The following is a 51,304-nucleotide window of genomic DNA, read 5'->3' as shown; positions in this document are numbered from 1 at the left end:
TCACTCGCCAGAGGCGAGCGACTGGGCACACCCTGTTTTTTTCGCACATGGCCTGTGGATTAAAAATGTACAGGATTTTACTCCCTTTCAGGAACTTTGTAACGTTATTTGCTGTTTGATTGTTGATACTGAAAGAACCAGAAGATTATGTCGAAATTCTCACACCTGCACGTCCATACCCAGTTCTCATTGCTCGATGGGGCCGCCTCCATCCAAAGCCTCTACAAAAAAGCCATCAAGGATGGCCAGCCCGCTGTTGCCATCACGGACCACGGTAATATGTTCGGGGCTTTTGAATTTGTATCGGAGGCTTACAAGCACAAGAACGACGATGGCTCACTCAAAGTAAAGCCCGTTGTAGGATGCGAGTTCTATGTGGTGGAAGACCGTACACGTAAAACCTTCTCCAAAGAACAAAAAGACGAACGCTACCACCAGGTACTGCTCGCAAAAAATGCAAAAGGATACCAGAACCTCATCAAGCTCACTTCCCTCGGTTATATCGAAGGTATGTACAGCAAGTACCCGCGCATCGATAAAAAACTGATCGAACAATACCACGAAGGACTCATCGCTACCACCTGCTGCATCGGGGCTTATGTACCCCAAACCATCCTTCACGATGGCGAAGAAAAAGCAGAAAAAGAATTCAAATGGTGGCTCGATCTCTTCGGAGAAGATTATTTCATCGAACTGCAGCGCCATAACCTCAAAGAACAGATCCAGATCAATGAGGTACTGCTGAAATTCTCGCTGAAATACAATGTACCGGTGATTGCCACCAACGACAGTCACTATACAGACCAGGACGATTACAATGCCCACGACATCCTCCTTTGTATCAATACCGGTGAAAAGAAATCCACGCCGGGCTTCGACGATTTTGTGAACGATGACGCCATCGTCAAGGAACGCCGTTTCAAATTCCCGAACGACCAGTTCTATTTCAAGACGCAGGATGAAATGAAAAAACTCTTTTCAGACATCCCGCAGGCCATCGACAATACCAATATGATCGTGGACCGCGTGGAAGTGCTGAACCTGAAGAAAGATATCCTCCTGCCAGCATTCCCGCTTCCAAAAGAATTCCAGCTCACAGACGACAGTAACCTGAACCAATGGGAATTCCTCAAGCATATCACCTATGAAGGCGCAAAGATGCGCTACGTGGAGATCACCGATGATATCCGCGAACGGCTCGACTTCGAGCTCTTCACCATCAAAACAATGGGATTTGCCGGTTACTTCCTCATCGTGAGTGATTTCATCAAAGCTGGCCGCGACCTCGGCGTATTCATCGGGCCAGGCCGTGGATCGGCCGCCGGTAGCGCTGTAGCCTACTGTATCGGCATCACCAATATCGATCCCATCAAATACAACCTCCTGTTCGAAAGGTTCCTTAACCCGGACCGTAAGAGCATGCCGGATATCGATACGGATTTCGACGATGAAGGCCGCCAAAAAGTTATTGATTACGTAGTTGACAAATATGGCAAGAACCAGGTAGCACAGATCATCACCTACGGCACCATGGCCGCCAAGATGAGTATCAAGGACGTGGCCCGCGCACTCGACCTGCCACTCGCGGAATCGAATGCCCTCGCCAAAATGGTGCCCGATAAACCAGGTATCGAACTGGGCCGCGTACTGAAAGCGCCACTCACTGCAAAAGAAGGGGAAAAATCCCTCGAAGAAAAAGAACAGCTTGGCCCTGATGATCTCGAAAATGTAAAACGTATCCGCGAAGTTTACCGTGGTACTAACCTCAATGCACAAGTGCTGCACGAAGCGGAACGCCTGGAAGGTTCCGTACGCAACACAGGTATCCACGCGGCCGGTATCATCATCGCCCCAAAAGACCTTACTGAACTGATCCCCGTTTGTACAGCCAAAGACTCCAGTCTCTGGGTTACACAGATAGAGGGCAGCATCATCGAAGATGCAGGCGTAATCAAGATGGACTTCCTGGGTCTGAAAACCCTTACTATCATCAAGAATGCCCTGCGCATGATCAAAGAGAACCACGGCATCGATATCGTGATCGACGATATCCCGCTCGATGATCAGAAAACCTACGAGATCTATCAGCGCGCAGATACCATCGGCACCTTCCAGTTCGAGAGCCCCGGAATGCAGAAATACCTGCGCGATCTCAAACCTGACCAGTTCGCTGACCTTATTGCGATGAACGCCCTCTACCGGCCAGGCCCACTCGCTTATATTCCCTTGTTCATCGACCGTAAGCATGGCCGGGAGCCCATCACCTACGATCTTCCCGAGATGGAGGAATACCTCGCCGAATCCTACGGGATCACGGTTTACCAGGAACAGGTGATGTTGCTGGCCCAAAGTCTTGCCGGCTTCTCCAAAGGCGATGCGGACGTACTGCGTAAGGCGATGGGTAAAAAGCAGAAATCGGTTCTGGATAAAATGAAGACCCAGTTCATCGCAGGCGCCACAGCCAAAGGCCATCCGGCTGATAAACTGGAAAAGATCTGGACAGACTGGGAAGCCTTCGCCCAATACGCGTTCAACAAATCGCACTCTACCTGCTATGCCTTCGTAGCCTACCAGACAGCTTATTTGAAAGCGCACTACCCTTCCGAATACATGGCCGCCGTTCTGAACAACGCCGGCAATATCGAAAAGATCACTTTCTTCATGGAAGAATGTAAACGGATGGGATTGAAAGTACTCGGTCCGGACATCAATGAATCCAAAAAAGGTTTTGCCGTAAACAAGGCCGGCGATATCCGGTTCGGATTGGGTGGACTGAAAGGCGTGGGTGAAGCCGCGGTGGACAGTATCATTTTCGAACGTGAAGAGAAAGGGCCTTATTCGTCCATCTTCGACATGGCCAAACGCGTGAACCAGCGTACGGTGAACAAGAAAACATTGGAAAGCCTCGTGTATGCCGGCGCGTTCGATTGTTTTCCTGAATTGCACCGCGCGCAATACTTCACCATTCCTCCAAACGATACCAGCTCAGGCCTGGAGAAGATCATCAAGTACGGAAACATCCTGCAGGCGGAAAGCCAGAACGCTTCCAACAGCCTTTTTGGCGATCTCTCCACCAATATCGAGATCGCACCTCCGAAGATCGCCCCCTGCGAACCCTGGACGCTCACAGACCTGCTCAATAAAGAGAAAGAAGTAACGGGCATCTTCATGAGCGGTCACCCGCTGGACCATTTCAAGTTTGAATTGCACCATTACGGCATCAAACCGCTGGTTGAATACAACGAAATACAGAACACCGAATTACTGATGGCGCAGTACGCCGGTAAAACGCTTCGCATCGCCGGATTAGTGACGGATGCACAGCATCGCGTGACGAAGACGGGTAAAAACTTTGCGAAAGTGGTAATTGAAGATTATACCGGTAATGCAGAACTGCTTTTCTGGAGCAATGATTACCCTCGTTTCAGTTCATTTTTCCAAAACGGACTGAACCTCTTGGTTACAGGAACCTTCTCACAGAAACGCAGCTTCAACCCTGATCCCAACAAGCCGCCTGAATACGAATTCAAGGCCTCCGAGATCACTTTGCTGGAGACGGTAAAAGGCAAATACACCAAGCAGCTGATCCTGGATATCCAGGCCAGGCACCTGACGCCTGAACTGATCGATTTCCTTGAAGATAATGTTAAAAAAAACCCGGGCGGAGCAGGCCTTCGCTTCAATATCATCGAGCCAAAGTCGCAGTTGAAGATCAGCATGTACAGCCTGGAAGCGAAATTCCAGATGAATGACGAAATGACGGCCTGGCTGAGGGAAAAGCCTGAAGTAGAGGTGGCTGTAGTGACTAGCTAGCAGATGTGGATATGTGGAAATGTCACCGTTTCAGTAAAATGAAAATGGTTATATATTTGCTCTCTTAACCCCATGGAACAAAGACTGGAAGCGATGGTTAGGTGAGATGAACAAAACGGTTCCCTCGCCTGTTTTAATCAGATACAGTCTTCATTCAAATAATATTTATAAAAACTTTTTTATGGCTTTAGAATTTACTGATGCGAACTTCCAGGAAAAGGTACTTTCTTCCGATAAACTGTCTGTAGTGGATTGCTGGGCTGAGTGGTGCGGACCCTGTCGTGCAATCGGACCCGTTATCGAAGATCTGTCGAAAGAATATGACGGACGTGTGAACGTAGGTAAAGTGAATGTTGACCATAATCCTGAGATCAGCATCAATTACGGAATCACTTCTATCCCTGCGATCCTCTTCTTCAAAGGCGGAAAGATCGTAGACAAGCTGGTAGGTGCACAACCTAAAGCAAACTTCGTTAAGAAGATCGAACAGCACATGTAGTATTCGCGATATAAAAGCAGTTTACTGCTGACATTGAAGACCGGTTTTTTCAGCCGGTCTTTTTTATTGCCCTTATGTTCCATCCCACCTAACGGTGACCTGTACCATATAAACAAGGAAAAATGTCCTGAGATTATGAATATTGCTTATATTGAAAGGTCTTTTCATCCAAACTGAGTGTACATGAGTCCTGTACTGGAAAATATTCTGCGCGGCATGCTGGGCATGTTCTTTCTCATTTTCGTGTGTTTTCTCTTCAGTAATAATCGCAGGGCCATCAACTGGAAGCTGGTGCTGATCGGAATAGTGGCGCAGGTCTGTTTTGCATTAGGTGTATTGAAAGTGAATTTCGTGAAAGTAGTGTTCCAATGGCTATCAGAGAAATTTGTGGAAGTAATCAATATCGGTCACAAGGGCATTGAATTCCTCTTCGGCAATCTCGCCAATGCAGAGGGTTCCTGGGCCTATATTTTCGCAGTGCAGGTATTGCCCAATATCATTTTCTTCTCTGCTTTATCAGCCATGTTCTACTATCTCGGCGTATTGCAGAAAGTAGTGTATGTATTTGCCTGGATGCTGAAGAAACTCGGCATCTCAGGTCCGGAAAGCGTGAGTACCGGCGCCAATATCTTCCTCGGCCAAACCGAAGCGCCGTTGATGATCCGTCCCTTCCTCGACAAACTTACCCGCTCGGAAATACTTTGTATCATGGTAGGCGGTATGGCCAATACTGCCGGGAGTGTACTGGCCGCATATGTTGGCTTCCTCGGCGGCAATGATCCCGATCAACAAAAATATTTCGCGCTTCACATGCTCAGCCAGAGCATCATGAGCGCTCCAGCCGCCATTGTGGTTTCCAAGATATTGTTCCCCCAAACGGAGCCGTATATGCGAGAACTGAAAGTACCCCGCGAAAAGCTTGGCGATAATTTTCTCGATGCCATTTCACTCGGCACCACCGATGGCATGAAACTAGCCGTGAACGTAGGCGCCATGCTCATCGTTTTTACCGCCCTCATGTATTTCGCCAACTGGATCCTGGGCAGCATCGGCTCCTGGACCAATCTCAACAGCACTATCGCAGCCGCTACCAATGGCCGTTATGAATCGCTCTCCCTGCAGATGTTGCTCGGCTATATCTTCTCCCCTATTGCCTGGCTCATCGGCGTGGACTCGCGGGAAATGATACCGGTGGGGCAGCTACTCGGGGAAAAGACCATCCTTAACGAGTTCGTGGCCTATATCTCTTTCGGACAAATGAAAACAGCCGGCGTGATCTCCGATCCAAAATCGATATTGATCACTACCTACGCGCTCTGCGGCTTCGCGAATTTTGCCAGTATCGGCATACAGATCGGCGGCATCAGCCAGCTGGCGCCCAACCAGCGCAGAAACCTCACGGAGCTGGGAGTGAAAGCCCTGATCGGCGGAACCATCGCCTGCCTCATGTGCGGCTGCATCGCCGGCGCACTGATGTAAGAGAAATGAACATTATTGCCAGCCAACTGTTATGGGACTATTGTACCTTTGCGGCATTGAATCAAAGGCAGTTTTACAACCATGAATACTTCTATCGGGAAATTAATCGCCGCCGAAACGGACGCCACTCTTCGCAGTATCGCTGAAAAGGTTGTCCGTAAGGAACGCATCACTCCGGAAGACGGCCTCTACCTGTTTGAACATGCAAGCCTTCCCTTCGTTGGCGCCCTCGCCAATTTCGTAAGGGAAAGACTGCACGGGAACACCACTTATTTCAATCGCAATTTCCATATCGAGCCCACCAACGTGTGTGTGTTCGCCTGTAAATTCTGCTCCTACTCGCGGCTCTATGCCCATCGCGAAGAAGGCTGGGAACTCAGCACCGAACAAATGCTGGACATTGTAAAGAAATACGATGGCAAACCCGTTACCGAAGTGCATATCGTTGGCGGCGTTCACCCCAAGATGAACCTCGAATTCTTTGCAGACCTCATCCGCAAGATCCGCGCCCATCGTCCCGATCTCCATATCAAAGGATTCACGGCCGTGGAACTGGACTATATGTTCCGGAAAGCAAAGAAAACCGTTGACGAAGGAATGGCTTACCTCCACGAAGCAGGGCTGCAATCACTGCCCGGCGGCGGCGCCGAGATCTTCGACCAGGAGATCCGCGAACAGATCTGCGCCGATAAGATCGACGGTGAAGGATGGCTCGCCATTCATAAAGCCGCACACAAACTCGGCATGCACAGCAATGCCACCATGCTCTACGGTCATATCGAAACCTATGCACATCGCATCGATCATATGGAACGTCTCCGCAAACTGCAGGACGAAACCGGCGGCTTCAACACTTTCATTCCGTTGAAATTCCGCAATGGCGACAATGAAATGAGCCATGTGAATGAGCTCAGCATCATCGAAGACATGCGCCTCTACGCCATCGCACGTTTATACATGGATAATTTCCCGCATCTCAAAGCATACTGGCCAATGCTGGGTCGCAATAATGCGCAGCTATCGCTCAGTTTTGGTGTGAATGATATCGATGGCACCATTGATGACTCCACGAAGATCTATTCCATGGCTGGCTCTGAAGAACAAACTCCTGCCATGAGCACTGCGCAACTGGTTACCCTCATCAAACAGGTGAAACGCAAACCAGTGGAGCGTGATACTTTGTACAACGAGATCCGCGATTATTCTGAAATAGATATAAAGGAAATTGAAACGAATCCGTTGTTGAATTAACGGGCTCCTTGAATAATTTTTGAAGCATCAGGTTTTTGCCTGGTGCTTTTTCTTTTTGGGCAAAGGGATATGCGCAACGCGGCTGATGAAACAAACCGGCGCGGGAGGATGTTTATTGAGCTTTTGTTATTAGGATTGGGCTATGGTAATACTGTTGAGCTTCTTCGCTTATGTTTCAAAGGCCGCTTATGCGCATACCCGCTTTGCCATGGGCAGCGTGGATGTGCGGCAAATGAAATGCAATTACAAGGAGATTAAGTTTATAGGAAGTAGTTTCAATTTTCGTATTGCTAGTCTAAGCAGGTAGGTACTTATGAAGCACTTTTCCATTTTTATAAGAAATGACGCTTTCCAGTTTCAGAATTTTTTGTTCTCTGAAAATGGGCATCCCTTCTCCGATAGCTACTGGGTTAATAAAGAGATAGTATTCATCGATGAGGTTGAGACTGATGAGTGAGCTTACAAAAGTTGCGCCGCCATAGACAATGATATTTTTTCCAGGTTGTTGTTTCAGTGCATTTACAACAGTGGCCAGCTCATTGTTTTCGACTGTCACATTGCGGCCCTTGATCTCTTTCTGCGTGCGGCTGAAAATGATCTTGTGATGGTTCACCATTAGCTGCGCCAATGTATTCATAGGGTTTTGCGGCTGGTTGTCTACCACATCTTCCCAATAGTCTATGAATTCCCTGCTCATCTTTCTTCCCATCAGAATGGTATCGCTACTCCCGGCCAGTTCAATTACACGTTTGAATCCTTCTTCATCGCGTTCGCCGGATAACCACATCCAGTCTGTTTTCCCATCTGGTCTGGCCACATAACCATCGAGTGTCATATTCACCTGAAATATTAGCTTACGCATAGTATCGTTTTTTATTTTTTACAGTATTTCAATTCCACATCAAATATCAGCAGACTTGACAAATCAAAGCGGGTATGAACACGACAGAATAGAGGTGAATTGCGCAGGATCTGATCAGTAGTATATCTTACCAGACAGCAGCGCTGAAGAACTAAAAATCTAATCGAATAAGAGGATAGAATAATGGATAATAGAATAGTGGAATAGCGGAACAGTGGATTTGTGGATTTGTGGATTTGTGGATTTGTGGATTTGTGGATTTATGGATTTATGAAATGATGATTGATCAAAGAATCTGAAGCCTGATGAATCATAACTGATGCACCCTCACACCTCCCGGCTGAGATGCGGGTATATTAAATAACGGCCTATGAAATGTAAGCGAAGAAGCCCGGCCCATCTACCACAGCCCATCCAACCCATCCAAACCCCAATATATATTCTCCCGCGCCGGTTCATTTCATCAGCCGGATTTCATATACCCCATCGAAGCTATACCCCATCCAACACCCATGTTTGCCGGTATTTCAACCAATCATCTACCATCTCATTACTGACCGGAGTTGTGAAATAGCTCAATCCACTCAGCGTCTTATGCATCGTTGCCGCTTTATGCACAACACGGAATCCGCAGCTGTTGAAGAATGCTTCCGCTTCGTCATAGGTCTGGAACTTGTTATCGTTCACATTGTGCTCTGCCAGGAATTCTTTCCATTTATTGTCTTCCTGCGTTTGTTTGCCGTTACCAGGTTCATGGTCAGGATTCTTCAGGTATACATCACCGGTAATCCAGTGCCCACCGCGACGCTTGAGGATATTGCGGATGGTGGCGCAGAGCGCGCGTTTTTCTTCGTCATCCAGGTATACGAGTAATCCTTCATTCACGATGGTGATGGGCCCTGGCGGGAAGTATTGCAATGCATTTTCAAACTGTTGTTCATCCATCGCATTGAGCGGATGAACATAAAGTTTGCCTTTGCGATGAATATGATGGATACGGATGAGATCGGTGATGAGACTTTTCTTGTTGCCGGCTGATTCCGGCAGGTCGGTATCGAGATATACTACCGGTTTGTGCTGCGCCATGGCAAGGCCGCGGCAACTAAATCCTGATGAGAGCTCCAGCACATTGGTGGGATGGAGAATATCAAGACTTTGATCGATGGTCTTGTAGCGGTTCTCGAAATGGAGAACGCGTACGAGAAACGTTTCGGAATGTTTTTGCTGCAAAAGCCGGTCGAATGCTTCCGGGTCGAGGATCAGTGCAGCGGTTTCCCGGGCAAAGGGGATGTCCGTCAATGCCTTCATCAGCAGCAATACGCGTGCTGATGGACTAATGGTGTTGAAGTTACGTTCGGTAGTCATCAGTTGTTTTTTTAAGAATGAACAACAGGGACCAGGGCGTCTGGAACGCAACGAAGAATTGGTTGATGTCTGAGAAGGTCAATGGCCAGGAGGCAAACAAACGGCAAGTTCCGTTAGCATTCACTCAGGCTGATCGGTATATGAACAGCCAGTCCGCCTTCAGCGGTCTCCTTGTATTTAAAACTCATATCCCTTGCTGTATCCCACATGGTTCTGATCACACCGTCCAGAGACACGCGAGCAAAGTCCGGCGTGCTCTGCAAAGCCAGTTGAGAAGCAGTGATAGCTTTGATAGCGCCCATGGTATTGCGCTCGATGCAGGGTATCTGTACCAGTCCGGCAATAGGATCGCAGGTGAGGCCAAGGTGGTGCTCCATAGCGATCTCTGCCGCCATCATCGCCTGTCGCTGGCTGCCGCCCTGCGCTTCCGTTAATCCGGCTGCAGCCATGGCGGAGGACACTCCGATCTCTGCCTGACAGCCACCCATAGCCGCAGATATGGTAGCGCCTTTCTTGAAGATGCTTCCGATCTCCGCTGCGGTGAGCATGAACTGTAAGATCCTGTCTTCCTTATATCCGCTGCAGAAGGTCACGAAATATTGTAATACAGCCGGGATCACACCGGCAGCTCCATTGGTGGGTGCTGTGACTACCCTGCCGAATGAAGCATTCTCTTCATTAACGGCGAGAGCGAAGCAACTCACCCAGTCGAGTATGTACTGGAATTGTTGTCCACCATCACGGATGGCCTGTAACCAGGAATCGTAATCATGGTAAGTTCTTCCGTTGAGCAGTTTTTTATTGAGATCTGCTGCGCGGCGTTTTACATTGAGCCCGCCGGGAAGCGTACCCTGTGTATGGCAACCGCGATAGATGCAATCCTTCATCACCTGCCAGATATTGAGCATGCTGGCTTTCGTTTCCGATTCACTGCGCCAGCTGTTCTCGTTTTCCATTACTACTTCGTGAATGGCAAGACCGGTCTTGCGGCACCAGTGCAGCAGGTCATCAGCAGTATCAACCGGGAAAGGCAGTTGAACTGCAGCAGTGCCTCCGGCTTCCTCTCCTTCCTGTACAACAAAACCGCCGCCAACGGAATAATAAGTTTCCGCGATCTGTTCTCCATCTTCGAAAGTGGCGAGGCAGGTCATGGCATTGGGATGGAAAGGCAGGCTTTCCGTCATGAGCAGTTCTATATCTTCTGCGGGATCGAAATCAATTTCATGTCTGCCGTTCAGCACCAGTTTTTTCATGGCGGCGATGTCCCTGATCTTGGGTTGGATCTGGTGAACATCGAAGGTGACCGGGTCATCTCCGCAGAGGCCCAGCTGAACAGCGATATCGGTACCGTGGCCCTTACCGGTTTTGGCGAGGGAACCATACAACAATACGCGAACGGATACTACATTGAAAATGGACTGACGGGATTCAAGTGCGCTGAGAAATCGTTGAGCGGCACGCCAGGGGCCCAGTGTATGTGAGCTTGAAGGCCCTACACCGATCTTGAACATGTCGAATACTGAGATAGCTTCGTGTGGCAAGTGATCATCTATTTACTACAAAGATAGCTGAAAAGCGATTCATTCCTAACTCACTTCCAGGAGGGTTACTTCGTAGATAATCACGGGAGTATGCGGGGCAACAAGAACAATATTCGTGTTCTTGTCTTTCTTCCCTTCGGCGCCGTAGCCAAGTGTGGGAGGTACATAAAAACGGATCTTTCCGCCGGGTTTGATCAGCGGCAGAGCAATCCTCCAGCTTTCCAGCATTAATTTAAGATTAAGAACAACATCATTACTGCTTTCGAATTCAACGCCATTCACCAGCTTTCCGGAGAAGCGGACACGGATGCTGGAACAGATCTGGGGAGTCATGCCCATGCCTTCAGTAATGATTTGATAAAAGAGTCCGCTCGCATGTTCAGTGGCCACAATATTGGCCCCGCCCAGGTAATCCTTCACTGCCTGTTTCTCAGACGCCGGCGCCGTGATATTCCGGGGAGCACAATCGTTTTCCTTCTTGAAACATTGGGAAAACACCAGGAGTATGACGCAGCAAAGCAGTGCAGTTTTTCGCATCGGTTATATTTGGCTGTTGATGAACATATAGACAGTGATTCAAATATTAGTGCTGCACCGGGTTATTGGCGGTATTTGCTTCTTTCTTTTCTCGTTCTTCCTTTGCCTTCAGTTCCCTGTATTGCTGCTCCTTCATGTCCCATTGATGGCGCTTGTAAAAGATAGCTACAAAGATGGCGATGATCACTACGCAGATGATCAGCAGGGTGGGACTTAAACTGGCGTTTGCTTCCATATCCGCCCGTACATACCAGTAGCGGCCTGTGAAAACGATGATGATTATTGGTAACGAAAAAAGCAATCCGATTGGTATTCCAACCATCAACTGATATTGCCACTTTTTTTCCCGCAACCGGTTGGCCTCCCAGTATTCAATGAATTGGAGCTCTCTTTCTGTCATATCGCAAAATTACGGACTGCCTTGCTTCTTTGTTTGCATACCAACAATTTATGTTTAACTTGTGCCAAATAAAATCCATCATATCTTGAAATTTGCCGTTCTACTAGCGAAATACTTCTACACTAAAAAACAACTGTCCCTGCCTGGCATCGGTGTACTCCACCTGGATGCCGCAGTAACTGTTCCTGATTTCAGCGACAAAAATTTCAGGGAAGTATTGAAGTACATACAGTTCACCCAGAAGAATATTGCAAAGGCAGATGATGAACTGATCGAGTTTATCCGAACACAAACAGGGAAGATCAGGCCACTCGCGGAATCTGACCTGGAATCCTACCTGGCAGATGGCAAACTGCTGCTGAATATCGGCAAGCCCTTCACCATCGAAGGCATCGGGTCTCTGCAGAAAATGAAATCCGGTGACCTGGTCTTCACTGCCGGCGAGCCCACCATCGAGAGGCTGGATTTTCATACAGAAGATAAAACACCCGATAAATCAGTCAAACATATTCCCGTTTATGATGAGAGCCAGGCCAGGCACACGGTCCACAATAACCAGCGTCGCGTGTTGCTGGTAGGTACTATAATTGTGATCGGACTGATCGTGATCCTCTGGGGCGGTTACAGCCTGTACAACAAAGCCGATAAGCAGCCTGCACAGGCATCATCCGAAGTAACAACGCCTATCACAAATCCTGACTCTGCCGCCGTTCAGCAAGCCGACAGCAATATCATTGAACAGCCTGCTGCCGTAACTCCTCCCGGAACCTATAAATTCATTTTCGAGAAAACAGACAGGAGAGCAAGAGCGCTCAGAAGGTTCGCTTTTGTGCATGATCTCAGCCCACGTATTCAAATGGAAACAACAGATTCTCTCAACTTCACCATCTTCGTACGCCTCCCGGCCATGCCAGCCGATACCGGCAGACTGAAAGATTCCCTGAATGCCTGGTACTACGGCACCAAGCCTGTGAAAGTGATGATCGAGCCTTAATTTTTCGATTTCCTGAAATACAGGTACAGCGGTGCTCCCAGTGCAGTGATCACAAGTCCAAGCAGTGAATTGATCACGGGTGATTGTCCTGCATTGTATTTATTTACATCGTTCATGATAGTGCTGACCACATAGAATGCCGCAAAGCCTATGAACAGCAATGGCAGGAACGGGTATCCCCAAACCCTGTAGGGACGCGGATGATCAGGCATCTTCCATCGCAACACAAATACGCCGATGGCGCCGAAGGTATAGGCTACCCAGGCCACGAACACGAACATATCCGCCAGCATATCGAAACTACCGCTCACTACTAACACTGATGCCCATACGCAATGCAGCCATAATGCATTGCCCGGTGTTCCATACTTCGCATGTTCCTTACCGGTAAAAGCGAAAAACAGGCGGTCCTTTCCCATCGCATAAGTTACCCTGGCTTCCGTCATCGTATTGCCATTGATAGCCCCGAAAGTGCAGATCACGATCATGGCCGCCACGATAGCGCCGCTGGTTTCGCCGAGTGCAATGGCGATAGCATCGGCTGCCACCAGTGAAGAGCCGGCCATCCGGTCTACCGGCAACACATAGAGATAGGCCTGGTTCACGAGAAGGTATATAATGATGCAAGCCAGCAGTCCCATCAACAAACTCCGGGGAATATTGCGTTGCGGATCTTTGATCTCCCCTCCTACGAATGTTACATTCACCCAACCATCATAAGCCATAAAAGCGCCTGTGAGTGCAGCTACCAGGCCACCCGCCAGTTCCCATCCCTCCTTCGGGCTGGTGGAATGCTGAACAAAATGCTGTACACTGCCATTACCACTCAGGAAGATGCCGAACACCAGCAGGATGATCACCCCCACTTTGATCATTGTACTCACCACCTGCACAATGCCACCTGCTTTCACACTCCGGTAATTGAGCCAGGTAAGCCCCACGATCAATGCGATGGCCAGCGATTTCACGCCTGCATTTTCCAATGGATACAAATTGCCCAGCAATGGGATATGCCAGACCATAGCCTTTTCTGTTGCCTCTGTAAATTGAGGTAACTGCAAAAAGAAATCGGCGTATTGCGCACACACGAAGGAGATGGCTGATACAGCAGCCGTATTGATCACCGTAAAACCTGCCCAGCCATACATGAAGGCAAAGAAATCGCCGAACATTTTCTGGAAAAAGATATAGAGTCCGCCGGTTTGCGGGAACATCGCTCCCACTTCCGCATAGATGAGTCCTCCGATCAGCGAAAGCAGTCCTGCCATTACCCAGACCAATGCCAGCCAAACCGGCGAAGCCGTCTGTGCCGCCATGGCAGCTGGTTTCATAAATACGCCTGATCCAATGATACTGCCCACCACTATACTGGCGGCCGACCAGAACCCAAGCATCCGGCGCGCGGAAGGAATAGCCATAGCTGTATCAGTTTAAGGGTTGAGCAGACTGGAAATAATGCGATGAAAATGATGTGTGCCCTGCTCTCTTGTAACGGAATATCTTCCGTGACCGTAGAACCTGCTACGCACACCCAGCTGCACCGCTTCCACCACCGCTTCATCTTCCATCTCCACCGTATTGAGTTCCGATCCTGCTCCTGTATTGAACTTATCTTCTTTCCACACATAAGATAGAAAAGAAACTTTACACCTGTCTATCGCCAATGGTTGAACGATATTGATGCTTATTCCCCAGGGATAGAAATTGAACATCATATTCGGGAAAACGAAAAAATAATAAGCAGCTACTTTCTTCCCAAAATCCGGTGAAGAGGAAGGCAGATCGAAAACATCATCATCATCTTTCGCAATACCTAACTGCAGGTTGGAGTATTTAAAAAGTTCTGTCGTATAGTTTCCAAAGTCGATCACGGCATTCAGACCTGCATGAACAAATGGAATATGGAACCCTTCCAGGTAGTTCTCGCAATACAGCGCCCAGTGGGCATTTACGAAATAGTCCTTGCTCAGGTCCGGCCTGGGTTTGAATTCATCTACCGGCAACCATCCTACCCTTTGCATCATATCTTTCAGATAAGGCGCCGGATCTGCATGGTTTTGCAGCGAAGCAAACAACAAAGGGCCCCATTGATACACCGGTAATTGTGCGAGATCATCTGATGGAGCGGGAAAATCTTTTACTTCCCTGAACTCAGGCATGGATTTGAATCTCCCATCGAGCGCAAACGATCTGCCGTGATAACGGCAACGCAAATGCGCAGCATTGCAGGGCTCGTGTACAACAATGGTGCCGCGGTGCGTACATACATTGCTGAGGCAATGCAGTTTTCCCGTATTGTCTTTAGTGAGTACCAGCGGTTCATTCAGGTAACCATCCAGGTAAGTAAAAGGATGACAACTGCCCGGCGTTCCCACAAGCTCCTGGTCCCCGATGAATTGCCAGGATGGAGTGAAGATCTTTTCTTTGGCCAGTTCATACATTGCCGGATCCGTGTAGAAATCGGTGTGCAATGTTCTTGCCACGGAAATATCCGGATCAACATAAAATCGGTTCATAAGGGGAAGGTTGTTCATGAAATTTACTATCTTAATCTGATAAAACCATTGGCTTTGAAACAAGTTATTTTAGCATGCTGCTGTATGCTCACGATGGCAGCTTCTGCACAGAAAAACATCCGCCTCTTCAATGGCAAAGATCTCAACGGCTGGAAGATCCACGGAACTGAAAAATGGTATGTAGAGAAAGGTGAGCTGGTCTGCGAAAGCGGTCCGGATAAACAGTATGGTTATCTGAGTACAGACAGCAATTACAATAATTTCGAATTCACCTGCAAATTCAAACAGGAAGCCAATGGCAACAGCGGTGTGTTCTTCCGCTCAGGAATCGAAGGAGTGAAGATCAGTGGCTGGCAGGTGGAAGTGGCGCCTCCCGGCAAGCATACCGGCGGCATTTACGAATCCTATGGCCGCGGCTGGTTGATCCAACCGAAAAAAGAAGATGAGCAATGGCTGAAAGCCGGAGAATGGAATACGCTAAAGATCCTTGCAAAGGGCAACAAGGTCACTACCTGGCTGAATGGCCATCAGATGGTGCAGATAGACGATGAGAAGATCGGCGCGGGACGCGGATTCATCGCGCTGCAGATCCATGATGGCGGTGGCATCAAAGTGAGGTGGAAGGAACTGAAAATAAAAAAATTGACGGATTGATCAGCGTGCNCTGAAAATAAAAAAATTGACGGATTGATCAGCGTGCTGCAGTCGCTCGCCTCCCGGCGAGTGACTTGTATTTAGTCGCCTCCGGCGACACTGTGTTCGTCGGAGGCGAACAAATATTTGTCACTCGCCGGGAGGCGAGCGACTGCAGCACTCCGCAAATTCCTTTACTGGTCCAATTCATTGTATTTTGTTGTGAACTTCATAAAATCTTCCGCGGACTTCATTTTCATTGCTGAATCATTCATGAATTGTAGTAATGCTTCCTTTTGAGCGGGGAATTGTGCTGCCAGTTTCTCACGATCATTTTTTATCAGTTTGGTGATGGCGCCATTGCTGAACAGGAAGAATTCGTCCTCTTCTTCAAAGAATCGTTTGGTGGAACTTGGCAAGATATCTTTATCCTCCACGATGGTTTTTGACAGGATATAGAGCAGACTTGCCTTTCCCGGCATCAATACCTGGTAGAAAGTTTCTGCATTGTAGGAGCCGGAAGCCGGATATCCTTTGCGGAATATCATCGAGTCCTTTGAGTTTTTTGGATAGAGCACAAAAGAAGTGATGCTGGAAATTTGCGGGGAGAAGGTTTGTCCTTTGAATTCCATCTGCAGGAAATTGCGCGGACAATCGAAACGTAATTTGAACTGGGTAACCACTCTCCCGTTCCGGTAATAAACGGTGCCATTCACCCAATCTTTGAGCAGGTAAGGGGAACCGGCAACGCCGTCATAATCGCTGCCTGGTTTTCCTGATTGATTGGTCTGCGAATAGCAGGAAGCGGAAACAAGCAGCAGGCACCAGAGTATCTGTTTCATAGACAGGGTTTCTTAGAGGGTCATAAGTTACATTTTTTTGAGGTAATAGGGAAATGAGGTATACAGACAGCAGACAACCACCTATCAACTACAGAAACGAAAAAGGCGCACCATCGCAGTGCGCCTTTCTACTATTCGATCGAATGAGATTAATAATCCATTCCACCCATGCCTGGAGCGCCAGGATGAGCGTGTGCCTCTTCTTTCTTAGGCTTGTCGGCAATTACGCACTCAGTAGTGAGTACCATACCGGCAATAGAAGATGCGTTCTCGAGAGCGATACGTGTTACTTTGGTAGGATCGATAACACCAGCTTTGAACAGGTTTTCATAAACCTCGGTGCGGGCGTTGAAACCATAATCCTTTGTACCTTCTTTCACTTTTTGTACAACGATGCTTCCTTCGATACCGCTGTTGGCCACGATCTGACGGATAGGCTCTTCGAGCGCTCTCTTCACGATCTGGATACCAGTGGTTTCGTCTTCGTTGGAACCTTTAGCTTTTTCCAGCGCCTCGATAGCACGGATATAAGCTACGCCACCACCGGGAACGATACCTTCTTCAACGGCAGCGCGTGTTGCGTGCAGGGCGTCGTCTACGCGGTCTTTCTTCTCTTTCATTTCAACTTCTGTAGCGGCACCTACATAAAGAACAGCTACACCGCCGCTCAGTTTGGCGAGGCGCTCCTGTAATTTCTCTTTATCATAATCGGAAGTAGTTACTTCGATCTGTGCTTTGATCTGGTTAACGCGGGCATTGATATCATCTTTCTTGCCTTTGCCACCAACAACAACAGTGTTGTCTTTGTCGATAGTGATGCTGGCAGCTTGTCCGAGGTAGCTCAGGTCAGCATTCTCCAGTTTGTAACCCTGCTCTTCAGAGATCACGATACCTTTAGTGAGGATCGCAATGTCCTGCAGCATTTCCTTACGACGGTCGCCAAAGCCGGGAGCTTTAACAGCAGCCACTTTGAGGGTACCGCGGAGTTTGTTCACTACGAGCGTAGCGAGTGCTTCACCTTCCAGGTCTTCTGCGATGATCACCAGGGGACGGCCGCTTTGAGCAACTTTCTCCAGGATGTGCAGGATATCTTTCATGGCGCTGATCTTCTTATCGTAGATCAGGATGTAAGGGCTTTGCAGCTCAACTTCCATCTTTTCGCTGTTGGTAACGAAATAAGGAGAGATATAGCCGCGGTCGAACTGCATACCTTCTACTACGTCAACGGTAGTTTCAGTGTTCTTTGCTTCTTCAACAGTGATAACTCCTTCCTTGCCTACTTTACCGAATGCTTCAGCAATCAGTTTGCCGATGGTATCGTCGTTGTTGGCAGAGATAGAAGCCACTTGCTGGATCTTCTTGCTGTCTGTACCTACGGCTTGGGACTGAGCGCGGAGGTTATCGATAACTTTGATAACAGCTTTGTCGATACCGCGTTTCAGGTCCATTGGGTTAGCGCCGGCGGCTACGTTCTTCAGACCTTCGCTGATGATCGATTGTGCCAGAACGGTAGCAGTGGTAGTACCATCACCTGCAATGTCTGCAGTTTTGGAAGCTACTTCTTTCACCATTTGAGCGCCCATATTTTCGATGGGATCTTCCAGTTCGATTTCTTTGGCAACACTCACACCGTCTTTGGTAACGGCAGGTGCACCGAATTTTTTCTCGATAACCACATTACGGCCTTTGGGACCCAGTGTCACTTTCACTGCATTGGCCAGGGTATCTACCCCTTTCTTCATTTTATTACGTGCTTCGATGTCGAAGAACAGTTGCTTTGCCATATACTGTTAATTTGAAAATTTTTGAATTAGATAGGAACGAACGTTTACGATTAAACGATTGCTAAGATGTCGCTTTCTCTCATGATCAGGAGGTCTTCACCTTCGATCTGGATCTCGGTACCGGCATATTTGCCATACAGTACAGTGTCTCCAACTTTTACGGTAACGGGCTCATCTTTTTTGCCGGGGCCGGCAGCTACGATGGTTCCGCGCTGGGGTTTTTCTTTTGCTGTATCAGGAATGATGATACCACCAGCAGTTTTTTCTTCCGCTTTAGCAGGTTTCACAATTACCCTGTCGTGAAGTGGGGTAACATTTAACTTCTTAGCCATTTTGTATCAGTTTTTAAATTTATTAGTGAATTTTCGACCGATCGGATATAGTTTTGCCCGTTCCGGTCCAAGGCTGCCAAAGGTAAACGAATTTCATACCAATCGGCCTTTCCGGTAAACGAATAGGTCATTTTTTCCGGATTGAGCAGGCTCCCTGACAAAAAACGCCCAATTACCGGGGCTATCTCATTCATTTCCAGTGTCAAATTTTCAGACATGCCCTCAATGCTGCCTCAATCCTAATTTTGGGGCGAAGCCCTAAATGATTTAGCTTTGCCCGCTCTAAAACAGTTCTTAGAAAATGATCAGCAGAAGAAATATTCGTGTGAAAGTAATGCAGACCTTGTATGCTGTGGAAACCCAGTTCGCAGAGTCAGGCGAAGAAAAGAAATTGACCACCGCAGAACAGGTGAAGATTTTACAAAAACAATTCGATCAGTCGCAGCAACTGTTTGTGTTCATGGTTCATTTTCTCACAGAATTGGCCCGCTACGCAGAAACCGATGCACGCAACCGCGCCGCCAAACACTTACCCTCAGCCGAAGACCTCAGTGTGAACACCAAGCTCGCAGGCAATGAAGTACTCTGGAAAATACTGGAATCACCTTCCTGGCTGCAAGCGAAGAAAGAAGCCAAACCTTCTTCCATCACTGATCAGGACATGGTAAAGAAAATCTACCTGGAATTGGTGGAGAGGCCCGAATACAAAGAATATACCACAGTTCAGGGCAGGGATAAAAAACAGGAAAAAGAGATCCTGGAATTCATCTTCACACAACTGATGCTGAGCAACGAACGCTTCGACAGTTATGTGGAAGAATATTTCAGCAACTGGGATGATGATGGGGACATGCTCAGTCAACTGCTCATGACCTTCCTCTCAAAGCCCGCCAATTTCAATTTCCAGGAACTCCTGGGAAATGAAAAATGGTACTTCGCTAAAAACCTGTTGGAGACCACTGTAGAAAAGAAAGAACTCACCATGGAATATATCCGGCCCAAGCTGAAGAACTGGGATGCAGACAGGATCGCGGTGCTGGACATGCTGCTGATGCGCATGGGTGTTTGCGAATTCCTTTTCTTTGAAACCATTCCGCCCAAGGTGACCATCAATGAATACATCGATCTGGCCAAAGAGTACAGCACTCCGCAAAGCGGTCAGTTTGTAAATGGAATTCTGGATAATATTCATAAGGACCTGGTGCGCGACAATAAAATGCGCAAAGTGGCATTTTCACCGAATCCTAATAATAAACAAAGCTGATCAAACCTATCATTCATTAGATTTGTAAAAATGGCTGGCCTGATGAAAATAGCATTCTCACTCATTTTAGCTGCAGCATTGGCAACAGGCTGCGGCAACAGCGAGCAGACCTATAAACAACCGGAGCTGATCAACTCGAAAGAACTGACAGATATTGAGTGGATCAACCCCAATGTAGACCTGGGCAAGATCAATGAAGGGCAAATGGTGGAAGTGGTATTCCGATTCAAGAACACCGGCAAGAAACCACTGGTGATCCGCGGTGTTCATCCCGGTTGCGGATGTACGGTAGCCAATCCTCCCGCAGAACCCATCGCTCCCGGCGCAGAAGGCGAGATCAAAGCCACATTCGACAGCAAGGGCAGGGCCGGCGTGAACCACAAGAGCATCTCCGTGGATGCCAACACCAACGGTTCCCAGACCCATGAAGTATCTTTCAACGTTGAAGTAGTTCCCACAAAAAAATAACAAACCTCATTACAAACACAAATTCTCAAATTCAATACAATGACACAGTTAGTGATTTTCTTACAGGCACAAGGCGGCGGCGCAGGCTGGATGAACATGGTATTACTGGGTGGTATGATCCTCGTATTCTGGTTGTTCATGATCCGTCCGCAAGCCAAAAAAGCCAAGCTGGCCAAACAATTCCAGGAGAACCTGCAAAAAGGTGACAAGATCGTTACCATCGCAGGTATCCACGGTGTGGTTAACAAAATGAACGAAGACGGCACCATCCAACTGGAAACCAGCCCCGGCAGCTATATCAAGATCGAAAAGAGCGCCATCTCCATGGAGTGGACTAATAATATCAATAAGGCAGCTGCTCCTGCTAAGTAGTTGTGCAAAAGCGATTACCTGATTGAGCGCCTCAACTGAGGCGCTTTTTTATGCAATCTCTAAATGCGTTATTTTAGCAGCTTATGATCAGCGTTGGCATTACCGGTGGTATCGGCTCAGGCAAAAGTACTGTGGCCCGCATCTTTGAAGTGCTCGGCATTCCTGTTTACTATGCAGACGATGCCGCCAAACGAATCATGAATACAGACCCGGAACTCCGCCAGTCTATCATCGACACTTTCGGACCAGAGACTTATTCTAACGGCGTGCTTAACCGAAAAGTTCTTTCCTCCCTCGTATTCGACCGCCAGGAAAAACTGGAACAGCTCAATGCGCTGGTGCATCCTGCCACTATCCGCGACGGAGAAAAATGGATGCAGGCCCAAACCACTCCCTACGCTATCAAGGAGGCCGCCCTCTTCTTCGAGTCCGGCTCTGCCGCCTCTCTGGATTATATCATCGGAGTATATGCGCCCGTCGCCTTACGCATCCACCGCGCCATGCAGCGCGATAATATCACCCGCGAAGCCGTACTCGCCCGTATGAGCAAACAAATTGACGAAAACATCAAAATGCGGTTGTGCAACTTCGTTATTGTAAATGATGAGCAACAACCCGTACTCCCGCAGGTACTCGCCCTCCATAAAGAGCTGCTAGCTCTTTCGGCTCAGAAACGCTGATTACCTTCCATCAATTCCATTTGACTTTTGGAGCTTTAACCGCTATATTTATTTCCAAATAATTCTGCATGAGAAAAGCCCTGACAGCCCTTGCGCTGTGCAGCCTGCCCGCATTACTGGCAGCGCAGTCCCCGGCCGGTTACAGTAACCATCAGCAACAATCCCGGCGCATCCAGGCACTTGCCTCCGGCTATCCTTCACTGGTAAGCGTGCAATCCCTCACTAAAACTGCAGGAGGAAAAGATATCTGGATGATCACCATCGGTACAAAGCCAGCCGATGACAAACCTGCCATTGCTGTGGTGGGAGGCGTGGAAGGCCAGCACCTGCTAGGGGCAGAACTGGCATTGGGATTTGCAGAGAAAGTCCTGGCTGCAAGCCAATCCGATTCCATCCGCCAATTGCTCAGCCGCACTACCTTCTACGTATTCCCGAATATGAGCCCGGACGCATCGGAACAATATTTCGCCAGTCTGAAATATGAACGCCAGGGCAATGCCGGCAAAACGGATGACGACCGCGATGGCAAACTCAATGAAGATGGTTTTGATGATCTCGATAATAATGGAAAGATCACATTCATGCGCGTGGAATCTCCCATCGGTCAATACAAACTTCATCCGGATGATCCACGCGTACTGATCAAAGCCGATCCTGCAAAAGGGGAAAAAGGACAATATCTCCTCTATTCCGAAGGCATCGACAACGATAAAGACGATCGCTTCAATGAAGACGGAGAAGGCGGTGTACATTTCAACAAGAACCTTACACATAAATATCCTCCCTTCATTCCAGGCTCCGGCGAATTTGCCGTATCCGAACCGGAAACAAGAGCCTTGCTCGACAAACTCTATGAACACTTCAATGTATATGCCGTAGTGAGCTTCAGCAGCAATAACAACCTGAGCACACCCCTCTCCTACAATGCAGCCGCCGCTTCACAGAAATTGGTGAATGGCTGGCTGGAGGCCGATGTGAAAGCCAATGCCACGGTAACCGATCTCTACAATAAAACGGTAACATTCAAAGACGCTCCAAAGTCGAATGCCGCCGGCGGCGATCTGCTCTCCTGGGCCTATTACCACTACGCACGATACAGTTTCAGCACACCCGGCTGGGCCGTACCCAAAACAAAACCAGACACAGCCAAAAAAGAAAAAACATTCACTGCTGACGATCCCACCGCCAACTACCTTCGCTGGGCTTCGCAACAAGGGATCAGCAATACGTTCACAGATTGGAAAACCGTATCCCACCCGGATTTTCCCGGTCAGAAAGTGGAAGTGGGCGGTGTGGCCCCATTTGTGCTCATCAATCCTCCATACAAAATGGTGCCTGCTATCGTTCAGCAACATACGAACTTCCTGGTGCAGCTGGCAGGCTACCAGCCATCGCTGGAAATACTGAACATCAAAACAGAAAAAGTGTCGGCTGGACTCACCCGTGTTACTGTAGACATCACCAACAAGGGCTTGCTGGCCTCACATACCAAGATTGGTGAGCGAAATTATTTCACAAAGCGCATATCGGTCAAGGTGGGTACTACCGGTAACCAGCAGGTGATTAGTGGACGTAAGAACCAATTGCTCGGCTCGCTGGACGCCAATAGCAGCCAGCAACTCAGCTGGCTGATCAAGGGAACGGGTAAACTATCTATCGAAGCAGTTTGTCCTACCACCGGCAATGCCAGTATTTACTTAAACCTGTAATGTTCACCCACAAACTCAGACTTATGTCGTTCAACATAAAAACATTCCTGCTGCCTGTTGTATTCAGCCTTGTTGTATGCACACAGGCGCAGCAACCCAACCAGGTGTTCAAAGCTGTTGGCACACCGGTGAATCCCAAAGTGCCGATCAGTTGGAACCGCTACAATGATTATGCAGCCATCACAGAGATCTGCAAAAAACTGGCGGCAGCGCATCCCGGTCTCTGCAAGCTGGAATCGATCGGCAAATCCTTCAAGGGAAAAGAACTCTGGTGCCTCACCATCTCCGATCTGAAAAAGGGTGACCCTCACCGTAAGCCTGCCATGTACATCGATGGAAATATCCATTCCAACGAAGTACAGGGAAGCGAGTTTGCCATGTACACTGCATGGTACCTGCTGGAATCCTTTACCGACAATGCTTTCATCAGGGAATTGCTGGAAGACAAAACATTCTACATCGTTCCTACTATCAACCCCGATGCCAGGGATTATTTCTTCCATGAACCCAATACAGCACACTCGCCTCGCTCCGGATTGATCCCTATCGACAATGACCGTGACGGCACAGTGGATGAAGACCCTTATGATGATCTCGATGGCGACGGCAGCATAACGATGATGCGCAGACGCAATCCCAATGGCCGCTGGAAGCAGGATCCTTCAGATCCCCGAAAAATGGTACAGGCTGGACCTGAAGAAAAAGGCGAATACGATGTGCTCGGCGCAGAAGGTATCGATAATGATGGCGATGGACTGGTGAACGAAGATGCGCCCACGCATCAATATGATCCGAACCGCGACTGGGGCTGGAACTGGCAGCCCAATACCATCCAGGGAGGGGCCTACAAATATCCTTTCTCATTGCCCGAGAACCGCGCCGTGATGGAGTTTGTGATGAAGCACCCGAATATCGCAGCGGCACAGTCGTACCACAATGCAGGCGGTATGATCCTTCGCGGCCCAGGCGCTGCCGAAGATATCGGCACTTACAACCAGGCTGATATCGCCATTTACGACTACCTCGCTAAAAAAGGCGAAAGCCTGATGCCCGGGTATCGCTACCTGGTGGTATATAAAGATATGTATTCCGTGTACGGCGGGGAACTCGACTGGTTCTATGGTGGCCGCGGCATCTATACTTTCTCCAACGAACTCTGGACAGGCTACCTGATGTTCAACAAAGGCAACGATGATGAACCACCAGCCGCCGATCCTTCGTATACATTCGACCGTTACCTGCTGTTCAAAGATGCATTCGTAGAATGGAAACCCTATGAACATCCGCAATATGGCAAGATAGAGATCGGAGGCTTCAAGAAGAATTTCGGTCGTATGCATCCGGGCTTCCTGCTGGAAGCGGATGCGCATCGAAACATGAGCTTCAGTGTATTCCATTGCTACCAGACACCGAAACTCAGTATCGATTCAATTATGGAAAAGGATTTAGGCGATGGATTGAAAGAAGTAACGGCTATCATCAGCAACCAGCGCGTGATCCCTACCCATGCCAGCCAGGACCTCAAATACAAGATCGAACAACCCGATAAGATCAGCATCAGCGGCGCCAAAGTGCTGGCCGGTATGCTGGTGGAGAACCGGGATCTGAACATTACCAAAGAACAGAAGAATGATCCCGCAGTGATCGAAGTGTCGAATATTCCCGGAACCAGTACGGTAACTGTGAGGTGGATCGTGCAGGGAAATAGCGGTTATACGATTGTGGTTGATAGCAAGAAAGGCGGTATTGCCAGCCGGAAAAGCAAGGGATAATTATGGAAAAGTCTATATTTGGAGATATAATAAATTCATCCTACTTCAAATTGCAATCTGAATATGAATTCTATCGAAGATGTACAGGCTTTAATGAAGGATTTAGAATCTGATAGAATTGAAAGAACAATTTCTTTCAGAGAAGATAAGCTAGGGCCGGCAGTTTGTGCCTTTTCGAATGACTTTCCGAATCACAAAAAACCGGGATATATACTACTTGGCGTAAATGATGATGGAACTATTGCCAATATTAAAATCGGGGATGATGAATTACAAAAGATCGGAAACGTCAAGGCAAATGGAAATGTATTACCACAGCCATCTATTTCAGTAAGCCCCATTCATAATATTGATGGAGGGCAAGTTGTAGTAGTACAAGTGAATCCTTCCAGGTTTCCGCCTGTAAGATATGATGGACGTTGCTGGATCAGGGTAGGCCCCAGAAAAGCAAAAGCTAGTGTAGAAGAGGAAAGGATCCTGATTGAAAGACGAGCCAGCTATGCTAAGACTTATGATTTAGTGCCGGCTTTAGGTTCAAACATTACAGATATCAGTATTGAACATTTCAAGTTGATATATTTACCACTGGCAATTGACCAGGAAACCCTTGCAGAGAACGGTAGAACCGTGGAGGAGCAAATGGCGGCGCTTCGCTTTTATGATCTAAAAGAAAATTGCCCTACAAATGGAGGGGTCCTTATGTTTGGCATTAATCCCCTTTTTCAGATCCCGGGTGCATATATTCAATATGTAAAATTCAACGGAGTAAATCTTACCGATGATGTCGTTTTTAACAAAGAGTTTTCCGGGGCTCTCATATCAGAGCTACCTGTTTTAGACGATTTCATTAAGAATAATGTCATTAAAGGAAGACCTGAAAGGACAGGTAGTTTTCAAGAGTTAAATATTCAAAATTACCCTTATTGGGCCTTAAGGGAGCTAATAATGAATGCCGTAATGCATAGAAACTATGAATCAAACTCTCCTATCTTAATTTACGAATTTGATGATCGAATAGAAATAACAAATCCCGGAGGGTTATATGGCGATGTGACTATTGCCAATTTCCCCAACGCTAGTGATTATAGAAATGTAGTTATTGCAGAGTCTATGAAACGATTAGGATATGTAAATAGATTTAATTATGGCGTAAAAAGAGCCATAAACGAATTACAAAAAAATGGAAATGGAGAACCAGACTTTGATTTAAAATTGACTACTAAATTCAAGGTTACGATTCCCATAAATCAGAATTGGTAATGAGAATTATTACTTTTTTCAATAACAAGGGAGGAGTAGGAAAAACCACTACCGTCTATCACGTAGCATGGATGCTGTCTGAAATGGGTATCAGAACCATTACAATAGACCTTGACCCACAATCCAACCTCACTTCAATGTTCATTACTGAAGACAGGCTGGAAGAGATGTATGAATCGGAATTACCAACCTCAATTCTCGATTCCATTATTCCTATAGTAAATGGAGATCAAGCAGTTCCAGCCTATATTGAAGTAATAAACGATTATCTGGGATTAATTCCCGGTAATCTTGCTTTATCAACTTTTGAAGACAAATTAAGTGATGCCTGGCTTAAATGCCTGGACGAAGACAATTATGGTTTCAAAATCACAAGCCTTTTCGGCAATATCATTGCAGAAGCTGCAACAAGATTCAAAGCTGAAATTGTTCTTGTGGACGTGGGACCTAATCTCGGAGCCATCAATAGAGCAGTAACAATCAGCTCTGATTATATTATTATGCCTGTTTCCCCCGATCTCTTTTCACTGCAAGGGATAAAAAACCTTGGCACGACTCTAAATAAATGGAAAAATCAATGGCTTCAAAGAAAGAAATTAAAACCCGATAGTTTACGCATTCAACTTCCTGCAAATAACACTATTCCAAGTGGCTATATAGTTATGCAGTATTCTTCCAGCGAAAGCAGACCTGTTAAATCATATTTACGGTGGGCCAATAAGATACCTTCAGCTTTTTCTGAATTCGTATTGAATCAGCCTGCAGATGAGGAACCCGTTCCAATAGAAGATGATACTAATTGTATTGGCTTTTTAAAGCATTATCGAAGCTTAGCTCCTATGTCAATGGAAGCTAGAAAACCGATTTTTCTTCTAAAGCCAGCAGATGGAGCAATTGGTGCACATATGTATGCAGTTCAGAAAAGCTATTTCGAATTTCTCCAATTGACAAAGAGTATTTTGCAAAAGTGTCCATAGTAATAAGGGCTTTCCAACTTCATCATAAAAAACTCCGGCAGCGCTTACGCATTGCCGGAGTTTATCATTTATAAGTATTCTCTTACTACTTCAATTTTGCCAGCGCTGCGCTGATCCTCTTCCATCCTTCTTCGATCTTCTCCATGCTGTTCGCAAAAGAGATGCGGATGCAGGTTGGCTCTCCAAATGCACGGCCTGTTACGGTAGACACATGCGCATTGTTGAGAATATACATGCACAGATCATCGGCATCCTTGATGGTTTCATTACCATCGGATTTACCGAAATAGCTGCTCACGATCGGGAAAACATAGAAAGCCCCATCGGGTTCGGCCAGTTCCAGTCCGGGAATAGCGTTAATGATCTCCAGTACACGCTTCTTCCTTCTTGCGAACTCTTCCACCATCACCTGCGTAGGACGCAGATCGGAAGTGAGCGCCACGATAGCAGCACGCTGCGTGATACTGTTAGTACCGCTGGTGAATTGCCCCTGGAGTTTTTCGCAGGCTTTCACCACATCAGGATGCGCGGCTATATAACCAAGACGGTAACCAGTCATGGCGAAACCTTTACTCAGACCATTGAGCACGATCACGCGGTCTTTCAGGTCTTCGAACTGAGCAATGCTCTCATGCTTTCCCACGAAGTTGATATACTCATAGATCTCATCGGAGAGGATGAATACATTGGGGTGTTTGCGGAACACTTCTGCCAGTCCTTCCAGTTCGGCTTTGCTGTACACTGAACCGCTGGGGTTACAGGGAGAAGAAAAGATGAACAGTCTTGTTTTATCGGTGATCGCCGCTTCGAGTTGAGCAGGCGTGATCTTGTATTTATTTTCAACGGAAGTGGAAACGAGTTTGCAAACACCTTCGCCCAGCTTCACGATCTCAGAGTAGGTAACCCAGTATGGAGTTGGGATCACTACTTCATCACCTTTGCTCACAGTGGCAAGTACCACGTTGGCGAGGCTTTGCTTGGCGCCGGTAGAAACGATGATGTTCTCTGGTTTGTAGTCCAGGTTATTATCGCGCTTCAGCTTGAAACAAACCGCTTCACGCAGATCGGGGTAACCGGCTACAGGCGTGTAGTGGCTGTAGTTGTCGTCAATAGCTTTCTTCGCTGCCTCTTTGATGTGTTCAGGGGTATCGAAATCGGGTTCGCCCAAACTCAGGTCAATTACATCGAAGCCTTTGGCGCGCAGTTCGCGGCCGAGCTTTGCCATTTTCAACGTCTCTGGCTCGTTGAAAAGGTTCAATCGGGATGATAGTTGCATAATGTTTGTCTGTTGCTTGCTTTACGTGAGACGCAAAAGTAAGGCATAACGGCCATTCGGTCTTTGGGATTTCTTACTTATCATACAACAATTTGAACTCATTCAAATCGGGGGCGTTTTTCCGGGTCCTTTTTAATTCATATTCATAAATCACGCGTCCGAGGTTCTTCATGAATGGAAAACCGATGGTCTCATAATCATATTTGCTGTCGTTGAACACGCCATCTTTATTGGCGAGGATGGTGGCGGAGAGCATGAATTCGATCTTTCTGCCGAAGTCTGCGAAGTAGGCAGCGTCCACCAGGAAACCATAAGCGTCGCCGATCTTGTTGAAGATGCGGAACTGTTTGGGCAGGCCGCCTTTCTCCGCTCCGTAATAAAGGTATTTGGCATAAGCGTCCTGGAAGCTGGTATCATAAGGCGGGTACACGCTTTCCTGCGGGTACTGGCTCATGTATTTCCATACGAAACGGTAATCATCCGCATCGATATTGAAACGTTGCTGCTCACTTACTGCCTGCGGGAAGAGAATAGCCTTGAGAATACCGGTCAGGTCTTCAAGACTGATGCGGTTCTTTCTTGAAAAATCGAAGGGTTGGTTCACCAGTTGGCCATTGCGTTCGAAGCCTGTGCCGAGAAGATCATGACGCGCCACCGGCGCGAGCGCGCTCACCTGCATGGGTTGATGAAAGAGCGTGTCGCCGGCGGGACCGAGAAAAGTAACCGGATTGGTATGACGGTTCTCGTCCTGCGTCATCACCACTTCCAGGTGATGAATGATTTCGGCGGATGAATATCCTTTCTTTCGAAGTTGTTCATTGAGGTATTCCTGCCCAAGGAATTCATACAGACGATTATACGCATCATTATCGCTTACCATAAAAATTTTCCGGATGTATTGGGCGACATTGGGCTTGCCGTCCGGCGTGGTGGGATCATTGAATACTGGCGTTTGCCGGCTGTAGGCGCTGTCGGTAACCATCGTGGTGAACTTGTTCACGCCCGGCAGTTTCATTTCGCGGAGCTTTTGCAGGGCCAGTAATGCCGTTGGCATTTTGACGGTGCTGGCCGGGTAAAAGTACCGGTTGGGATCCACCTGGTAATAATAAGGAGTGAAAACAGGCATGTTGTTGGGGCCGCGATCGATCTGCGTGTAGATGATCTGCAGCCGGTAATCATCAGGTTTACGCAGGATGGAATCGAAATACTGCGGGTATTGCTGTAAAATAGATACAAGCAGGGAGTCTGTCTTCCCGGTTGGTATTTCGGCCGGTAATACAGGCGGGGGCTGGGTTACAGCGGCTTCTTCAATGCGTTTTTCGGACAGGTTCTTTATCTCTTTCTGATGTTTGCATGACAAAAAAAGATAAGAGGATAAGCAAATCAGCGCCAGAACACGTATTTTCATTCCCGAAAATTACAAAATCCACGCAAAGTTTGATAACAGTTGCAGGTCATATTGAAATTGGTTCAGAAATGCCCGGAATCCCAGTCCGGACAGGAGTTAGATACCCCTCTGGCAGCCTGATTTTCGTATTTCCGATTCTGCCTGAAAACCCTATCTTTGCCAACTCCTAAAAAAATAAACAACACTGAAATGAGAGCACTGGTTAGCATTTTTACAGCCCTTTTAATAGGCATCTCGCTGTACCAGCTTTCTTTTACCTGGTTCGTGAACAAGCACGAAAAGGCCATGGGTGAGAAAGCCTTGCAGCAGATCAAAAGAGCCTACCCTACAGCCGCAAGTAAGTTCCCGGGCGACAAAGAAGCTGCTGCCCTTTATCAGGACACACTGGACCAACTGCTGAGAAAACGCAAGCAGGAACTGCTTGACAGCACTGCCGACACCAGGATCACATGGTGGGGACAGACTTACCAGAAAGCTAAAGAAAGCGAGCTGAGACTCGGTCTCGACCTTCAGGGTGGTATCAACGTAACACTCGATATCGCACTGGACGGACTGATCAAAGGCCTGGCCAATAATCCCAAGGACCCACAGATCGTTAAAGCTATCGAAAGGGCTAACCAGTTAAAGCTGAACAGCGATCAAAACTATATCGCTCTCTTTGCTACTGCTTTTAAAGAAGTGAATGCCGGCGCCCGCATGGCTCCTCATTTCGCCAATCCCAATAACAAACTCGCCAACACTGCATCCGATAACCAGGTTACCACCTTTATCAATGAGCAGGCGAACAACGCGATGACTCAAACCTACGAGGTACTGAGAAAGCGTATCGATAAATTCGGTGTTGCCCAACCTACCATTTCACTGGATGAAACCAAAGGCATCATCACTGTGGAACTGGCCGGCGCCAGCGATCCCGAGCGCGTAAGGAAATACCTGCAATCAACTGCCAACCTGCAATTCTGGGAAGTATACACACTGGAGCAAATCGCGGGCTCACTGCAGGCTGCCGACAAAACACTCGAAGGCTATCTCGCAGGTGGCAACAAAGTGGACTCACTCGGCAATATCATTCCTGATACCAGCAGCTCTGCAAAAGTGGACTCGTCCAAAATGAATCCTCTCTTCCAGAAACTGTTCCCTGCACAACCACAGCAGGATCCAACTTCTGGCCGCGTTGTATATTCCAACTTCATCGGAACATCCCGTCTGCAGGATACAGGCGCCGTAAACAGCTACCTCGCTATCCCTGCAGTCCGTAATAACTTCCCAGGCAATATCAAATTCCTCTGGGGCAAACAGGAAAGGAATGCCAATGGCACCCTGATCCCTGCCCTCAATCTCTACGCTATCAAAACCGTTCCGGGTAAAGAAGGCGCAGAACTGGAAGGCGAAGCCATCGAAGATGCCAAACAGGAGTTCGACCCCGTTACCAACGAGGTTCTGGTTACTATGAACATGACCCCTGCAGGCGCCAGCACCTGGGCACGTATGACTGAAAAGAATATCGGTAAGTCGATTGCCATCGTACTGGACGATATCGTTTATACGGCACCGAATGTTCAACAAAAGATCGATGGCGGCAGCTCCCGCATCACCATGGGCCGCGGTACACAAAACCGTCAGCTCGTGATCGAAGAAGCGCAGGACATCGCCAGCATCCTGAAATCAGGTAAACTGGAAGCGCCTGCCAAGATCGTTCAGGAACAAGTAGTAGGTCCTACACTCGGTCAGGCTGCTGTTAAAGGTGGTATGCTTTCTTTCGCTATCGCTTTCGCAGTGATCTTCATCCTGATGATCGTTTACTATAACACCGGTGGCTGGGTGGCAAACATTGCCCTCATCCTCAACCTGCTCTTCACCGTGGGTGTGCTCAGTGCCATGGGCGCTACGCTCACCGCTCCCGGTATCGCAGGTCTGGTACTCACCATCGGTATTGCGGTAGACACCAACGTACTGATCTTCGAACGTATCAAGGAAGAACTCACCAAAGGCAAGAGTTACCAGCAGGCTGTGATCGACGGCTACAAGCGCTCCATGGCGCCTGTATTCGACGCCCACATCACCAACCTCCTCACCGCTATCATCCTGTTCTATTTCGGTCTTGGTCCTGTACTCGGCTTCGCTACCACTCAGATCATCGGTATCATCCTGTCGCTCTTCTGCGGTATCCTGGTATCAAGACTGATCAGCGATTTCTGGACAAGAAAGAACCGTCACTTCAACTACTTCACTCCGCTGAGCCGTAAAGTGTTCAAGCATGCCGCATACAAGTTCATCGAACTGCGTAAGAAAACCTATGTTGTATCCTTTGTGATCCTTGCATTGGGTATCGGCGCACTGATCAACGGCTTCAAATATGGTGTTGAATTCTCCGGTGGCCGCAGCTACGTGGTGAAATTCGATAAGCCCACAAGCCCCGAGAAAGTACGTGTTGCTCTCGAGCATGCCTTCCAGGCAACCCCTGTGGTGAAAACCTACGGGGCCACCAACCAGCTCGACATCACTACAGATTACATGATCGAACAGGCTGGAACTGTTGGCGACTCAGCCGTTCAGAACAAACTTTATGAAGGCCTGAAGCCCTTCCTGAAAGAAGGCGCCACACATGAAGATTTTGCAACCAAATACGTACAGGGCTTCAAACGTGTAGATGCTACTATCTCCGATGACCTGAAAAAAGGCGCTCAATGGGCAACTTTCTGGAGCCTGTTCATCATCGCAGCGTATATCCTTCTACGTTTCCGCGACTGGAGGTATTCACTCGGTACCATCGTAGGTCTGCTGCACGACGTACTGGTTACCCTGGCAGTATTCTCCTTCCTGAAAGACGTAATGCCATTCTCACTGGAAGTTGACCAGCACTTCATTGCTGCGATCCTGACGGTGATCGGCTTCTCGATGAACGATAAGGTGATCGTGTTCGACCGTATCCGCGAATACAGCCGCGAAATGGTTGGAGCAGACAAGACTACCATCATCAACAAAGCGATCAACGATACACTGAGCCGTACCATCATGACATCCTTCACGGTGTTCCTGACCATCCTGATCCTCTTCCTGGTAGGTGGCGAGGTAACAAAAGGCTTCGCATTTGCGATGCTGATTGGTGTATTGACTGGTGTGTACTCTTCTATCTTTGTATCAGCTCCGATCCTGGTTGACTTTGGAAAAGACAAACCACTTGGTGAAGTTCCGAAAGCAAATACAGCGTCAGCTCCGGTAAAACCGAAAGCGCCTGTTGCTAAGAAAGCATAACATCTCTTGAAGATTATATTGGAGCCCCGGTTTGGCCGGGGCTTTTTTTATGCATGCCGGATTTTGGGGAAGCCGGGATCGGGAGATGGTGAAGTCGGGCTGATGAAACAAGCCAACGCTTTGGGTAGTTATTTGAGCTATGGTTTGGTGGGATTGGACTGTAGTATTTCTATTGAGCTTTTTCGCTTATGTTTCATAGGCCCTTTTCCCCATCCCCGCGCTCCCGGCCCCTTCCGCATAGGCATCATTGTTAGCCCGGCAATTTTTTTGAAATATTTATGGCCGCATCAATCTATCAACCACTAACTTACTCAAGCACCCAATGCAACGTTTACTTTGAGTGATGCACTCTTTCCCCATCCCCCCTTTCCTTTTTTATTGAGTGAGTGAAGGAAGCAGGGATCCAATTGGTGTTACACGTCCGGAGAGGTGGGGCGCAAAGTGATATGCAGTGGCGGTCTAGGAAACATAAGCGAAAAGGCCCGGCTCAGCACCACCGCCCAATCCCACCAACCCAAAGCTCAACCAAAATCCTCCCGCGCCGGTTTGTTTCCCAACCGCTCCTGCATATCCTTTGCGCCCGGCCCACCCTTCATCAACACCCAACCTATCTCCACACGAACAAAATAAAAAAACGCCGTACTTATCCCTGTACGACGTTCATAAAAACCCCTAATACAAACCTAATTTATGCTATTGCTTAATTTATTATTGTTCCCCCGAAATAGATTGATTACGGCATAAAGCTATCCATATTTATTTTCCATTTGCTTTTTTGGAGCCCGCTTAACCGCGGTTTAACGAGTGTTAACGGTTGGCTAAGCAGCTGCTCAGGTGTGCATCCGAAACAGTAACTTCATATAAAATGATTTGTTATGAATCCCGAAAAAGCAAAATATATTAATAACCTGCTGAATACCGAGAATGATCATCTCAGGAAGCTGCATGAGATCGTTTGCCAGGCAGTGGAGCAGGAAAAACTGATCTTACAGAAGATTGAAGAGCCAACAGCGGAGAAGCTTAGCTCCGGCCAGCGGATCGCAGATAAGGTGGCCAGGTTTGGAGGCAGCTGGAAATTCATTCTCCTATTTATGGGCATCCTCATTTTCTGGATCATTTTCAATTTGCAACTGCCGCAGGAAAAAAGATTCGATCCCTATCCTTTCATCCTGCTGAACCTGGTGCTGAGTTGCCTGGCTGCCATACAGGCGCCAGTGATCATGATGAGCCAGAACAGGCAGGAGGAAAAAGACCGCAAGCGGAATGAAAATGATTATATCGTGAACCTGAAAGCGGAGATCGAGATCAGGACCCTGCATCAGAAAATGGACCTGCTCCTGGAAGAACAGTTCAAAAAACTGATGGAAGCGCAGGCAGATCAGATCAGGCTGCTGCAATCGCTGATCAGGGAAGAATACAAGAAGAATACGGGAACTGAGGTCAAAAGAAAAACGCCGCCCACAAAGGAAGACGGCACGGCATAGCCGTAAATAAAACCTGCCGTTTTAACCGGCAGTTAACTTGTGTTAAGCAGATGTTGTTTGACCAGCAAAAAAAATTATTGTCCATAATGAGAAGCAAATTTGCCATTGGTACTTATATAGACGGTATGCGTTCCAAAACCCTCAAATGGATTGTGCTCACAGCAACCCTGCTCATCATCGCAATTGTTGGGGTACAGCTGTACTGGCTCAACAAAATATACTCACTGGAACAAAAGACATTCAACATGAACGTGGTGAAGAGTATCCGGGGAGTGTATGAAGATGTAAAACTGGTTGACTCACCAGTGTATCACCTGCAGGACTATATCGAACATCCATCGCCCGATTATTTTCTGTTCAGAACAGGCTCTCAATATAACAAGGACTCCCTCATCTGGTATCTAAAAGATGAACTCAACGATTTCGACGTGCTCACCGATGCACATATCGGTTTCTATGATGCAGGAAAACAAAAATACATCTCACGAGAATACATAACCGCAGCTGCAGCCCGCTACGATCCCCTGGTGTTCCCTTTTCCTGTTTACGAAAGACAGCATGATTATGTGCTCATCTATTTCCCTCACCGCAACAAATACGTGCTGAGCCAAATGAACTTCTGGTTCATCAGCAGCGCTGTACTCTTTATTGTATTGACCGGCCTGGCCGTCAGTCTTTTTTATTTCTACCGCCAGAAATTCCTGGCCGAGATACAAAAAGACTTCGTGAACAATTTCACCCATGAGTTCAAAACGCCGCTGGCCGTAATGAAGATATCCTCCGATGTACTGCTGCAGGAAAAGATCATCCAGCAACCTGATAGACTGCATCAGTATGCCTCGATTATCCAGAACCAGACAATGCACCTGCAAAAACAGGTGGAACGCCTGCTGCAGGCCGCTACCACGGAAAGAAAGGAATTACCGATCCAGAAAAAAACCGTTTCCGTAAATGATCTGCTGGATGAAGCCATTGCAAAGATCCGGCCACTGGCACTGGAGAAGAAAGCCATTATTGATTTACAGTTACCAGAAACAGAAAATCTGGAATTGCAGGCAGACCGTGCACACCTGGAACTGGCCATCGTGAACCTTCTTGAGAATGCCCTGAAATATGCACCAGAACCCAAAATAATTGTAAGCGCCGGAAAGGAAAATGATCATATATTTATTTCGATAAAAGACAACGGAATAGGGATCGACAAGAAATACCACAAAAGATTGTTCGAGAAATTTTATCGCGTTCCTACCGGCGATGTCCACAATGTAAAAGGCTTCGGATTAGGGCTGAGCTTCGTTAAACGCATCATCGACGCTCATCATGGCGCCATCACCATCAACAGTATCCCAGGGATCGGAACTGAATTCAAAATGCTATTGCCCGGCAATTAAACAACTGACCTATGGTATCCAAAAAAATAAAAGTACTGCTGGCCGAAGATGATCTCTCACTTGGTTATGTGATAAAAGACAATCTCACAGAAGCAGGTTATGAAGTGGACCTCTATGCAGATGGACAGGCAGCCATCGATAATTTCGATAAAACACAAACAGATATTTGTCTACTCGATGTGATGATGCCTTTCAAGGATGGCTTCACCGTTGCCAAAAAGATCCGCCAGCAAAGCGATGTAGTTCCTATCCTCTTCATTACCGCCAAATCAATGGAAGAGGACCGCATCAAGGGTTTCCTTACCGGCGCTGATGATTATATCGTTAAGCCTTTCAGCATGCAGGAACTGCTGCTGCGTATGGACGTCTTCATCCGCCGTACACGCAAACTGCATGCAGACCAGGTGCAGGAATTCGCCATCGGTGAGTTGCGCTTTTCTTATACAGACCTCAAGCTTTATGCAAATAGCGAAACCTATACACTCACTCAAAAAGAAGCTGACCTGCTCAAATTCCTGTGCGAGCATGCGAACCGCATTCTCAAACGCGAAGAAGTGCTGCTCAATGTTTGGGGAAAAGACGACTACTTCCTGGGCCGCAGTATGGATGTATTCATGACCAAGCTCCGCAAATACTTCAAAGGGGACCCTGCGGTGGTACTGGAAACCATCCACGGCGTGGGTTTCCGCTTCAATGCCAGCGTAAACTGAAAAGAAAATTTAGTAAATTACTATTCATCGGGGAGCAGTCGCTCGCGTCCCCGCGAGTGACGGATATTTGCTCGCCTCCGGCGAGCAGTGTGTCGCCGGAGGCGACGGAATATTAGTCACTCGCGGGGACGCGAGCGACTGCTCCCGGATTAAACTCAGCAGCCATGACCATTCAACAGATCCTCTCCCGCCTCGAAGAGCTTGGAACGCCGCAGATCAAAAAGATCCTCCTGAAGCATGGCGCCAAAGAACCATTGTTTGGTGTGAAAGTGGAAGACATCAAAAAACTGCAAAAAGAAATAAAGGGAGATACGCAGGCCATCGCCATGGAACTCTACGATACCGGCAATGCAGACGCCATGTACCTCGCAGGCCTCATGGCCAATGGCGCCAAAATGAGCGAAAAGGAATTACAAAAATGGATGGACAATGCCAACTCCCCCGCCCTCAGCGAGTACATCGTTCCCTGGGTAACAGCAGAACACCCGAAAGCATGGGACCTGGGCCTGAAATGGATCGCCTCCCCAAAAGAACTCACCGCAGCCGCAGGCTGGAACACCCTCGCAGGTGTGCTGTCATTAAAACCCGATGCTGAACTTGATATTGCAGCCATCCGCCGTCTAATGGAACAGGTAAAAGAAGAAATCCAAAAAGCACCTAATCGTGTACGTTATACCATGAATGGCTTTGTCATTGCAGCAGGCAGTTTTGTTCCCGCATTGACGGCAGAAGCCATCCAGCTGGGCAGAAAGATCGGTGTGGTAAGTGTAGACATGAATGGAACTGCCTGCAAGGTGCCTTTTTCTCCTGATTATATTCTGAAAGTAAAAGACAGGGGAACCATCGGCAAAAAGAAGAAAACGATAAAGTGCTAAGCTGTGGCCAGCCAATCGCTCGCCTCCCGGAGAACCCTATACAGCAAATGAGGTCCCACATCCACAGGTCTTGCTCGCATTCGGATTCTCAAACGTAAACCCTCTTGCATTCAATCCATTCTCATAATCGATCTGCATACCTGTGAGGTAAAGCCCATGCGAAGGGTTCATGATAAAACTCAGCCCTTCGTATTCATACACCGCATCGCTATCCATTTTCTGATCGAATCCCAGCAGATAACTGAATCCCGAGCAGCCGCCCCCCTTCACTCCCACCCGGAGCATCAGGCTGGGATCAAATCCCGGATCAGCCATCAGTCTTTGAATTTCTGCAATGGCGCCGGGCGTAAACAACAGGGGAGATACATTTTTCGTTTCCATAAATACAAAAATACGACTACCCGTTATTTTATTACATTTGTCCCACCTAAAAACGACCCTTAATGACTTTAACGACCACGGAATTATTGCTTTCACTTGGTATTGCCCTTACCCTGGGCGGAACCCTGGCATATATGTTCTGGAAACAAAGAAAGGAAGTGAAAACCCTGATCGAGAAGAAAAAAGCCGGCACCGCGGAAAACGACAAACAGGCTGCCAATATCCAGGGCCTTCAGTTGGGAGCCTATGAGCGACTGATCCTGCTCACAGACCGCATTGCCCTCCCCAACCTGATCAACCGTGTGAACCAGCCCGGCCTCAGCGCAAGGGAAATGCAATCCCTGCTCACCATGAATATCAAACAGGAATTTGAACATAATGTTACACAGCAGATCTATGTTTCAGCAGAATCATGGGACGCTGTACGTAATCTCAAAGACCAGAATATTCTTATCATCAACCAGGTGGCCAGCTTCCTCCCTGCTGAAGCTTCCGGACAGGACCTCAACCATGCCCTCCTGGAAATGCTGTTGCAGAACCCCAAAGCCACACTACATACCGTTGTGTCCGATGTGCTGAGCTTTGAAGCGAAGAAACTGATGAAATAAAGAGTGCTAAATATTGCTTGCTATGTCAGAAGAAAAGAAAGTATTTACCGATAGTGGAATTGAAATAAAACGGTTGTATACCGATCCCGTGCCGATGGGCGAACAACCAGGCGAATTCCCATTCACAAGGGGTGTTCAGCCGGACATGTATCGCGGCAAACTCTGGACCATGCGCCAGTACGCCGGATTCAGCACCGCGGAAGAAAGCAACAAACGATATCACTACCTCCTTTCACAGGGTGTGATGGGCCTCAGTGTTGCCTTTGACCTGCCAACGCAGATCGGGTACGACAGCGACCATCCCCTCGCAGAAGGCGAAGTAGGAAAAGTGGGTGTTGCCATCGACAGCCTTGAGGATATGCAAACCCTCTTCAAAGGCATCAAACTGGAAGATGTGTCAACCTCCATGACCATCAACGCTACCGGATTTATCCTACTGGCTTTCTACACCGCACTCGCCAAACAACAGGGCGCCGATCTTAAAAAGATCTCAGGCACTATTCAAAACGATATCCTTAAGGAATACGCAGCGCGCGGCACCTATATCTATCCGCCCAAACCGAGCATGCGCATCATCACCGATATTTTCGAGTGGTGCAGCATGGAAGTTCCTAAATGGAATACCATTTCCATTTCGGGTTACCATATCCGTGAGGCGGGAAGTACTGCTGTGCAGGAGATCGCTTTTACGTTGAGTAACGGTCGTGCTTATGTGAAAGCGGCCCTGGAAAAAGGGCTTGACATTAATGTTTTTGGAAAAAGGCTTTCATTCTTCTTCAATGCGCATAACAATCTCTTTGAAGAAGTGGCCAAGTTCCGCGCTGCGCGTCGCATGTGGGCCCAGATGATGAAGGAGCTCGGCGCAACCGATCCGAAAGCCCAGATGCTTCGCTTCCATACACAAACCGGCGGCAGCACCCTAACGGCGCAACAGCCGCTCAACAATATCGCCCGCGTTACGGTGCAGACCATGTCGGCCGTACTGGGCGGCACGCAATCTTTGCATACCAATGGTTATGACGAAGCCCTGAGCCTGCCAACAGAAGAGGCGGCACGCATCGCCCTTCGCACCCAGCAGATCGTGGCTTATGAAAGCGGCCTGGCTGATACCGTAGATCCACTGGCCGGCTCATACTATGTGGAAGCCCTCACCAATGAAGTGGAAACAGAAGCCTGGAAACTGATCCATAGCATCGATGCCATGGGCGGCAGCGTGTCTGCCATCGAGCAGGGATTCATTCAGGACGAGATCGCGCGAAGCGCTTACAATTACCAGCGTGAGATCGAAACCGGCGAAAAGATCATCGTTGGCGTGAATAAATTCCAGGTGAACGAAACCGATTCCATCCCTCTTTTCAAAATAGACGATTCCATCCGTCAGCTGCAATCCGAAAAACTGGCATCCCTCCGCAACCGGCGCGATCCCGCCCGCGTTGACCAGATGCTGCAATTGCTGAGTGATCGCGCCAACAGTGGCGAGAACATCATGCCGGCAGTGCTGGAAGCGGTGGAGAACCTTTGTACGCTGGGAGAGATTGCAGATACACTGCGCGAAGTGTTTGGAGAATACAGGGGATAAGAATTTATTCAGCCAGCCGCCAGTCGCTCGCCTCCGGCGAGTGACTTATATTCCGTCGCCTCCGGCGACACGGTGTTCGCCGGAGGCGAACAAATACGAGTCACTCGCCGGAGGCGAGCGACTGGCGGCTCTCCGGGATTTTCAGTAAATTACTGCATGGCTTACCATACCACTACCGTCAGTTCTGAAGAACAATTGCAACAGATCCTGCAATTGCAGGCTGCAAACCTGCGCACCAATATTTCCGCTGAAACCCAGCAGCAGCAAGGTTTTGTTTCTCTCCAACATTCCCTTCCGGTTTTGAAACAAATGCACCAGATAGCTCCCAGCATCATTGCAGTGGACGGTCATCAGCTTGCCGGTTACGCACTCACGATGCCCAGGGAATGCCGCTATATTGTTCCCGATCTCGAACCCATGTTCAGCTCTTTCGATCAAACTCCATGGAATGGCCGCACGCTCGGTGAATATAAATTTTATGTAATGGGACAGATATGTGTTGCGGAAGCCTGGCGCGGACAGGGTGTTTTCGATGCACTTTATAAACAGCATAAGTCCAGTTACAGCAAGGATTTCGACTGCATCGTTACAGAGATCGCAACCCGAAATCTCCGCTCCATGCGGGCGCATGAGCGCGTAGGTTTCAAAACCATCCATATCCACCAGGATGAAATGGACGAATGGGCTGTTGTACTCTGGGATTGGAGCTAATCCATTTTTTGATTATTTTCAGCATACCAAAACCGGAATGCTCATGCAGAAAATCTTGGTAGCCGCCTCTACCCTTCTATTATTCTTTACCAGCCTTACTAACGTTGTAGCACAACCTGCAACGGCCAGCATACACGCAAAAGCGGAATCCCTCAAGCCCAAACTGATCGAATGGAGAAGACATATCCATCAGCATCCTGAACTGAGCAACCGTGAAGTGAACACAGCCGCTTATGTGGCCGAACTCCTTCGCTCATTCGGATTAGAAGTGCAAACCGGCATCGCCAAAACCGGCGTAGTGGCAATCCTTAAAGGCGGGAAACCCGGTCCTGTTGTGGCTTTGCGTGCAGACATGGATGCGCTTCCTGTAAAAGAAAGAGTGGAGCTTCCCTTCAAATCAACAGTTACAGCAGACTATTTGGGACAAACTGTTCCCGTGATGCATGCCTGTGGACATGATACACATGTGTCGATGTTGCTTGGTACAGCACAGCTACTGTCTTCCATAAAGAAAGATGTGCCGGGTACCGTAAAGTTCATATTCCAACCAGCCGAAGAAGGTCCTCCCGGTGATGAAGAAGGCGGCGCGGCGCTGATGGTGAAAGAAGGTGTAATGGACAATCCGAAAGTGGACGCCATCTTTGGAATGCATATTCAATCCGAAATTGAAGTAGGAAAAATTCAGTACAAATCCGGGGCCTTTATGGCCTCATCCGATTGGTTCACCATCCAGGTGAAAGGAAAACAAGCTCATGGATCACAGCCCTGGAAAGGCGTAGATCCTATAGTGGCAGCTACTGCCATCATCAATGGTTTGCAAACCATCGTAAGCCGTCAGTCAGAATTGCCCAAAGCGCCGGTGGTGATCACTGTCGGTAAATTCAGCAGCGGCGTTCGTCCGAATATCATGCCCGAGGAAGCGATGCTGGAAGGAACCATCAGAACGCTCGACAACAAAATGCAACAGGAAACGCATGATCGTATCAAAAAAATGGCTACCGGCATCGCCAGCACTTACGGCGCCACCGCGGATGTGCATATCGATACAAAAACACTGGTCACCTACAATGACCCTGCTTTGGTGAAACTGATGACGCCATCGCTGGAAACAGCTGCAGGAAAAGAGAATGTCTCCGAACGTGCATGGGTAACCGGCGCAGAGGATTTTTCGTACTACGGAACGAAAGCACCTTCCTTCTTTTTTTACATTGGCGGCATGCCCAAAGGAACAGATAATTCCAAAGCGCCGGGACACCATACACCTGATTTTTATGTGGATGACAGCCAGTTGGATATAGGCGTGAAAGCCTTTTGCCAGCTGGTATTTGATTATGCAAAACTGAAAGCACAGGGGAAATAGATCGTCGGCTTAACATTCAGTTCATATTGGCATTCTATTTTTGAAAAAGAGTTCTTTATGCAATTCAATGAAAACCCTATCTGGAGAAAATTGGAAATATTTTCAATTGATCCACCCGATGTGTCATTATCATTTGAACAAAGACTGGCACGGGAAAACAGCTGGTCGGTTCAATTTGCTTCGCAGGTATTATTAGAGTACAAAAAATTCCTTTTCCTCTGCGCTTCACAAGATCATCCCTGCACTCCCTCCGACGCTGTTGATCAGGCCTGGCACCTTCACTTAGCTTACACAAAATCCTACTGGAACGATCTCTGCGAAAATGTGCTCGGCAAAAAACTCCACCACAATCCCACTGAAGGCGGAACCACGGAACAGGAAAAATTCGAAGATTACTACGAACGAACACTCTCCCTCTACAGAAACACTTTCCTCACAGAACCTCCCGAAGACATCTGGCCTTCTTCACAACAAAGATTCAGCGATATCCACTTCACCCGGATCAACCGGCAACAAAACTGGGTCATTCCCAAAAAGTCCTGGATACAATCGATCTGCATACTTGTAATTGCCGGGATTGTGGGCATTGTCTCGAGCAATTACGTGTATCTGCTGATAGGTTTTCTTACCGCAGTGGTGATTGCAAGTCCATCATCAAAAAGGAGCAATGGCTCAGGATGTTCTTCTGCAGGCTGTGGTGGCGGATGTTCAACGGATGGACATTCAGGATGCAGCGGAGGCGGAGGATGCAGCAGTGGCTGCTCGGGCTGCGGTAGTGGATGCGGAGGAGATTGAAACTAAAAACACAAACCCTGAAAACAAAAGCAAACCTAATGCAATTCAAAGAATACCCAGCCTGGCAAATGATCGATAATTTTCCCTTCAATGAACCCAATTCAGTTGAAACTTACTACAACCGGCTGGCCAGGTACGGTAACTGGACAGAGGAGCAAATGCAGGAGATTGTTGAGGAATACAAGAAATTTCTTTTCCTCTGCGCTACAAAACCATTCCTGATTGTACCACCCAAAATTGTTGACCTTGCTTGGAGCCTGCACATGGAATATTATCCGATGAGCTTCCGCGATCTTTACAGGATTATGCCGGGCCACTGGATCAAAAGATCAAGAGGTGAAAAAGGAGAAAACGATGATCCCGACTGGCTTTTCGATCATTATCTGCAATCCCGGAAAATTTATCAGGAAACATTTGGCGATAGACCACCGGCATGGATCTGGGGCATGTATGAAAATGAATTTGAAGAAGACTATTCAACGAGAATACACCTGGGTAAAAGAATTTTCTTCGCCATCGATGCAAGGTTACACTGTCTGATCATTTTCATAACTGGTTTTCTGCTCACCATTGCATTCAATCATTTCGTTCCTGTGATTGCAGGTATATTATCCGCATTGCTCTTTTTTGTTACCAACCCGGCATTGAATAAACCGATCAATCAGGTAGTGGATGGAAAAGGATACAGGGGATATTTGAATTGATCCACCTCTTTTTTTCCAACAAAAAAGCCGCTCCCTCCGGAAGCGGCCATTGTATTTTTGCACTATTCTATTATTATCCTTTCTTCTGTTCCTTTGCCCAGCCGTCTTTCAAGGTTACAGTTCTGTTGAAGATCATCTTCTCCTCGCTGGTGTCATTATCCAGGCAGAAATATCCTTTTCTCAGGAACTGATAGCGGTCATCGAATTTAGCCTTCTTCAGCGCTGGCTCCGCATAAGCACTGGTGATAGTGACCAGTGATTCAGGATTGATGCATTCCGTATAAGGCCTGTCGTCATTCAGCATGTCTTCCACCTTGAAGAGGCGGTCGTACAACCTGAGCTCGCAGTTGATGGCAGTGGGAACGCTTACCCAGTGCAGGGTTCCTTTCACGTTGATGCCGGAAGTATCGGAACCGCTCTTGCTTTCGGGAATATAAGAGCAGCGTAGCTCGGTGATATTGCCTGCATCGTCTTTGATCACTTCATCACATTTGATGATGTAGGCACTTTTCAGACGGACCATTTGCCCCGGCGCAAGGCGGAAGAATTTCTTGGGAGCAACTTCCATGAAATCTTCTTTCTCGATATATAATTCCCTGCTGAATGGAATTTCACGACTGCCGGCGTTTGGATCTTCCGGGTTGTCTTCGCTATGCACCATTTCTGATTGTCCTTCCGGATAGTTGGTGATCACTACTTTCAACGGATCGAACACCACCATTCGACGCAGCGCGATCTTGTTGAGATGCTCACGGATACAGAACTCCAGCAGGCTCATTTCGATCAGGCTATCACGTTTCACCACACCGATCTTTTCGCAGAGCTCGCGGATGGACTCCGGCGTATAGCCCCTGCGGCGAAGGCCGGCGATAGTGATCATGCGGGGATCGTCCCAGCCCGTTACATATTTCTCGGCCACCAGTTGCTTGAGCTTGCGCTTGCTCATCACGTTATACGTGAGGTTGAGGCGCGCGAACTCATACTGATGGGATGGGAAGATGCCAAGTTTCTCGATGAACCAGTCGTACAGCGGACGATGGGGAATGAATTCCAGTGTACAGATCGAATGCGTGATCTGCTCGATGGAATCACTCTGGCCATGCGCAAAATCGTACATCGGGTAGATGCACCATTTGTCGCCGGTACGGTGGTGATGCGCATGTTTGATCCGGTACATGATCGGATCACGGAAATGCATATTCGGAGAGCCCATATCGATCTTTGCGCGCAATACTTTCTCGCCGTCTTTGTATTTCCCTGCTTTCATCTCTTCGAACATTTGCAGGTTCTCTTCGATACTGCGTTCCGAGAATTTATTGCGAACACCGGGCTCTGTAGGCGTTCCTTTCTGTGCAGCGATCTCCTCCGCAGTGGAATCGTCTACATATGCCAGGCCGGCTTTTATCAGCTGAACGGCGAATTCATAAAATTTATCGAAATAATCGGAGGCGTAGAGTTCATTGGCCCATTGGAATCCCAGCCATTGCACGTCTTCCTTGATACTGTCTACATACTCTGTATCCTCTGTAACAGGATTGGTATCATCAAAACGGAGATTGGTCTTACCGCCATATTTGAGGGCGAGACCAAAATTCAGGCAGATGCTCTTGGCATGCCCGATGTGTAGGTAGCCATTGGGTTCCGGCGGGAACCGGGTGGTGATGGAAGTGTATTTACCTGATTTCAGGTCCTCTTCAACGATCTCTTCCAGGAAATTGCGGCTCTTTTCAGCTTCTTTTAATGGTTCTGTCATTGTGCCTTTACTTTAAGTGCTATGCCGCGAATTTACTATTTCCCTTCGGGCTGACCAAAGACGGAACTGGCTGGTCCTCAAAAGCAAAAAGAGCTGTAGAAACAGCTCCTTACCATTAATCAATAACCTATGAAAAACACTATTTAATTACAGGAGTAAAAGTAATACCGGGCCATCGGCGCTCATAACTTATTCGACGTTTGAACCTAAAAAGGGGTTGAATGGAATTTTTTGAACGATGATTATCAGTTCCGTGCGCCGAAAAGCAGGCTACCGATCCTCACCATATCGGAACCTTCCTCAATAGCGATGGCATAATCGCCGCTCATACCGAAGGATAGTGTTTTCAGTTGAATATTTTCTGTGATATGGGATGCCCAGCGGTCGGCCAGGCCCTTTAATGTTTTGAATTCTGCGCGCACAGCATCTGTATTACTGGTAAAAGAAGCCATTCCCATCAGTCCTTCAATGCGGATATTTTTGAAGGAGGCCGTTTCTTCTGAGGTCAGCACCGCTTCCAGTTCTTCGGCGTCCAGCCCGAACTTGGATTCTTCCCGCGCGATATACACCTGCAGCAGCACAGGGATCACCCTGTTAAGCTTCGCTGCCTGTTTATTGATCTCCTTCAATAATTTCTGACTGTCCACCCCATGGATCAGGTACACGAAGGGAGCGATGTATTTTACTTTGTTGGATTGAAGATGTCCGATGAAATGCCAGCGCATATCTGCAGGCAGCTGTGGTTGCTTTTCCACCAGCTCCTGTACATAGTTCTCGCCAAAATCCCGCTGACCGAGATCATAGAGTTTTTTGATATCCGATACAGGTTTGATCTTGGAAACGGCCACCAGGGTAACTCCTTTCTGATCCAATTCTTCTTTCAGCTTCTTGTATGCTTCTGTATTCACCATGCTTGGAGATTTGAAGAGGCAAAGCTACTGCAAAAAATCGGCGGGCTGGCAGTCGCTCGCCTCCGGCGAGTGACTTGTATTTGTTCGCCTCCGGCGAACACTGTGTCGCCGGAGGCGACGGAATATAAGTCACTCGCCGGAGGCGAGCGACTGCCAGCTCTCTGACCTTTTTAGTCAGCCCCAGTGGCGGCACCAAAAAGAAAGGACTGCCTCCGGTTAGGGAAACAGTCCAGTCATCTTTTCAAAAAACCTATTTTAAGATAGAACGTCCGATCACGATGCGTTGTACTTCGGAAGTACCTTCATAGATCTGTGTGATCTTGGCATCGCGCATTAGGCGCTCTACGTGGTATTCTTTCACATATCCGTACCCGCCGTGGATCTGAACGGCTTCAACAGTGGTCCACATGGCCGTTTCACTGGCAAATACTTTGGCCATGGATGAGCTCAGCGCATAATCCTGGTGCTGGTCTTTATCCCAGGCGGCGCGGAGGCAAAGCAGGCGGGCTGCTTCGATGCGTGTAGCCATATCCGCGAGTTTGAACTGGATGGCCTGGTGGTGCATGATCTCTTTGCCGAAAGCTTTTCTTTCTTTCGCATATTTCAGGCTCAGCTCATAAGCGCCGCTGGCAATTCCGAGGGCCTGGGATGCAATACCGATACGGCCTCCGGACAATGTCTTCATAGCAAAAGTGAAACCGAATCCATCTTCTCCGATCCGATTCTCCTTGGGAACTTTCACATCATTGAACATGATAGTATGGGTATCGCTGCCGCGAATTCCGAGTTTGTTCTCTTTGGCTGCCACCACAACGCCGGGCCAGTTCTTTTCAACGATGAAACAGTTGATTCCTTTGCTTCCTTTTGCCACATCCGTCTGTGCCATCACCAGGTACACAGATGCGGAAGAACCGTTGGTGATCCAGTTCTTGGTGCCATTGAGGAGATAATGGTCACCCTTATCTTCGGCTGTGGTACGCTGTGAGGTAGCATCACTACCGGCTTCGGGTTCACTCAGCAGGAAGGCGCCGATGTACAGTTTTCCATCTTTTCTTCCCTGCGCCAGTGGCGTCAGGTATTTTTCTTTTTGCATTTCATTACCATAAGCTTCAAGCCCCCAGCTTACCAGGCTGTTGTTAACGCTCATGCACACACTCACACTGGCATCGATCTTACTGATCTCTTCCATTGCCAGTACATAGCTGACAGTGTCCAAACCGGAACCACCGTATTTTGGATCAACCATCATTCCCATAAAACCGAGTTCGGCCAGTTTATACACCTGGTCATAGGGGAATTTCTGTTGTTCATCACGTTCGATAACACCGGGTAAACATTCCTGCTGCGCAAAATCACGCGCAGCCTGACGGATCATGAGTTGCTCTTCTGATAATTGAAACTGCATATTATCGCTTTGTTTTTTTTACGGAGCACAAATATAATAGAGATGCGCCATCCAACTAACAATTGTTCGTTTATTTTTGGTAAACTCTTACTATCTTTAGGCTCTATACGCTACTGTCATGTCAACCAGCACCAGGAAACCCCAGGTTATTCTTCCATTTGCCCAGCTCTTGCTGCCGGTTAACTATGCCCTTCCAGGTTATTAGCGTTCCATCCACTCAAATTACTGAATTCCTGATTTAGCCAGTCAACCTGATTGTGTAATAAACGTTCGCTATATGAAAAATATTAAGCTGATTGAAGTGCCATCTGAAATTGGAGCCGGAACAAGAGGGGCCAGTTTGGGGATCGACGCCATCAAGATCGCAGCCCTGGATTTTATGAGTAATTTTTTCATCCATTTCCCTTCCGAAAAAGTACCGCACGAGAATAAGATATTGCATGAGCCCATTGAATCACCTTATGCGAAGCGGATCAAAGGGGTTGCCACCATGTATGAGCGTGTAAGCAAAGCAGTGCATGATACCATCAGGAATAATTTCTTTCCGGTAGTACTCAGTGGCGATCATAGCATGGCAGGCGCCACCATCGCGGGTATCCGGATGGCCAAGCCTAAATCAAGACTGGGCGTGATCTGGATAGATGCTCACGCTGACCTGCATACGCCGTACACCACTCCTTCGGGTAACCTTCACGGTATGCCACTGGCGTTGAGCATCAATGAAGACAATGAGGATATGGCTGTTCATGAACTGGATGATGAAACGAGAAAGCAATGGAACGGACTCAAAACCCTCGGTAAGATCGCGCCAAAAGTGTTGCCGGAAGATGTAGTGTTCATCTCGCTCCGCGATTTTGAAAAAGAAGAAAAATACCTGATCGATAAATACGGCATGAAAGTGATCTCCACCAACGAAGTCCGCCGCAAAGGCCCGGAGAACGTGGTACGCAGCGTGATCCGCTATCTCGCCGACTGCACGGATATCTATATCAGTTTCGATGTGGACAGCCTGGATTCCTCCATTTCCAAAGGCACGGGAACCCCTGTAAGTAATGGCCTCCGCGAACGCGAAGCGGAAGACCTCATCAGCAAATTCATGCAGAACCGCAAAATATGCTGCTTCGAGATCACGGAAGTGAACCCAACGCTGGATAAAGAGAATCTCATGAGCGAGATCGCATTCAACATCCTTCAGAGAAGTGTGAATGTGCTGATGATGAACTGAGTCACTTCTTGTGATTCAGCGCCGTCACCAGCATGATCAGGTCGTTCTCGTTTTTCATTTTTATTTTGGATTTACCCATGATGCCGGCCAGGGAGCCGGCCTGGACGCCCAAGGCTGTTGACAGATCTGTGAAATTGTTGAGCCTTGTGATGTTCTTGTCGTCTGTATTGTAGAGATAGAGCTGGGTCTTGTCTTCAAACTTGTTGTACTCATCTTTCCTCACATAATCCCCTTTCACTTTCACCAGGGTTTTGTACCGATGGTTCAGCAACTGGTATTTTCCATCCGCCAGCACCTCGTAAAAACTACGTTCCGTATTCTTCCCGGTAGCTGGAAAGCCACTCCTGTAAAGAGCTGTAACGGAATCATTCCCTCTTGCATACCGGAACATGAATTGTAATACAGGATCTGTGAACTCACACATCTCCTTATCTCTTTTGAAGTAGAGGATATCATCGTAGAGATTATATAAAAGCGAAACGCCGTAGAAATTCCTTCCATCGGCCATCGTTACTGCGCCTTCGGCCCAATCATTCTGTAATAACGGCGAGCCCTGAACCGCAGGATGCATGCGTTCATGAACAGGACGGTCTTCCAGTACAAATGAAACAGTTCCAGGAGGCAGCGGAAGCTGGTTGTTGATCTGCGCGGATGCAACCAATGAGATGCTGCAGAGCAGAATAGAGTAGATTTTTCTCATAAGTGACAGGTTGTGACTGGAGGGAAGTTACTCATTTTCCGGGGGAAAACCTTTGTTGATATTGCGCTGGTTTCTGTGGGTGATGGGCGGTGTGGGATCGGTGGTGTATACAATGGGGCTGACGAAACAAACCTACGCTTTGAGGTTTGATGGACTTTTGATGAAGGGGTGGGCGGCGGAGCTGAGATGGGCTGTGGGGCTTTTGTTTCGAAGGCCCCGTTTGCATACACCCTCCGATCCCGGTGAGCATCACGAATGTGCGGCAATAAGGGCCGTTACTTCCCCGGTAAAATGAGTTGGAGAGGGGGAATGGGGAAATGTGCGTCAGCACAAGTAATGGCAGACGGATAGATGGGCGGATGGGGGGTTAAACGCCGCGCCGATTGGGTGAGTAGTACGCTATTTTGCGAACTAGGCGATGCCGGTTTGCCCCATTTGGTGGAGGCCTTCTTCGAATGAAAGGGGTTTGTAGTTCAGGTCTTTTTCCGCTTTGGAAATGTCGAAGCCCGTGCGGGGCGGACGTTTGGCGGGTTGCGTGAAAGTGTCGGCGGTTACTTCGGTGATGAGACTTTTGTCGAGGCTGAAATGATCGGCGGTTTTGAGGGCCATCTGGTAGGGCGTCAGTTGCTCTTTGCCGGAGAGATGGTAAATGCCGGTGGACCTGCGTTTGATCATTTCAACAAGACCTTTGGCGAGATCGCCCACATAGGTAGGTGTGCGCATCTGGTCGGAAACCACTTTGATGGGCTCGCCTTCCTGGAGGCTTTCGCGTACCCAGTTAACGATATTGCTGCGTGTGCCCTGCAATGGATTGCCGTACACCAGGCAGGTACGCACGATGGCCCAGGGGATCTCACTGGTATGCATGATCGCTTCTGCCTGCATTTTGGTGAAGCCATAGAAATTGACAGGTCGAAGATCATCGTCTTCGCGATAAAGGCCATTGAGACCATCGAAAACGAAATCTGTTGATACGTAGATGATGTATTTGCTGAAAGCTTCAGCATCTACCAGCAATTGCGTGGTGCCGTAGACGTTAACTTTTTCGCAGAGCTCGGTATTCTTCTCGCATTCATCCACCTGCGTCATGGCAGCAGCATGAACGATCACATCGGGACGCTCCTCATCCATTACTTTTTCAAGGTTCAGTTCGTCGGTGACGTCCAGGCTTCGGTAACTGAATTGTTCAGATGGCTCAAAAGGCAGACGGTTCGGCCCTTTGCTGGTAGCCACCACAGTGAACTGCTGGTGCAGCAACTCCTGTACGAGATGCTGTCCCAGCAGTCCATTTGCTCCGGTGATCAATATTTTCATGCCTATTAATTGCTTCCGAGTAATTCTCTGAGTTTTGCTTTAAGTGCTTCTCCACGCAGGTTCCGGGCCACTACTTTTCCATCCGGATCGATCAGTAGATTAGCGGGGA

Annotated in this window: 45 protein-coding genes (1 of these 45 running past the window's edge); 26 read left to right on the top strand and 19 right to left on the bottom strand. The window is 48.0% G+C overall.

Going from position 1 to position 51,304, the window contains the following annotated elements:
* Nucleotides 1-147 precede the first annotated feature (147 nt).
* The 4 genes from dnaE to mqnE all read left to right on the top strand — a co-directional run bounded on the left by dnaE (nt 148) and on the right by mqnE (nt 7,042).
* Nucleotides 148-3,813, top strand: a complete 3,666-nt coding sequence (gene dnaE, locus D9Y29_RS21765; RefSeq protein ID WP_127132267.1) for a DNA polymerase III subunit alpha — start codon at nt 148-150, stop codon at nt 3,811-3,813.
* A gap of 181 nt (nt 3,814-3,994) precedes the next feature.
* A complete protein-coding gene (trxA, locus tag D9Y29_RS21760; protein ID WP_127132265.1) occupies nt 3,995-4,312 on the top strand; it encodes a thioredoxin in 318 nt (105 codons plus the stop codon).
* A gap of 183 nt (nt 4,313-4,495) precedes the next feature.
* A complete protein-coding gene (locus D9Y29_RS21755; RefSeq protein ID WP_127132263.1) occupies nt 4,496-5,791 on the top strand; it encodes a NupC/NupG family nucleoside CNT transporter in 1,296 nt (431 codons plus the stop codon).
* An 81-nt stretch (nt 5,792-5,872) separates the two neighbouring features.
* The gene (gene mqnE / locus D9Y29_RS21750) at nt 5,873-7,042 is read left to right on the top strand and encodes an aminofutalosine synthase MqnE (protein WP_127132261.1); all 1,170 of its coding nucleotides are present in this window, start codon (nt 5,873-5,875) and stop codon (nt 7,040-7,042) included.
* A gap of 295 nt (nt 7,043-7,337) precedes the next feature.
* On the opposite strand, the gene D9Y29_RS21745 is transcribed toward mqnE, so the two are convergent.
* The 5 genes from D9Y29_RS21745 to D9Y29_RS21725 form a co-directional block, all read right to left on the bottom strand.
* A complete protein-coding gene (locus D9Y29_RS21745) occupies nt 7,338-7,904 on the bottom strand; it encodes a dihydrofolate reductase family protein (protein ID WP_127132259.1) in 567 nt (188 codons plus the stop codon).
* A gap of 492 nt (nt 7,905-8,396) precedes the next feature.
* A complete protein-coding gene (locus tag D9Y29_RS21740; protein WP_127132257.1) occupies nt 8,397-9,269 on the bottom strand; it encodes a hypothetical protein in 873 nt (290 codons plus the stop codon).
* A 113-nt stretch (nt 9,270-9,382) separates the two neighbouring features.
* Nucleotides 9,383-10,810 (bottom strand): L-serine ammonia-lyase, encoded by a 1,428-nt coding sequence (locus tag D9Y29_RS21735; protein WP_127132255.1) that lies wholly within the window; start codon nt 10,808-10,810, stop codon nt 9,383-9,385.
* A 45-nt stretch (nt 10,811-10,855) separates the two neighbouring features.
* Nucleotides 10,856-11,347, bottom strand: coding sequence for an FKBP-type peptidyl-prolyl cis-trans isomerase (locus D9Y29_RS21730; protein ID WP_127132253.1), 492 nt, complete (start codon nt 11,345-11,347; stop codon nt 10,856-10,858).
* 46 nt (nt 11,348-11,393) lie between these two features.
* Nucleotides 11,394-11,747 (bottom strand): hypothetical protein, encoded by a 354-nt coding sequence (locus D9Y29_RS21725; protein ID WP_127132251.1) that lies wholly within the window; start codon nt 11,745-11,747, stop codon nt 11,394-11,396.
* A gap of 85 nt (nt 11,748-11,832) precedes the next feature.
* Here D9Y29_RS21725 and D9Y29_RS21720 point away from each other — a divergent pair, with 85 nt between their 5' ends.
* Complete coding sequence (locus D9Y29_RS21720) at nt 11,833-12,741, top strand: hypothetical protein (protein ID WP_127132249.1); 909 nt, start codon at nt 11,833-11,835, stop codon at nt 12,739-12,741.
* Here the strand turns inward: D9Y29_RS21720 and D9Y29_RS21715 are convergent.
* Together D9Y29_RS21715 and D9Y29_RS21710 are read right to left on the bottom strand one after the other, a co-directional pair.
* Nucleotides 12,738-14,159 carry an APC family permease gene (locus tag D9Y29_RS21715; RefSeq protein WP_127132247.1) on the bottom strand — a complete coding sequence of 474 codons (1,422 nt, stop codon included), beginning with the start codon at nt 14,157-14,159 and terminating at the stop codon, nt 12,738-12,740. The two genes, D9Y29_RS21720 and D9Y29_RS21715, sit on opposite strands and share 4 nt — an antisense overlap.
* 12 nt (nt 14,160-14,171) lie before the next feature.
* On the bottom strand, nt 14,172-15,257 hold the full coding sequence (locus D9Y29_RS21710; RefSeq protein WP_127132245.1) for an aromatic ring-hydroxylating oxygenase subunit alpha: 1,086 nt from the start codon (nt 15,255-15,257) through the stop codon (nt 14,172-14,174).
* 54 nt (nt 15,258-15,311) lie between these two features.
* Here D9Y29_RS21710 and D9Y29_RS21705 point away from each other — a divergent pair, with 54 nt between their 5' ends.
* Nucleotides 15,312-15,911: a 3-keto-disaccharide hydrolase gene (locus tag D9Y29_RS21705; protein WP_241238011.1), complete on the top strand. Its 600-nt coding sequence runs from the start codon at nt 15,312-15,314 to the stop codon at nt 15,909-15,911.
* Between the two features lie 173 nt (nt 15,912-16,084).
* On the opposite strand, the gene D9Y29_RS21700 is transcribed toward D9Y29_RS21705, so the two are convergent.
* From D9Y29_RS21700 to D9Y29_RS21690, 3 genes are all read right to left on the bottom strand, one after another.
* Complete coding sequence (locus D9Y29_RS21700) at nt 16,085-16,732, bottom strand: hypothetical protein (protein WP_127132243.1); 648 nt, start codon at nt 16,730-16,732, stop codon at nt 16,085-16,087.
* Nucleotides 16,733-16,881: 149 nt separating this feature from the next.
* Nucleotides 16,882-18,516, bottom strand: a complete 1,635-nt coding sequence (gene groL / locus D9Y29_RS21695) for a chaperonin GroEL (protein WP_127132241.1) — start codon at nt 18,514-18,516, stop codon at nt 16,882-16,884.
* A 50-nt stretch (nt 18,517-18,566) separates the two neighbouring features.
* Nucleotides 18,567-18,848: a co-chaperone GroES gene (locus tag D9Y29_RS21690; protein ID WP_127132239.1), complete on the bottom strand. Its 282-nt coding sequence runs from the start codon at nt 18,846-18,848 to the stop codon at nt 18,567-18,569.
* A 301-nt stretch (nt 18,849-19,149) separates the two neighbouring features.
* Between D9Y29_RS21690 and nusB the strand changes: the two genes are divergently transcribed.
* The 8 genes from nusB to D9Y29_RS21650 all read left to right on the top strand — a co-directional run bounded on the left by nusB (nt 19,150) and on the right by D9Y29_RS21650 (nt 27,350).
* A complete protein-coding gene (gene nusB, locus D9Y29_RS21685) occupies nt 19,150-20,112 on the top strand; it encodes a transcription antitermination factor NusB (RefSeq protein ID WP_127132237.1) in 963 nt (320 codons plus the stop codon).
* A 42-nt stretch (nt 20,113-20,154) separates the two neighbouring features.
* On the top strand, nt 20,155-20,580 hold the full coding sequence (locus D9Y29_RS21680; RefSeq protein ID WP_164735511.1) for a DUF1573 domain-containing protein: 426 nt from the start codon (nt 20,155-20,157) through the stop codon (nt 20,578-20,580).
* A gap of 39 nt (nt 20,581-20,619) precedes the next feature.
* Nucleotides 20,620-20,952 (top strand): preprotein translocase subunit YajC, encoded by a 333-nt coding sequence (gene yajC / locus D9Y29_RS21675; protein ID WP_127132233.1) that lies wholly within the window; start codon nt 20,620-20,622, stop codon nt 20,950-20,952.
* Nucleotides 20,953-21,035: 83 nt separating this feature from the next.
* Entirely contained in the window at nt 21,036-21,632 is a 597-nt protein-coding gene (gene coaE, locus D9Y29_RS21670; RefSeq protein WP_127132231.1) for a dephospho-CoA kinase, read from the top strand.
* 68 nt (nt 21,633-21,700) lie between these two features.
* Nucleotides 21,701-23,341 (top strand): M14 family metallopeptidase, encoded by a 1,641-nt coding sequence (locus tag D9Y29_RS21665; RefSeq protein WP_127132229.1) that lies wholly within the window; start codon nt 21,701-21,703, stop codon nt 23,339-23,341.
* A 23-nt stretch (nt 23,342-23,364) separates the two neighbouring features.
* Nucleotides 23,365-25,113, top strand: coding sequence for a M14 family metallopeptidase (locus D9Y29_RS21660; RefSeq protein ID WP_127132227.1), 1,749 nt, complete (start codon nt 23,365-23,367; stop codon nt 25,111-25,113).
* Between the two features lie 63 nt (nt 25,114-25,176).
* Entirely contained in the window at nt 25,177-26,373 is a 1,197-nt protein-coding gene (locus D9Y29_RS21655; protein ID WP_127132225.1) for an ATP-binding protein, read from the top strand.
* A complete protein-coding gene (locus D9Y29_RS21650) occupies nt 26,373-27,350 on the top strand; it encodes a ParA family protein (protein ID WP_127132223.1) in 978 nt (325 codons plus the stop codon). The genes D9Y29_RS21655 and D9Y29_RS21650 overlap by 1 nt, the downstream gene beginning before the upstream one ends.
* An 85-nt stretch (nt 27,351-27,435) precedes the next feature.
* On the opposite strand, the gene D9Y29_RS21645 is transcribed toward D9Y29_RS21650, so the two are convergent.
* Complete coding sequence (locus D9Y29_RS21645) at nt 27,436-28,626, bottom strand: pyridoxal phosphate-dependent aminotransferase (RefSeq protein WP_127132221.1); 1,191 nt, start codon at nt 28,624-28,626, stop codon at nt 27,436-27,438.
* A gap of 73 nt (nt 28,627-28,699) precedes the next feature.
* A complete protein-coding gene (locus tag D9Y29_RS21640; RefSeq protein ID WP_206513841.1) occupies nt 28,700-30,034 on the bottom strand; it encodes a serine hydrolase in 1,335 nt (444 codons plus the stop codon).
* 189 nt (nt 30,035-30,223) lie between these two features.
* Between D9Y29_RS21640 and secDF the strand changes: the two genes are divergently transcribed.
* The 5 genes from secDF to D9Y29_RS21615 all read left to right on the top strand — a co-directional run bounded on the left by secDF (nt 30,224) and on the right by D9Y29_RS21615 (nt 37,749).
* Entirely contained in the window at nt 30,224-33,289 is a 3,066-nt protein-coding gene (secDF, locus tag D9Y29_RS21635; protein ID WP_127132219.1) for a protein translocase subunit SecDF, read from the top strand.
* An 875-nt stretch (nt 33,290-34,164) separates the two neighbouring features.
* Entirely contained in the window at nt 34,165-34,773 is a 609-nt protein-coding gene (locus tag D9Y29_RS21630; protein ID WP_127132218.1) for a DUF1003 domain-containing protein, read from the top strand.
* 86 nt (nt 34,774-34,859) lie between these two features.
* Nucleotides 34,860-36,164: a sensor histidine kinase gene (locus tag D9Y29_RS21625; protein WP_164735510.1), complete on the top strand. Its 1,305-nt coding sequence runs from the start codon at nt 34,860-34,862 to the stop codon at nt 36,162-36,164.
* An 11-nt stretch (nt 36,165-36,175) separates the two neighbouring features.
* The gene (locus tag D9Y29_RS21620) at nt 36,176-36,874 is read left to right on the top strand and encodes a response regulator transcription factor (protein WP_127132214.1); all 699 of its coding nucleotides are present in this window, start codon (nt 36,176-36,178) and stop codon (nt 36,872-36,874) included.
* Between the two features lie 164 nt (nt 36,875-37,038).
* Nucleotides 37,039-37,749: a DNA alkylation repair protein gene (locus D9Y29_RS21615; protein ID WP_127132212.1), complete on the top strand. Its 711-nt coding sequence runs from the start codon at nt 37,039-37,041 to the stop codon at nt 37,747-37,749.
* Between the two features lie 36 nt (nt 37,750-37,785).
* Here the strand turns inward: D9Y29_RS21615 and D9Y29_RS21610 are convergent, their stop codons facing one another.
* Nucleotides 37,786-38,130, bottom strand: coding sequence for a HesB/IscA family protein (locus tag D9Y29_RS21610; RefSeq protein ID WP_127132210.1), 345 nt, complete (start codon nt 38,128-38,130; stop codon nt 37,786-37,788).
* 62 nt (nt 38,131-38,192) lie between these two features.
* Between D9Y29_RS21610 and D9Y29_RS21605 the strand changes: the two genes are divergently transcribed.
* The 6 genes from D9Y29_RS21605 (at nt 38,193) to D9Y29_RS21580 (ending at nt 43,887) form a co-directional block, all read left to right on the top strand.
* Entirely contained in the window at nt 38,193-38,738 is a 546-nt protein-coding gene (locus D9Y29_RS21605; protein ID WP_127132208.1) for a DUF7935 family protein, read from the top strand.
* Nucleotides 38,739-38,760: 22 nt separating this feature from the next.
* On the top strand, nt 38,761-40,317 hold the full coding sequence (locus D9Y29_RS21600) for an acyl-CoA mutase large subunit family protein (RefSeq protein ID WP_127132206.1): 1,557 nt from the start codon (nt 38,761-38,763) through the stop codon (nt 40,315-40,317).
* Between the two features lie 156 nt (nt 40,318-40,473).
* Nucleotides 40,474-41,028 carry a GNAT family N-acetyltransferase gene (locus tag D9Y29_RS21595; RefSeq protein ID WP_127132204.1) on the top strand — a complete coding sequence of 185 codons (555 nt, stop codon included), beginning with the start codon at nt 40,474-40,476 and terminating at the stop codon, nt 41,026-41,028.
* 43 nt (nt 41,029-41,071) lie between these two features.
* Nucleotides 41,072-42,388, top strand: coding sequence for an amidohydrolase (locus D9Y29_RS21590; RefSeq protein ID WP_127132202.1), 1,317 nt, complete (start codon nt 41,072-41,074; stop codon nt 42,386-42,388).
* A 57-nt stretch (nt 42,389-42,445) separates the two neighbouring features.
* Nucleotides 42,446-43,183 (top strand): glycine-rich domain-containing protein, encoded by a 738-nt coding sequence (locus tag D9Y29_RS21585; protein WP_127132200.1) that lies wholly within the window; start codon nt 42,446-42,448, stop codon nt 43,181-43,183.
* 38 nt (nt 43,184-43,221) lie between these two features.
* A complete protein-coding gene (locus D9Y29_RS21580) occupies nt 43,222-43,887 on the top strand; it encodes a hypothetical protein (RefSeq protein ID WP_127132198.1) in 666 nt (221 codons plus the stop codon).
* A 73-nt stretch (nt 43,888-43,960) separates the two neighbouring features.
* Here the strand turns inward: D9Y29_RS21580 and D9Y29_RS21575 are convergent, their stop codons facing one another.
* The 3 genes from D9Y29_RS21575 to D9Y29_RS21565 all read right to left on the bottom strand — a co-directional run bounded on the left by D9Y29_RS21575 (nt 43,961) and on the right by D9Y29_RS21565 (nt 47,956).
* Entirely contained in the window at nt 43,961-45,640 is a 1,680-nt protein-coding gene (locus D9Y29_RS21575; RefSeq protein WP_127132196.1) for a glutamine--tRNA ligase/YqeY domain fusion protein, read from the bottom strand.
* Nucleotides 45,641-45,885: 245 nt separating this feature from the next.
* Nucleotides 45,886-46,551 (bottom strand): YggS family pyridoxal phosphate-dependent enzyme, encoded by a 666-nt coding sequence (locus D9Y29_RS21570; RefSeq protein WP_127132194.1) that lies wholly within the window; start codon nt 46,549-46,551, stop codon nt 45,886-45,888.
* A 250-nt stretch (nt 46,552-46,801) separates the two neighbouring features.
* The gene (locus D9Y29_RS21565) at nt 46,802-47,956 is read right to left on the bottom strand and encodes an acyl-CoA dehydrogenase (RefSeq protein ID WP_127132192.1); all 1,155 of its coding nucleotides are present in this window, start codon (nt 47,954-47,956) and stop codon (nt 46,802-46,804) included.
* A 277-nt stretch (nt 47,957-48,233) separates the two neighbouring features.
* Between D9Y29_RS21565 and D9Y29_RS21560 the strand changes: the two genes are divergently transcribed.
* Entirely contained in the window at nt 48,234-49,181 is a 948-nt protein-coding gene (locus tag D9Y29_RS21560) for an arginase (protein WP_127132189.1), read from the top strand.
* A gap of 1 nt (nt 49,182) precedes the next feature.
* Here the strand turns inward: D9Y29_RS21560 and D9Y29_RS21555 are convergent, their stop codons facing one another.
* The 3 genes from D9Y29_RS21555 to D9Y29_RS21545 all read right to left on the bottom strand — a co-directional run.
* Nucleotides 49,183-49,881: a hypothetical protein gene (locus D9Y29_RS21555; protein WP_127132187.1), complete on the bottom strand. Its 699-nt coding sequence runs from the start codon at nt 49,879-49,881 to the stop codon at nt 49,183-49,185.
* A 411-nt stretch (nt 49,882-50,292) separates the two neighbouring features.
* Nucleotides 50,293-51,195, bottom strand: coding sequence for an SDR family oxidoreductase (locus D9Y29_RS21550; protein WP_127132185.1), 903 nt, complete (start codon nt 51,193-51,195; stop codon nt 50,293-50,295).
* A gap of 5 nt (nt 51,196-51,200) precedes the next feature.
* A protein-coding gene (locus D9Y29_RS21545) for a TlpA disulfide reductase family protein (RefSeq protein WP_127132183.1) crosses the window boundary here: on the bottom strand, nt 51,201-51,304 show its end. 985 nt of this gene lie beyond the right edge of the window; only the last 104 of its 1,089 coding nucleotides appear in the window; its start codon lies off the right edge, out of view; the stop codon is at nt 51,201-51,203.

The sequence above is a fragment of the Pseudoflavitalea rhizosphaerae genome (genome assembly GCF_003991355.1).
Lineage (GTDB): Bacteria > Bacteroidota > Bacteroidia > Chitinophagales > Chitinophagaceae > Pseudobacter > Pseudobacter rhizosphaerae.
This window is presented reverse-complemented; position numbering and strand designations above follow the sequence as displayed.

Excerpts from the sequence above, each read along its gene's own strand:
- D9Y29_RS21570 (WP_127132194.1), bottom strand. The coding sequence starts at position 46,551 with ATGGTGAATACAGAAGCATACAAGAAGCTGAAAGAAGAATTGGATCAG.
- D9Y29_RS21740 (WP_127132257.1), bottom strand. The coding sequence starts at position 9,269 with ATGACTACCGAACGTAACTTCAACACCATTAGTCCATCAGCACGCGTA.
- D9Y29_RS21710 (WP_127132245.1), bottom strand. The coding sequence starts at position 15,257 with ATGAACCGATTTTATGTTGATCCGGATATTTCCGTGGCAAGAACATTG.
- D9Y29_RS21725 (WP_127132251.1), bottom strand. The coding sequence starts at position 11,747 with ATGACAGAAAGAGAGCTCCAATTCATTGAATACTGGGAGGCCAACCGG.
- coaE (WP_127132231.1), top strand. The coding sequence starts at position 21,036 with ATGATCAGCGTTGGCATTACCGGTGGTATCGGCTCAGGCAAAAGTACT.
- groL (WP_127132241.1), bottom strand. The coding sequence starts at position 18,516 with ATGGCAAAGCAACTGTTCTTCGACATCGAAGCACGTAATAAAATGAAG.
- D9Y29_RS21630 (WP_127132218.1), top strand. The coding sequence starts at position 34,165 with ATGAATCCCGAAAAAGCAAAATATATTAATAACCTGCTGAATACCGAG.
- mqnE (WP_127132261.1), top strand. The coding sequence starts at position 5,873 with ATGAATACTTCTATCGGGAAATTAATCGCCGCCGAAACGGACGCCACT.
- D9Y29_RS21585 (WP_127132200.1), top strand. The coding sequence starts at position 42,446 with ATGCAATTCAATGAAAACCCTATCTGGAGAAAATTGGAAATATTTTCA.
- D9Y29_RS21610 (WP_127132210.1), bottom strand. The coding sequence starts at position 38,130 with ATGGAAACGAAAAATGTATCTCCCCTGTTGTTTACGCCCGGCGCCATT.
- D9Y29_RS21550 (WP_127132185.1), bottom strand. The coding sequence starts at position 51,195 with ATGAAAATATTGATCACCGGAGCAAATGGACTGCTGGGACAGCATCTC.
- D9Y29_RS21595 (WP_127132204.1), top strand. The coding sequence starts at position 40,474 with ATGGCTTACCATACCACTACCGTCAGTTCTGAAGAACAATTGCAACAG.
- D9Y29_RS21655 (WP_127132225.1), top strand. The coding sequence starts at position 25,177 with ATGAATTCTATCGAAGATGTACAGGCTTTAATGAAGGATTTAGAATCT.
- secDF (WP_127132219.1), top strand. The coding sequence starts at position 30,224 with ATGAGAGCACTGGTTAGCATTTTTACAGCCCTTTTAATAGGCATCTCG.
- D9Y29_RS21715 (WP_127132247.1), bottom strand. The coding sequence starts at position 14,159 with ATGGCTATTCCTTCCGCGCGCCGGATGCTTGGGTTCTGGTCGGCCGCC.
- D9Y29_RS21645 (WP_127132221.1), bottom strand. The coding sequence starts at position 28,626 with ATGCAACTATCATCCCGATTGAACCTTTTCAACGAGCCAGAGACGTTG.
- D9Y29_RS21565 (WP_127132192.1), bottom strand. The coding sequence starts at position 47,956 with ATGCAGTTTCAATTATCAGAAGAGCAACTCATGATCCGTCAGGCTGCG.
- D9Y29_RS21620 (WP_127132214.1), top strand. The coding sequence starts at position 36,176 with ATGGTATCCAAAAAAATAAAAGTACTGCTGGCCGAAGATGATCTCTCA.
- D9Y29_RS21580 (WP_127132198.1), top strand. The coding sequence starts at position 43,222 with ATGCAATTCAAAGAATACCCAGCCTGGCAAATGATCGATAATTTTCCC.
- D9Y29_RS21650 (WP_127132223.1), top strand. The coding sequence starts at position 26,373 with ATGAGAATTATTACTTTTTTCAATAACAAGGGAGGAGTAGGAAAAACC.
- D9Y29_RS21690 (WP_127132239.1), bottom strand. The coding sequence starts at position 18,848 with ATGGCTAAGAAGTTAAATGTTACCCCACTTCACGACAGGGTAATTGTG.
- D9Y29_RS21615 (WP_127132212.1), top strand. The coding sequence starts at position 37,039 with ATGACCATTCAACAGATCCTCTCCCGCCTCGAAGAGCTTGGAACGCCG.
- D9Y29_RS21755 (WP_127132263.1), top strand. The coding sequence starts at position 4,496 with ATGAGTCCTGTACTGGAAAATATTCTGCGCGGCATGCTGGGCATGTTC.
- D9Y29_RS21625 (WP_164735510.1), top strand. The coding sequence starts at position 34,860 with ATGAGAAGCAAATTTGCCATTGGTACTTATATAGACGGTATGCGTTCC.
- D9Y29_RS21590 (WP_127132202.1), top strand. The coding sequence starts at position 41,072 with ATGCAGAAAATCTTGGTAGCCGCCTCTACCCTTCTATTATTCTTTACC.
- D9Y29_RS21680 (WP_164735511.1), top strand. The coding sequence starts at position 20,155 with ATGAAAATAGCATTCTCACTCATTTTAGCTGCAGCATTGGCAACAGGC.
- D9Y29_RS21600 (WP_127132206.1), top strand. The coding sequence starts at position 38,761 with ATGTCAGAAGAAAAGAAAGTATTTACCGATAGTGGAATTGAAATAAAA.
- trxA (WP_127132265.1), top strand. The coding sequence starts at position 3,995 with ATGGCTTTAGAATTTACTGATGCGAACTTCCAGGAAAAGGTACTTTCT.
- D9Y29_RS21560 (WP_127132189.1), top strand. The coding sequence starts at position 48,234 with ATGAAAAATATTAAGCTGATTGAAGTGCCATCTGAAATTGGAGCCGGA.
- D9Y29_RS21665 (WP_127132229.1), top strand. The coding sequence starts at position 21,701 with ATGAGAAAAGCCCTGACAGCCCTTGCGCTGTGCAGCCTGCCCGCATTA.
- D9Y29_RS21555 (WP_127132187.1), bottom strand. The coding sequence starts at position 49,881 with ATGAGAAAAATCTACTCTATTCTGCTCTGCAGCATCTCATTGGTTGCA.
- nusB (WP_127132237.1), top strand. The coding sequence starts at position 19,150 with ATGATCAGCAGAAGAAATATTCGTGTGAAAGTAATGCAGACCTTGTAT.
- D9Y29_RS21575 (WP_127132196.1), bottom strand. The coding sequence starts at position 45,640 with ATGACAGAACCATTAAAAGAAGCTGAAAAGAGCCGCAATTTCCTGGAA.
- D9Y29_RS21745 (WP_127132259.1), bottom strand. The coding sequence starts at position 7,904 with ATGCGTAAGCTAATATTTCAGGTGAATATGACACTCGATGGTTATGTG.
- D9Y29_RS21640 (WP_206513841.1), bottom strand. The coding sequence starts at position 30,034 with ATGAAAATACGTGTTCTGGCGCTGATTTGCTTATCCTCTTATCTTTTT.
- D9Y29_RS21700 (WP_127132243.1), bottom strand. The coding sequence starts at position 16,732 with ATGAAACAGATACTCTGGTGCCTGCTGCTTGTTTCCGCTTCCTGCTAT.
- dnaE (WP_127132267.1), top strand. The coding sequence starts at position 148 with ATGTCGAAATTCTCACACCTGCACGTCCATACCCAGTTCTCATTGCTC.
- D9Y29_RS21605 (WP_127132208.1), top strand. The coding sequence starts at position 38,193 with ATGACTTTAACGACCACGGAATTATTGCTTTCACTTGGTATTGCCCTT.
- D9Y29_RS21660 (WP_127132227.1), top strand. The coding sequence starts at position 23,365 with ATGTCGTTCAACATAAAAACATTCCTGCTGCCTGTTGTATTCAGCCTT.
- yajC (WP_127132233.1), top strand. The coding sequence starts at position 20,620 with ATGACACAGTTAGTGATTTTCTTACAGGCACAAGGCGGCGGCGCAGGC.
- D9Y29_RS21730 (WP_127132253.1), bottom strand. The coding sequence starts at position 11,347 with ATGCGAAAAACTGCACTGCTTTGCTGCGTCATACTCCTGGTGTTTTCC.